Annotated in this window: 61 protein-coding genes; 28 read left to right on the top strand and 33 right to left on the bottom strand. The window is 64.3% G+C overall.

All coding sequences use genetic code 11. From position 1 onward, the window contains the following. The 5 genes from KBY58_RS03925 to KBY58_RS03905 form a co-directional block, all read left to right on the top strand. The coding region (locus tag KBY58_RS03925) for an NnrU family protein (protein ID WP_261350153.1) at positions 1–400 on the top strand (400 nt) is incomplete at its 5' end. Between the two features lie 110 nt (positions 401–510). Then, positions 511–2,532: an NAD(P)H-quinone oxidoreductase subunit 5 gene (locus KBY58_RS03920; RefSeq protein ID WP_255003030.1), complete on the top strand. Its 2,022-nt coding sequence runs from the start codon at positions 511–513 to the stop codon at positions 2,530–2,532. A 123-nt stretch (positions 2,533–2,655) separates the two neighbouring features. After that, the gene (locus KBY58_RS03915) at positions 2,656–4,245 is read left to right on the top strand and encodes an NAD(P)H-quinone oxidoreductase subunit 4 (RefSeq protein ID WP_255003028.1); all 1,590 of its coding nucleotides are present in this window, start codon (positions 2,656–2,658) and stop codon (positions 4,243–4,245) included. A 92-nt stretch (positions 4,246–4,337) separates the two neighbouring features. Then, a complete protein-coding gene (locus tag KBY58_RS03910; RefSeq protein WP_254934118.1) occupies positions 4,338–5,249 on the top strand; it encodes a segregation/condensation protein A in 912 nt (303 codons plus the stop codon). Positions 5,250–5,294: 45 nt separating this feature from the next. Continuing rightward, complete coding sequence (locus KBY58_RS03905) at positions 5,295–6,476, top strand: NDP-sugar synthase (RefSeq protein ID WP_254934119.1); 1,182 nt, start codon at positions 5,295–5,297, stop codon at positions 6,474–6,476. Here KBY58_RS03905 and KBY58_RS03900 read toward each other — a convergent pair. Continuing rightward, positions 6,460–7,380 (bottom strand): methylenetetrahydrofolate reductase, encoded by a 921-nt coding sequence (locus tag KBY58_RS03900; RefSeq protein ID WP_255003027.1) that lies wholly within the window; start codon positions 7,378–7,380, stop codon positions 6,460–6,462. The two genes, KBY58_RS03905 and KBY58_RS03900, sit on opposite strands and share 17 nt — an antisense overlap. Before the next feature lie 144 nt (positions 7,381–7,524). Here KBY58_RS03900 and KBY58_RS03895 point away from each other — a divergent pair, with 144 nt between their 5' ends. After that, positions 7,525–7,776, top strand: a complete 252-nt coding sequence (locus tag KBY58_RS03895) for a helix-turn-helix domain-containing protein (protein WP_254934608.1) — start codon at positions 7,525–7,527, stop codon at positions 7,774–7,776. Here the strand turns inward: KBY58_RS03895 and KBY58_RS03890 are convergent. The 9 genes from KBY58_RS03890 to KBY58_RS03850 all read right to left on the bottom strand — a co-directional run bounded on the left by KBY58_RS03890 (position 7,767) and on the right by KBY58_RS03850 (position 15,459). Then, the gene (locus KBY58_RS03890; RefSeq protein WP_255003026.1) at positions 7,767–8,330 is read right to left on the bottom strand and encodes a CYTH domain-containing protein; all 564 of its coding nucleotides are present in this window, start codon (positions 8,328–8,330) and stop codon (positions 7,767–7,769) included. The genes KBY58_RS03895 and KBY58_RS03890 overlap by 10 nt on opposite strands. 37 nt (positions 8,331–8,367) lie before the next feature. Next, entirely contained in the window at positions 8,368–9,282 is a 915-nt protein-coding gene (locus KBY58_RS03885) for an NAD(+) kinase (RefSeq protein ID WP_254934122.1), read from the bottom strand. Positions 9,283–9,303: 21 nt separating this feature from the next. Next, positions 9,304–9,633 carry an NADH-quinone oxidoreductase subunit NuoK gene (gene nuoK / locus KBY58_RS03880; protein WP_254934123.1) on the bottom strand — a complete coding sequence of 110 codons (330 nt, stop codon included), beginning with the start codon at positions 9,631–9,633 and terminating at the stop codon, positions 9,304–9,306. Between the two features lie 23 nt (positions 9,634–9,656). Continuing rightward, positions 9,657–10,259, bottom strand: a complete 603-nt coding sequence (locus KBY58_RS03875) for an NADH-quinone oxidoreductase subunit J (protein WP_255003025.1) — start codon at positions 10,257–10,259, stop codon at positions 9,657–9,659. Continuing rightward, a complete protein-coding gene (ndhI, locus tag KBY58_RS03870; RefSeq protein WP_254934125.1) occupies positions 10,259–10,834 on the bottom strand; it encodes an NAD(P)H-quinone oxidoreductase subunit I in 576 nt (191 codons plus the stop codon). Before ndhI ends, KBY58_RS03875 begins: the two co-directional genes overlap by 1 nt. 60 nt (positions 10,835–10,894) lie before the next feature. Next, positions 10,895–12,013: an NADH-quinone oxidoreductase subunit NuoH gene (nuoH, locus tag KBY58_RS03865; RefSeq protein WP_254934609.1), complete on the bottom strand. Its 1,119-nt coding sequence runs from the start codon at positions 12,011–12,013 to the stop codon at positions 10,895–10,897. Positions 12,014–12,070: 57 nt separating this feature from the next. Next, positions 12,071–13,240 (bottom strand): citrate synthase, encoded by a 1,170-nt coding sequence (locus KBY58_RS03860; protein ID WP_255003023.1) that lies wholly within the window; start codon positions 13,238–13,240, stop codon positions 12,071–12,073. An 82-nt stretch (positions 13,241–13,322) separates the two neighbouring features. After that, positions 13,323–13,847 carry a SixA phosphatase family protein gene (locus KBY58_RS03855; protein WP_255003021.1) on the bottom strand — a complete coding sequence of 175 codons (525 nt, stop codon included), beginning with the start codon at positions 13,845–13,847 and terminating at the stop codon, positions 13,323–13,325. After that, a complete protein-coding gene (locus tag KBY58_RS03850) occupies positions 13,840–15,459 on the bottom strand; it encodes a DUF3352 domain-containing protein (RefSeq protein WP_255003019.1) in 1,620 nt (539 codons plus the stop codon). Before KBY58_RS03850 ends, KBY58_RS03855 begins: the two co-directional genes overlap by 8 nt. Before the next feature lie 51 nt (positions 15,460–15,510). On the opposite strand from KBY58_RS03850, the gene KBY58_RS03845 reads away from it, so the two are divergent. Together KBY58_RS03845 and KBY58_RS03840 are read left to right on the top strand one after the other, a co-directional pair. Further along, on the top strand, positions 15,511–15,855 hold the full coding sequence (locus tag KBY58_RS03845; protein WP_255003018.1) for a rhodanese-like domain-containing protein: 345 nt from the start codon (positions 15,511–15,513) through the stop codon (positions 15,853–15,855). Between the two features lie 145 nt (positions 15,856–16,000). After that, positions 16,001–16,945: an HrcA family transcriptional regulator gene (locus KBY58_RS03840; RefSeq protein WP_254934610.1), complete on the top strand. Its 945-nt coding sequence runs from the start codon at positions 16,001–16,003 to the stop codon at positions 16,943–16,945. Positions 16,946–16,955: 10 nt separating this feature from the next. On the opposite strand, the gene trpB is transcribed toward KBY58_RS03840, so the two are convergent. Next, entirely contained in the window at positions 16,956–18,215 is a 1,260-nt protein-coding gene (gene trpB, locus KBY58_RS03835; protein WP_254934130.1) for a tryptophan synthase subunit beta, read from the bottom strand. A gap of 55 nt (positions 18,216–18,270) precedes the next feature. Here trpB and KBY58_RS03830 point away from each other — a divergent pair, with 55 nt between their 5' ends. Both KBY58_RS03830 and cysC read left to right on the top strand, forming a co-directional pair. Then, on the top strand, positions 18,271–18,600 hold the full coding sequence (locus KBY58_RS03830) for a translation initiation factor (protein ID WP_255003016.1): 330 nt from the start codon (positions 18,271–18,273) through the stop codon (positions 18,598–18,600). A 46-nt stretch (positions 18,601–18,646) separates the two neighbouring features. Continuing rightward, positions 18,647–19,285, top strand: a complete 639-nt coding sequence (gene cysC, locus KBY58_RS03825) for an adenylyl-sulfate kinase (protein ID WP_255003032.1) — start codon at positions 18,647–18,649, stop codon at positions 19,283–19,285. Here cysC and KBY58_RS03820 read toward each other — a convergent pair. Further along, on the bottom strand, positions 19,272–20,330 hold the full coding sequence (locus tag KBY58_RS03820) for an AI-2E family transporter (RefSeq protein ID WP_255003014.1): 1,059 nt from the start codon (positions 20,328–20,330) through the stop codon (positions 19,272–19,274). The two genes, cysC and KBY58_RS03820, sit on opposite strands and share 14 nt — an antisense overlap. Continuing rightward, on the bottom strand, positions 20,330–20,887 hold the full coding sequence (gene purE, locus KBY58_RS03815; RefSeq protein WP_255003012.1) for a 5-(carboxyamino)imidazole ribonucleotide mutase: 558 nt from the start codon (positions 20,885–20,887) through the stop codon (positions 20,330–20,332). Before purE ends, KBY58_RS03820 begins: the two co-directional genes overlap by 1 nt. Positions 20,888–20,945: 58 nt before the next feature. On the opposite strand from purE, the gene KBY58_RS03810 reads away from it, so the two are divergent. Both KBY58_RS03810 and bchM read left to right on the top strand, forming a co-directional pair. Beyond that, positions 20,946–22,121: an N-acetylglucosamine-6-phosphate deacetylase gene (locus KBY58_RS03810; protein WP_255003010.1), complete on the top strand. Its 1,176-nt coding sequence runs from the start codon at positions 20,946–20,948 to the stop codon at positions 22,119–22,121. Positions 22,122–22,189: 68 nt separating this feature from the next. After that, a complete protein-coding gene (gene bchM, locus KBY58_RS03805) occupies positions 22,190–22,894 on the top strand; it encodes a magnesium protoporphyrin IX methyltransferase (protein ID WP_254934136.1) in 705 nt (234 codons plus the stop codon). Here the strand turns inward: bchM and KBY58_RS03800 are convergent. The 3 genes from KBY58_RS03800 to KBY58_RS03790 all read right to left on the bottom strand — a co-directional run bounded on the left by KBY58_RS03800 (position 22,865) and on the right by KBY58_RS03790 (position 25,252). Further along, entirely contained in the window at positions 22,865–23,836 is a 972-nt protein-coding gene (locus KBY58_RS03800) for an RluA family pseudouridine synthase (protein ID WP_255003008.1), read from the bottom strand. The two genes, bchM and KBY58_RS03800, sit on opposite strands and share 30 nt — an antisense overlap. A gap of 91 nt (positions 23,837–23,927) precedes the next feature. Next, entirely contained in the window at positions 23,928–24,683 is a 756-nt protein-coding gene (locus KBY58_RS03795) for a response regulator transcription factor (protein ID WP_255003006.1), read from the bottom strand. A 20-nt stretch (positions 24,684–24,703) separates the two neighbouring features. Beyond that, a complete protein-coding gene (locus KBY58_RS03790; RefSeq protein ID WP_255003005.1) occupies positions 24,704–25,252 on the bottom strand; it encodes a hypothetical protein in 549 nt (182 codons plus the stop codon). Here KBY58_RS03790 and KBY58_RS03785 point away from each other — a divergent pair. Continuing rightward, positions 25,232–26,419 (top strand): cysteine desulfurase family protein, encoded by a 1,188-nt coding sequence (locus KBY58_RS03785; protein ID WP_255003003.1) that lies wholly within the window; start codon positions 25,232–25,234, stop codon positions 26,417–26,419. The genes KBY58_RS03790 and KBY58_RS03785 overlap by 21 nt on opposite strands. A gap of 63 nt (positions 26,420–26,482) precedes the next feature. Beyond that, positions 26,483–27,250: a hypothetical protein gene (locus KBY58_RS03780; protein ID WP_255003002.1), complete on the top strand. Its 768-nt coding sequence runs from the start codon at positions 26,483–26,485 to the stop codon at positions 27,248–27,250. 26 nt (positions 27,251–27,276) lie between these two features. Here the strand turns inward: KBY58_RS03780 and rsmH are convergent, their stop codons facing one another. Further along, on the bottom strand, positions 27,277–28,173 hold the full coding sequence (gene rsmH / locus KBY58_RS03775; protein WP_255003000.1) for a 16S rRNA (cytosine(1402)-N(4))-methyltransferase RsmH: 897 nt from the start codon (positions 28,171–28,173) through the stop codon (positions 27,277–27,279). 50 nt (positions 28,174–28,223) lie between these two features. On the opposite strand from rsmH, the gene KBY58_RS03770 reads away from it, so the two are divergent. From KBY58_RS03770 to KBY58_RS03760, 3 genes are read left to right on the top strand one after another with little or no spacing between them, the layout of a single operon-like run. Beyond that, positions 28,224–29,408 (top strand): NAD(P)H-quinone oxidoreductase subunit H, encoded by a 1,185-nt coding sequence (locus KBY58_RS03770; protein WP_254934143.1) that lies wholly within the window; start codon positions 28,224–28,226, stop codon positions 29,406–29,408. Next, positions 29,398–29,655: a hypothetical protein gene (locus tag KBY58_RS03765; RefSeq protein WP_255002998.1), complete on the top strand. Its 258-nt coding sequence runs from the start codon at positions 29,398–29,400 to the stop codon at positions 29,653–29,655. The genes KBY58_RS03770 and KBY58_RS03765 overlap by 11 nt, the downstream gene beginning before the upstream one ends. Before the next feature lie 28 nt (positions 29,656–29,683). Further along, positions 29,684–30,130, top strand: coding sequence for an acyl-CoA thioesterase (locus KBY58_RS03760; protein ID WP_255002996.1), 447 nt, complete (start codon positions 29,684–29,686; stop codon positions 30,128–30,130). 92 nt (positions 30,131–30,222) lie between these two features. Here the strand turns inward: KBY58_RS03760 and KBY58_RS03755 are convergent, their stop codons facing one another. Continuing rightward, positions 30,223–30,603, bottom strand: coding sequence for a MerR family transcriptional regulator (locus KBY58_RS03755; RefSeq protein WP_255002995.1), 381 nt, complete (start codon positions 30,601–30,603; stop codon positions 30,223–30,225). A gap of 60 nt (positions 30,604–30,663) precedes the next feature. On the opposite strand from KBY58_RS03755, the gene KBY58_RS03750 reads away from it, so the two are divergent. Together KBY58_RS03750 and KBY58_RS03745 are read left to right on the top strand one after the other, a co-directional pair. After that, on the top strand, positions 30,664–31,374 hold the full coding sequence (locus tag KBY58_RS03750) for a DUF305 domain-containing protein (RefSeq protein WP_255002993.1): 711 nt from the start codon (positions 30,664–30,666) through the stop codon (positions 31,372–31,374). After that, positions 31,355–31,477 carry a DUF3721 domain-containing protein gene (locus tag KBY58_RS03745; protein WP_255002990.1) on the top strand — a complete coding sequence of 41 codons (123 nt, stop codon included), beginning with the start codon at positions 31,355–31,357 and terminating at the stop codon, positions 31,475–31,477. Before KBY58_RS03750 ends, KBY58_RS03745 begins: the two co-directional genes overlap by 20 nt. 39 nt (positions 31,478–31,516) lie before the next feature. Here the strand turns inward: KBY58_RS03745 and KBY58_RS03740 are convergent, their stop codons facing one another. Genes KBY58_RS03740 through menA form a run of 3 tightly spaced genes read right to left on the bottom strand, consistent with a single transcriptional unit; the run spans position 31,517 to position 34,709 of the window. After that, positions 31,517–32,785: an AMP-binding protein gene (locus tag KBY58_RS03740; RefSeq protein ID WP_255002988.1), complete on the bottom strand. Its 1,269-nt coding sequence runs from the start codon at positions 32,783–32,785 to the stop codon at positions 31,517–31,519. Further along, positions 32,782–33,786, bottom strand: coding sequence for an o-succinylbenzoate synthase (locus tag KBY58_RS03735; RefSeq protein ID WP_255002985.1), 1,005 nt, complete (start codon positions 33,784–33,786; stop codon positions 32,782–32,784). Before KBY58_RS03735 ends, KBY58_RS03740 begins: the two co-directional genes overlap by 4 nt. Then, entirely contained in the window at positions 33,771–34,709 is a 939-nt protein-coding gene (gene menA, locus KBY58_RS03730; RefSeq protein ID WP_255002982.1) for a 2-carboxy-1,4-naphthoquinone phytyltransferase, read from the bottom strand. Before menA ends, KBY58_RS03735 begins: the two co-directional genes overlap by 16 nt. Positions 34,710–34,762: 53 nt before the next feature. On the opposite strand from menA, the gene KBY58_RS03725 reads away from it, so the two are divergent. Continuing rightward, complete coding sequence (locus KBY58_RS03725) at positions 34,763–36,190, top strand: isochorismate synthase MenF (RefSeq protein WP_255002980.1); 1,428 nt, start codon at positions 34,763–34,765, stop codon at positions 36,188–36,190. Here the strand turns inward: KBY58_RS03725 and gshB are convergent. Then, on the bottom strand, positions 36,160–37,164 hold the full coding sequence (gene gshB, locus KBY58_RS03720) for a glutathione synthase (RefSeq protein ID WP_255002979.1): 1,005 nt from the start codon (positions 37,162–37,164) through the stop codon (positions 36,160–36,162). The genes KBY58_RS03725 and gshB overlap by 31 nt on opposite strands. Positions 37,165–37,169: 5 nt before the next feature. Further along, positions 37,170–37,430 (bottom strand): glutaredoxin 3, encoded by a 261-nt coding sequence (gene grxC / locus KBY58_RS03715; RefSeq protein WP_254934153.1) that lies wholly within the window; start codon positions 37,428–37,430, stop codon positions 37,170–37,172. Positions 37,431–37,518: 88 nt separating this feature from the next. Here grxC and prfB point away from each other — a divergent pair. The 6 genes from prfB to KBY58_RS03685 all read left to right on the top strand — a co-directional run bounded on the left by prfB (position 37,519) and on the right by KBY58_RS03685 (position 41,276). Beyond that, positions 37,519–38,644, top strand: a protein-coding gene (gene prfB, locus KBY58_RS03710) for a peptide chain release factor 2 (RefSeq protein ID WP_255002977.1) whose coding sequence is annotated in 2 segments (ribosomal slippage) — positions 37,519–37,593 and positions 37,595–38,644 — 1,125 coding nt in all. Because the reading frame shifts where the segments join, the coding sequence is not laid out codon by codon here. Next, on the top strand, positions 38,637–38,843 hold the full coding sequence (locus KBY58_RS03705; protein WP_254934155.1) for a DUF3285 domain-containing protein: 207 nt from the start codon (positions 38,637–38,639) through the stop codon (positions 38,841–38,843). The genes prfB and KBY58_RS03705 overlap by 8 nt, the downstream gene beginning before the upstream one ends. Before the next feature lie 11 nt (positions 38,844–38,854). Continuing rightward, on the top strand, positions 38,855–39,424 hold the full coding sequence (gene ybeY / locus KBY58_RS03700) for an rRNA maturation RNase YbeY (RefSeq protein WP_255002975.1): 570 nt from the start codon (positions 38,855–38,857) through the stop codon (positions 39,422–39,424). Further along, positions 39,425–39,883 carry a diacylglycerol kinase family protein gene (locus tag KBY58_RS03695; protein WP_255002974.1) on the top strand — a complete coding sequence of 153 codons (459 nt, stop codon included), beginning with the start codon at positions 39,425–39,427 and terminating at the stop codon, positions 39,881–39,883. 6 nt (positions 39,884–39,889) lie between these two features. Then, positions 39,890–40,483: an anthranilate synthase component II gene (locus KBY58_RS03690; protein ID WP_255002972.1), complete on the top strand. Its 594-nt coding sequence runs from the start codon at positions 39,890–39,892 to the stop codon at positions 40,481–40,483. A gap of 64 nt (positions 40,484–40,547) precedes the next feature. Continuing rightward, positions 40,548–41,276 (top strand): MBL fold metallo-hydrolase, encoded by a 729-nt coding sequence (locus KBY58_RS03685; RefSeq protein ID WP_255002971.1) that lies wholly within the window; start codon positions 40,548–40,550, stop codon positions 41,274–41,276. Here KBY58_RS03685 and KBY58_RS03680 read toward each other — a convergent pair. From KBY58_RS03680 to mnmE, 8 genes are all read right to left on the bottom strand, one after another. Continuing rightward, on the bottom strand, positions 41,257–42,387 hold the full coding sequence (locus KBY58_RS03680; protein ID WP_255002970.1) for a pyridoxal phosphate-dependent aminotransferase: 1,131 nt from the start codon (positions 42,385–42,387) through the stop codon (positions 41,257–41,259). The genes KBY58_RS03685 and KBY58_RS03680 overlap by 20 nt on opposite strands. Beyond that, on the bottom strand, positions 42,387–44,216 hold the full coding sequence (gene argS, locus KBY58_RS03675; RefSeq protein ID WP_255002969.1) for an arginine--tRNA ligase: 1,830 nt from the start codon (positions 44,214–44,216) through the stop codon (positions 42,387–42,389). Before argS ends, KBY58_RS03680 begins: the two co-directional genes overlap by 1 nt. A gap of 61 nt (positions 44,217–44,277) precedes the next feature. Further along, positions 44,278–45,450, bottom strand: a complete 1,173-nt coding sequence (gene grrM / locus KBY58_RS03670; RefSeq protein WP_255002968.1) for a cyclophane-forming radical SAM/SPASM peptide maturase GrrM/OscB — start codon at positions 45,448–45,450, stop codon at positions 44,278–44,280. Continuing rightward, a complete protein-coding gene (gene grrA, locus KBY58_RS03665; RefSeq protein WP_254934162.1) occupies positions 45,447–45,857 on the bottom strand; it encodes a GrrA/OscA1 family cyclophane-containing rSAM-modified RiPP in 411 nt (136 codons plus the stop codon). Before grrA ends, grrM begins: the two co-directional genes overlap by 4 nt. Before the next feature lie 72 nt (positions 45,858–45,929). Beyond that, positions 45,930–46,868 carry an extracellular substrate binding-like orphan protein GrrP gene (gene grrP, locus KBY58_RS03660; protein ID WP_255002967.1) on the bottom strand — a complete coding sequence of 313 codons (939 nt, stop codon included), beginning with the start codon at positions 46,866–46,868 and terminating at the stop codon, positions 45,930–45,932. Between the two features lie 24 nt (positions 46,869–46,892). Next, positions 46,893–47,756 (bottom strand): carboxylating nicotinate-nucleotide diphosphorylase, encoded by an 864-nt coding sequence (gene nadC, locus KBY58_RS03655; RefSeq protein WP_254934164.1) that lies wholly within the window; start codon positions 47,754–47,756, stop codon positions 46,893–46,895. Beyond that, a complete protein-coding gene (locus KBY58_RS03650; RefSeq protein WP_255002966.1) occupies positions 47,753–48,556 on the bottom strand; it encodes a hypothetical protein in 804 nt (267 codons plus the stop codon). Before KBY58_RS03650 ends, nadC begins: the two co-directional genes overlap by 4 nt. Positions 48,557–48,619: 63 nt before the next feature. Continuing rightward, positions 48,620–49,990: a tRNA uridine-5-carboxymethylaminomethyl(34) synthesis GTPase MnmE gene (gene mnmE / locus KBY58_RS03645; RefSeq protein WP_255002965.1), complete on the bottom strand. Its 1,371-nt coding sequence runs from the start codon at positions 49,988–49,990 to the stop codon at positions 48,620–48,622. A 48-nt stretch (positions 49,991–50,038) separates the two neighbouring features. On the opposite strand from mnmE, the gene KBY58_RS03640 reads away from it, so the two are divergent. Next, complete coding sequence (locus tag KBY58_RS03640) at positions 50,039–50,182, top strand: hypothetical protein (protein WP_396099606.1); 144 nt, start codon at positions 50,039–50,041, stop codon at positions 50,180–50,182. Here KBY58_RS03640 and KBY58_RS03635 read toward each other — a convergent pair. Both KBY58_RS03635 and KBY58_RS03630 read right to left on the bottom strand, forming a co-directional pair. After that, positions 50,179–50,367, bottom strand: coding sequence for a hypothetical protein (locus tag KBY58_RS03635; protein WP_254934167.1), 189 nt, complete (start codon positions 50,365–50,367; stop codon positions 50,179–50,181). The two genes, KBY58_RS03640 and KBY58_RS03635, sit on opposite strands and share 4 nt — an antisense overlap. Before the next feature lie 90 nt (positions 50,368–50,457). After that, the gene (locus KBY58_RS03630; protein ID WP_255002964.1) at positions 50,458–52,776 is read right to left on the bottom strand and encodes a RelA/SpoT family protein; all 2,319 of its coding nucleotides are present in this window, start codon (positions 52,774–52,776) and stop codon (positions 50,458–50,460) included. A 114-nt stretch (positions 52,777–52,890) separates the two neighbouring features. Here KBY58_RS03630 and KBY58_RS03625 point away from each other — a divergent pair. Next, on the top strand, positions 52,891–54,050 hold a 1,160-nt coding region (locus KBY58_RS03625; RefSeq protein WP_255002963.1), incomplete at its 3' end, for an ATP-binding cassette domain-containing protein.

Below are 54,050 nucleotides of genomic sequence, written 5' to 3'. Positions count from 1 at the left end.
GGTGCGCCTCTATGCCACCGGAATCATTCGCATCAGTCGCCATCCCCAGGCGGTGGGCCAGGTGCTCTGGTGCGCCACCCACCTGCTCTGGATAGGCAGCAGCTTCATGGTGGTCACCTGCTTTGGCCTGATTGCCCACCACCTATTTGCTATCTGGAATGGGGATCGGCGCCTGGCCAACCGTTTTGGCGCCGCCTTTGAGGAGCTCAAAGCCCACACCTCGGTGATCCCCTTTAGGGCCGTGCTCGATGGGCGCCAGCAGCTGTTTCTAGGCGAATTTCTGAGGCCGGCCCAGCTGGGCATTGCCATTGCCGTTGGCGTTTTCTGGTGGGCCCATCGCTGGATCGGCGCAGGCGCCACCACCTTTTCCCGCACGGGCCTGGGGCACTGGCTCGGCTAACCGGCTGAGCCAGCTGGCTCCAGGGCCGAACCGATGGGGAGCTCCCCACCAAGCATGGAATCCCCCAACGAGCTGCCTAAACTCATTTCAACAACAGGCCGCGCCGCAGCATGCCCTCAGCCGCTGAAATCGCCTGGTTAATACCCGTGTTGCCCCTGGCGGGGGCCTGCCTTGTGGGGCTGGGGCTGATCAGCTTTAACCGCACGATCAACCGACTGCGAAAACCCGTCGCGCTGCTGCTGATTAGCTGCGTGGGCGCCTCCGGCGTTTTGAGCTATGCGGTGCTGGCCGAACAACTGGCCGGCGCAGCCATGACGGAGGTGCTCTTCCCCTGGGCCACCGCCGGCACCTTCAGCCTGGAAATGGGGTTCCGGGTAGACGCATTGGGAGCCGTGATGCTGGCCCTGGTGACCACCATCGCCGTGTTGGTGATGGTCTATTCGGATGGCTACATGGCCCACGACAAGGGTTATGTGCGCTTTTTCACCTACTTGGCCCTATTCAGCAGCTCGATGCTGGGCCTGATCATCAGCCCAAACCTCCTGGAAATCTACGTTTTCTGGGAGCTGGTGGGCATGTGCTCCTACCTGCTCGTGGGTTTCTGGTACGACCGCGATGGCGCCGCCAATGCGGCCCAGAAGGCCTTTGTGGTCAACAGGGTTGGCGACTTTGGCTTGCTGCTGGGAATCCTGGGGCTGTTTTGGGCCACCGGCAGCTTTGGCTTTGAGGAAATTGGCGTGCGCCTGCAGGAGGCAATAGCAGGGGGCAGCGTCAGCAATGGGGTGGCAATCCTGCTCTGCCTGCTGGTTTTCATGGGGCCCATGGCCAAGTCGGCCCAGTTCCCCCTGCACGTTTGGCTGCCCGATGCGATGGAGGGCCCCACACCGATCTCGGCCCTAATCCACGCAGCCACGATGGTGGCGGCCGGGGTGTTTTTGGTGGCCCGGCTCCAGCCGATCTACGTGCCCTTTGAGGCGGTGCAAACCGTGATTGCCGTGGTGGGCACCATCACCCTCTTCTTGGGGGCCTCAATCGCCCTCACCCAGATGGATCTCAAGAAGGGCCTCGCCTACAGCACCGTTTCCCAACTGGGCTACATGATGCTGGCCATGGGCTGCGGAGCACCGGTGGCCGGGATGTTCCACCTGGTTACCCACGCCTTTTTCAAGGCGATGCTCTTCCTCTGCTCAGGCTCGGTGATCCACGCCATGGAAGAGGTGGTGGGCCATGAACCCGTGCTCGCCCAGGACATGCGCCTGATGGGTGGCCTGCGCAAACACATGCCCATAACCAGCGCCACCTTCCTGATCGGCTGCCTGGCCATCAGTGGCATCCCTCCCCTGGCGGGTTTTTGGAGCAAGGACGAGATCCTTGGCCAGGCCTTTGGCCATTTCCCCGTGCTCTGGGCAGCTGGCTTCATCACGGCTGGGATGACAGCTTTTTACATGTTCAGGCTGTACTTCCTCACCTTTGAGGGCAGCTTCCGGGGCGGAGACCAAACCATTCAGGCCCAACTGCTCTCAGCCGCCGGCAAGGGCCAGGGCGATGACGCCGCAGAAGCCTATGGCGGCAGCCACCACCATGCCGATCACCCCCATGAATCCGGCTGGCAGATGGCCATGCCCCTGGCCGTTTTGGCGGTGCCCTCGGCCCTGATCGGCCTGCTGGGGACCCCCTGGAACAGCCGCTTTGCCCGCCTGCTCAACCCCGAGGAAGCGGCCCACATGGCCTCACACTTCAGCTGGGCCGAATTTCTACCCCTAGCTGGGGCCTCGGTGGGGGTTTCCCTGCTGGGCATCAGCATCGCCGTGCTTGCCTACGCCCTCCACAAGATCGACCTCGGCACAGCCGTGGCCGGCCGTTTTCCCACAATCAATGCCTTCTTTGCCAACAAGTGGTACCTCGATCAAATCAACGACAAGTTGTTTGTGCAGGGCAGCCGCAAGTTGGCCAAACAGGTGCTTGAGGTGGATTCAAAGGTGGTGGATGGGGTGGTCAACCTCACCGGTCTGGTGACCCTGGGCAGTGGTGAGGGCCTGAAGTATTTCGAAACCGGCCGGGCCCAGTTCTATGCCCTGATCGTGTTTGGCGGGGTGGTGGCCCTAGTGGTGCTGTTCGGTTCGCTGGGCTGATCCCGGCCCTAGGGCCGGGCAGATCGGCTCCATCAGCGCCATTGCTCTGTGTGACATCCCCGACCCGGGCGGGGTTGGGCTGGACAGGATTTCTACACTCCAGCCATTGGTGAGGTTTGGTTCGTGCCGTTCCCCTGGCTGAGCGCTTCGATCCTGTTCCCGATCGCCGCAGCCCTAGTTATTCCTTTCTTCCCCGACGAGGGGGAAGGCAAGCAGGTCCGCTGGTACGCCCTAGCAGTGGCCCTGATCACCTTCCTGCTGACGGTGGGTGGCTACCTGACTGGCTACGACCCGAGCGACCCCGGCCTGCAATTGGTGGAGCGGGTGCAGTGGCTGCCCAGCATCGGCCTGTCCTGGTCGGTGGCGGCGGACGGGATCTCGATGCCCCTGATCCTGCTCACCAGCTTCATCACGGCCCTGGCGGTGCTGGCGGCCTGGCCTGTCACCTTCAAGCCCAAGCTGTTTTTCTTCCTGCTCCTGGCCATGGATGGCGGCCAGATCGCCGTCTTTGCAGTCCAGGACATGCTGCTGTTCTTCCTGGCCTGGGAACTGGAGCTGCTGCCGGTCTACCTCCTGATTGCCATCTGGGGGGGCAAAAAACGCCAATACGCAGCCACCAAGTTCATCATCTACACAGCGGGCAGCTCGCTTTTCATCCTCTTGGCGGGCCTGGCCATGGCCTTCTACGGCGGCGGCATCCCCACCTTTGAATACACCGAGCTGATGGCCAAGGGCTTCCCGCCCAGCTTCCAGCTGCTCTGTTACGCCGGCCTGCTGATTGCCTTTGGGGTGAAGCTGCCAATTGTGCCGCTGCACACCTGGCTGCCCGATGCCCATGGCGAGGCCACGGCCCCGGTGCACATGCTGCTGGCGGGCATCCTGCTGAAGATGGGCGGCTACGCCCTGCTGCGCTTCAACTGCCAGATCCTGCCCGACGCCCACGCCCAATTCGCGCCCCTGCTGGTGGTGCTGGGGGTGGTGAACATCATCTATGCGGCGCTCACCTCCTTTGCCCAGCGCAACCTCAAGCGCAAAATCGCCTACAGCTCCATCAGCCATATGGGTTTTGTGCTGATTGGAATCGGCAGTTTCAGCGCCCTCGGCAGCAGTGGGGCGATGTTGCAGATGATCAGCCACGGACTGATCGGGGCAAGTCTGTTTTTCCTGGTGGGGGCCACCTACGACCGCACCCACACCCTGCAACTCGACGAGATGGGCGGCGTGGGCCAAAACATGCGCAAAATGTTTGCCCTCTGGACCATCTGCTCCCTGGCATCGCTTGCCCTGCCTGGCATGAGCGGCTTTGTTTCCGAGCTGATGATCTTTGTGGGCTTCGCCACCGACGACGCCTACAGCCTTGCCTTCCGGATCGTGGTTGACGGCCTGGCCGCAATCGGGGTGATCCTGACGCCTATCTACCTGCTTTCGATGCTGCGGGAGATCTTCTACGGCAAGGAAAATGTCGAACTGGCCTCCCACACCCAGTTGGTGGATGCGGAACCCAGGGAGATCTACATCGTGGGTTGCCTGCTGGTGCCGATCATTGGCATTGGCCTCTATCCGCGGCTAATGACGGACACCTACCGGGCCTCCATGGAAGCCCTCGTGGCCCGAGATGAAAGTGCCATGAAGATGCTCAATTCAAGGGGGCCTGCCCCGATCGGCTCCGGCCTGATCCGCCAGGCGCCCCTCTCCGCACCTTCCCTGGGCTAGGCCGCCACAGCTGGTGGGAAATGAAGCTGCTGGCCGGAACTGGCCGATACCGGTAGCGTGGAAATACAAATTCCCTGGGGAAACAGCAGCAAGTGGCAGAGGGGGGCGCCAGGCTGGCCATCCGGCTGCTGCAGGACGCGGCGGAACGGGGCGATCTCGACCCTTGGGATGTCGATGTAATTGCCGTGATCGACGGCTTTTTAGACCAATTGCGCCAGCGCATTGAGGTGCCGCGCCTGGTGGCAGCCTTGCGCCAGGGGCGAGGCGGCAGCTACGAACAGGACCTGGCCGAGAGCAGTGAAGCCTTTTTGGCCGCCTCCGTGCTCGTGGGCCTGAAGGCCGAGGTGTTGGAGGCTGCCACCTTCCCGCCGGCACCGATCGAAACCGACTTTGGCTTCGATTTTGACGACGACGGCCAGGGCTGGCTGATGAATCCTGGCCTGGCATTGCCCCGCAGGCCGGAGCGCCATCTCTGGCGCCGGCCCGTGGCCCCACCGCCCCTACAGCGGCCCGTAACCCTCGGGGAACTGATCCGCCAACTCGAGGAAATTGCCGAACGGCTCGAAGACGACGAGGGCAAGGCCCGCAATCGCCATCGCCCCAAGCGCTACAGCGAGCGGGCCGCGATTGAGCAGGTTGCCGCCCTGGCCCACCGCGAAAAGCTGCCGGAAACCACGGCCGCCCTCAGCCAATTTCTGCTGCAGTGGCCCGAGGCCCTGGATTGGACAGGCTTTGATCAACTCGTGCACTCCTGGGCCCAGTGCGTTGAAAGCAAAGGGGCCGCCGCCGACCTCGACGCCGATCGGGTTGGGGTCTTTTGGGCCCTGCTGTTTCTGTGTCACCAGGGCAAGGTGGAGCTGCAGCAGGAGGGAGGACTGTTTGGTGCATTGAGCCTGAAACGGCTGCTAAACGAGGGCGAAAGCGTCCAGCTGCCGCTGGTGAAGGCCGTTGCATCGCCCCAGGGACCAGCTGCCATGCCGACCCATGCAGCGCTGGCTGCCTAGGCCGTTCACTAGGCTTAGCTGTCCGTCAGAAATGAGCAAACGCCAATGAAGGCGATGATCTTGGCGGCAGGCAAGGGAACACGGGTGAGGCCGATCACCCACACCATTCCCAAGCCGATGATCCCCATCCTCCAGAAACCCGTGATGGAGTTTCTGCTGGAGCTGCTGCGGGAGCATGGTTTCACCGAGATCATGGTCAACGTTTCGCACCTGGCTGAGGAGATCGAGAACTACTTCCGCGACGGCCAAAGATTTGGCGTTGAAATTGCTTACAGCTTTGAAGGCCGCATTGAAGACGGCGAGCTAATTGGTGATGCGATGGGTTCGGCCGGTGGCCTGAAAAAGATCCAAACCTTCCAGCACTTCTTTGACGACACCTTTGTGGTGCTCTGCGGCGATGCCCTGGTCGACCTCGACCTCAGCGAAGCGGTGCGGCGCCATAAGGCCAAGGGTGCCCTGGCCAGCCTGATCACCAAACGGGTCCCCCGCGACCAGGTGAGCAGCTACGGCGTAGTGGTGACCGATGACGACGGCAGGGTGCGCTCCTTCCAGGAGAAGCCGGCCATCGAGGAGGCAGCCAGCGACATGATCAATACCGGCATCTACATCTTTGAGCCCGAAGTGTTGGACTTCGTGCCCACTGGCCAGCCATTTGACATCGGCTCCGACCTGTTCCCCAAACTGGTGGAATCCGGGGCAGCCTTCTATGCCCTACCGATGGAATTCGAGTGGGTGGATATCGGCAAGGTGCCCGATTACTGGCAGGCGATTCGCAGCGTGCTGCAGGGTCAGGTGCGCCAGGTACAGATCCCCGGCAAGGAGGTGCGACCAGGCGTCTATGCCGGCCTAAACGTGGCCGCCGACTGGGACAACATCACGGTGAAGGGCCCAATCTATGTGGGCGGGATGAGCAGAATTGAGAACGGAGCCACGATCATTGGCCCGGCAATGATTGGCCCCAACTGCCACATCTGTGAAGGCGCCACGATCGACAACTCGATCATCTTCGACTACTCCCGCATCGGTGCGGGGGTGCGCTTGGTGGAAAAACTGGTGTTTGGCCGTTACTGCGTTGACCGCAACGGCGACCACTTCGACCTGCAGGAAGCCGCCCTCGATTGGCTGATCACCGACGTGCGCCGCCTGGATGTGGTTTCCCCCTCACCGCAGCAAAAGGCCATGGCCGAACTGCTCGGCACCGACCTGGCCCTTACGGGCTCGAACTAAGGGCTGGCACTGGGATTGGGGGTACTTCTGGCCTAAGGCCGGCCATTTCCAGGATCCTGGGGATCTTTTCCTCGGCCTTGATCGCCATCAGGTGCACCCCCTGGGCGCTCTCCAGGTAACGGGCCACCTGGTCGGCGGCGATCGCCAGACCCTCTTCCGCGGGGTTGCTTGCCATGGCCAGACGATCAACCACCGATTGGGGAATGTTGGCGCCGGGCACAACGCGGTTGATAAAGGCCGCATTTTTGGCCGACTTCAACAGAAAAACCCCCGCCAATACGGGCAGCCCCAGGGGCTCTGCGATCTCTTTCACAAAGCGTTCTAGGGCGGCCCCATCCGTAACCATCTGGGTTTGGATGAAGCGGGCACCGGCCTGCTGCTTGCGAGCCATTCGGCTCTTGAGGCCACTCCAGCTCGGCGACTGGGGATCGGCAGCGGCTCCGGCAAACAGGGCCGTCGGGCCGTCGGGAAGGCTGCCCTGCACCGGATCCATGCCGGCGTTGAGCTGGGCCACCAACTGCAGCAAACGCACCGATTCCAATTCATTGACCGGGCGGGCCCCCGGTTGATCGCCAGCCCTAACGGGATCGCCCGTCAGACAGAGCACATTGCGCAGGCCAAGGGCATGGGCCCCGAGCAAATCGGCCTGGAGGGCAATGCGGTTGCGGTCGCGGCAGGCCAGCTGCAAAACGGGCTCAATGCCCGCATCCAGCAGCAGGCGACACACCGCCCAGCTGGCCATCCTCATCACGGCGCGGCTGCCGTCGGTGACGTTGACCGCATGCACCCAGCCCCGCAGGGCCTGGGCCGCCGCCAGGGTGCGACTTGGGTCGCCGCCCCGGGGGGGGGTTACCTCAGCGGTGATGACCAGCTGACCGCTGGCCAGGGCCTGTTGGAGCAGCAAGCCAAACCCTAAAGATCAACTCCCATAATGGGCTAGGAAGCTGCCTACAGTAGTTACAGGCCTACGGGTTTAGGGATGGATAGCGATCGCGAATATGGCGCCAATTCGAGCATTGCTTCTGGCCCTGCTTCGAACCCTGCCGTCATCCCTGTTTCCAGTCCAGAGGGTGCTGTTTCCCAGCGCGAGATTGAGATCATTGAGCTGGTGGCCCAGGGCCTGACCAACCAGGAAATCGCCCAATCCCTAACGATTAGCAAGCGCACCGTGGATAACCACGTGAGCAATATCTTCACCAAAACCGGAGCCAAAAACCGGGTGGCCCTGCTCAATTGGGCCATGGACAACGGCAAGATTTGCCGCGATGGCTTTAATTGCTGCGCCCTAGATCAGACCTGACCTGCTGTCGGCCAATCGGCCAGGCCAGCCAATAGGGCCTGGCGCTGCAGCTCCGGCCAGTCGGCCAGGGGACTGTGGGCCAGGGCCGCGTTGCTCAAGCTGGAGTGGCCGGTTAGCTCCAGATGGCACCAACTGGGCACCAGCAACGACTGCTCGGCATGTTCCAACTCCACCTCAGCAACCACCAGGGGGGCATTGCTGCCCTCAAATACATCCAGCACCCAATCCCCACCAGCCAGGCTGAGGCCGTGGCGCCTCTTGCTGAGCTGGCTGGGGGCGATCGCCAGCAGGTCTTGGGCGTCTGCCAAGGGAATGTCGTACTCAAACTCCTGGCGCACCAGGCCGCCATCGGAAGCGGCCGTCTTGAGGGTTAGCCAGGCCTGTTGGCCAGCCTCAGCTTTCGCAGTTGCGGTAGAGGTGGCGGTGCGCACCCGCAGCGTAAGGCCCTCGGGCCCGCTCACCAGATAGCCCTGCTGGAGATGGGCCTGCCAGGCGATTAGCTCCCGCCACTCCTCGCCCCGCACCAAAAAACGCCTTTCAATTTCCAGGGCCATCGCGCTAGGTCTTGTTGGGGCTCAGTCTTATTGGGGCTCAGTTATGGGAGGGCTCCACGGCCGTGAGGCTGCCGGCCCAATGGAGCTTGTGGGTGAGGGTGCGGTAATAGGAGGGGCTCTGCTCAAGCACCACCAGCAGGGCTGGATGGGAGCTGCGCTGCACCACCGCCCGATCACCGGCATCGAGCACGGTGGCATGGGCCCCATCCTTCCAGAGCTTGACCCGGCGGCTGGCTTCCCCAAGGGGAAACACCGAAAGCTGGGCGCGGGCCGGCACCACCACCGCCCGACTCGAGAGGCTCATCGGACAAATCGGATTGACCACAATCGCCTCGATGCCGGGGTGCAAGATCGGCCCCCCCGCCGCCATGGCGTAGCCCGTTGAACCCGTGGGAGTTGCCAGGATCAAACCATCGCCGCGGTATTGGTCGACCACCTCTCCATCAATCTCCAGCTCCAGCATGCAGGTGGGTGAGACCTCATCGAGGGAGGGGCGGAAATAAAAATCATTGAGGGCCAGGTGCACCTCCTCTGAGCTGCCATCGGGCCTTTCAATATGGGCCTGCAACATCATCCGACGCTCCAGGGCATAGCGCTCGTCGCGGAGGCGTTGCCAGAGGCAATCGGCCTCACCGGAGAGTTGCAACAGGCGCCGCTCATGGGTCAGAAAACCCAGGTGCCCGCCCACGTTGAAGCAAAGGATCGGCACCCCCAGGGGAGCCAAGTGGCGGGCGGCCCCAAGCACCGTGCCATCTCCACCGAGCACCAGGGCCAGATCCGGCAGGGAGGGCTCCGTGGCCAGCAAACCGGGGAAGGGATTGGAGGTGAGGCCGCTCTGGGCCATCACCACCTGGGTACCGAGGGAGCGCAGGTCTTCTGCGCAGCGCTTGGCCTGGCGCTGCGCAGCCTGGCTGCCGGAGCGCGTGATCAACCAAACCCGCTCAAGCTGCATGGTGCTGGAAGTGTGGCTGGCTCACCAGCGCAACAGGTTGAAGCGCTCCATGTCCACCGTTTCCCGGTTGCGATACAGGGAGAGCAGGATCGCCAGGCCAACCGCCGCTTCTGCTGCCGCCACCGTGATCACAAAAATCGCGAACACCTGGCCCCGGATCAGCTGGCCATCCATGTAATCGGAGAAGGCCATCAAATTGATATTCACCGCATTCAGCATCAACTCAATGCTCATCAGCACCCGCACGGCATTGCGGCTGTTGATCAAACCCCACACCCCAGTACAGAACAAAATCGCAGCCACCACCAGGTAGGCCTGCAGGGGAATGCCGTTGGAGAAGCTTGCGTCCATCAGAGGGGAAGGGGTAAGGAAGGTTAAACCGAAGATTTATCGACCAGCAAGGGCGTGCGGGACTTTTCCAAAAGACCCTGATCCGCAGGCTCACCAGTGATCACATCACTGCTGCTGACATCGCGGCGGGCCAACACAATTGCACCGATCATCGCCATTAGCAGCAGTACGGAAGCCAATTCAAATGGCAACAGGTAGTCGCTGAAAAGATGCTCGCCAATCCTGATCGTGGCGTCTTCCCCCACCGGAATTGGGCCGGGCAGGTTCCAGGCGGTGGTGAAGGCAACCCGGATCAGGAGCACCAGCAAGCCACCACAGACAGCCCCGGATAAAACGCGGCGTAGGGCCAGGCCAGGGATGGTCTCGAGGGTTTCCTTTTTATTGACGAGCATGATCGCAAAGAGGATCAGCACGTTCACGGCGCCCACGTATACGAGCACCTGGGCTGCCGCCACAAAGCTGGCGTTAAGCATCAGGTAGAGGCCAGCCACGGACAGGAAAACACCGCCCAAAAGGAAGGCGGAGTAGACGATATTGGGCAGCAGCACCACTCCGAGCGCGCCAATTACGAGGGCGGCCGAGAGCAGCACAAAACAAATCAGCTGGGTGGTGATGGCGATAGTCATCAGGGTTTCACCTCAGCTGCGGGCAGGCTGCCGGCCCGTGGGGCCGTATCCGGCACTCCATGGGGGTCCATTTCGCCCTTGGGCAGATAGGCCAGCTCCCGCAGGGCAAAGACCGCGGGATCACTGGTGACGCTGGTGGGTAGGCGGCCCAGGGCAACGTTGTCGAAATTGAGGCTGTGGCGATCAAAGGTGGCCAGCTCGTATTCCTCCGTCATCGAAAGGCAATTGGTGGGGCAGTACTCCACGCAGTTGCCACAAAAAATGCATACCCCGAAATCGATTGAGTAGTTGCGCAGTTCCTTTTTCTTCGTCGCCTTATTCATCACCCAATCCACCACCGGCAGATTGATCGGGCAGACCCGCACGCACACCTCGCAGGCGATGCACTTGTCGAATTCGTAGTGGATCCGGCCCCGGTAGCGCTCCGAAGGTATCAGCTTTTCGTAGGGGTACTGGACCGTGATCGGCCTGCGGCGCAGGTGATCAAAGGTGACCGATAGCCCCTGGGCTAGGTACTGGCTTGCCCCAACCGCATCGCGGGTGTAGTCGCCGACTTTCTTGAGGAACCCGAACATGGAATGGGGGGGAAAAGACGGGGGAAACCAAAGCTCCCACCATGATGACTGGCTAGGGCCTTACCCGCCGAAAACTGCCGGAAAGGCGAGTTTGAGGGCGGCGGTTACGAGCAAATTGGCCAGGGCAATGGGCAGCAGAAACTTCCAGCCCAGGTCGAGTAGCTGGTCGATCCGCACCCGGGGCACGGTCCAGCGCAGCAGGATCGCGAAAAAGACCAGGAGGTAGGCCTTCAGCACGGTCATAACAATGCCAACGGAGGCCGTAATCACCTGCACCACTGGGGCATCCAGGGGCTGACCCAGCCAGCCGGCCAGCCACTCCACTGGGATGGGGAATCCCCAACCACCCAGGTAAAGCACCGAGACCAGCAGTGCAGAAAGCACCAGGTTGATGTAACTGCCCAGGTAGAAGAGGGCAAACTTCATGCCCGAATACTCGGTCTGGTAGCCGGCCACCAGCTCCTCTTCCGCCTCTGGCAGGTCGAAGGGCAGGCGCTCGCACTCGGCCAGGGCACAGATCCAGAAGATCACAAAACCCACCGGCTGGCGCCAGATATTCCAGCTGAGGATGCCGGCTCCGTTCTGCTGATCAACGATCGCAACGGTGCTGAGGGAGTTGCTCATCATCACCACTGCCAGCACCGCCAGGGCCAGGGGTATTTCGTAGCTAATCGACTGGGCCGCAGCCCGCAATCCCCCCAGCAGGGAATATTTGTTGTTGGAGGCGTAGCCACTCATCAACAGGCCAATGGGCTGGATGCTGCTGAGGGAAACCCAGAGGAAGATCCCCACGCCCACATTGCTGATCAGCATGTGCTGACCAAAGGGCACCACCAACCAGCTCAAGATCACCGGCACAAGCACCAAGATTGGCCCGAGGGTGAACAGCAAGCCGTCCGCCCTGGCTGGGATTACATCCTCCTTAAACAACAGCTTCAGGCCATCGGCCATGGGCTGAAGAATGCCTAGGGCGCCCGCGTATTCAGGCCCGATGCGCTGCTGCACGGCGGCGGAGATCTTGCGCTCCAGCCAGACGTTCACCAGCACACCGACCACGGCGGACACCAACACCAACAGCATTGGTAGGGGCAACCACAGCAGGTGTGCCGCGCCTGGGCTGAGGCCCAAGCCGGATAGGGCCTGCTCAAAGCTGGCCTGCAAATCAAGGCCCCCTTGCACCACGCCAGGGGCGAGAGCCGGGTTGCTCACCATTGGGGTTGTTCAGATTTGAGCAACTTAGCGGGCCCCTTGGGGAAGCCATGGTCTTTCGGCATGGCCTGTGTAGATCTGGGTAGGGCGGTAGATGCGGTTGGCCCCGAGTTGCTCCTTCCAATGGGCCAACCAGCCGGCCGTGCGGGCAATGGCAAAAATTGGGGTGAAGAGGTCTTCGGGGATGCCCAGCTTGCGATAAACAAGCCCGGAATAGAAGTCGACGTTGGGGAAAATCCCCTTGGGGCCAAGCCGATCGGCTGCCACTGCTTCGAGCTTGCGGGCCCTGTCATAGAGGGGATCGTGGCCGAATTTGTCAAAGAGCTGTTCGGCCAACTTCTGGAGAATTCCGGCCCGGGGATCCTTGACCTTGTATTCCCGATGGCCAAAGCCCATGATTTTTTGCTTCTCAGCCATCGCCCGTTCCAGCCAGGGCTCCACCTGGTCTTCGCTGCCGATCTGCTCCAGCATTGTGAGCACGTCCTCATTGGCACCGCCATGGAGCGGGCCCGCCAGGGTTCCCACAGCCGAGGCCACCACCGCGTAGGGGTCGGTGAGGGTGCTGGCAGTGACGCGGGCGCTAAAGGTGCTGGCGTTGAGGCTGTGCTCTGCGTGGAGGATCAGGCAGGCATCAAAGATGCGAGCCGCCAAGGGATCCGGCTCCCGCTCGGTGAGCATGTAGAGAAAATTGGCCGAATAGGCCAGGTCATCGCGGGGCTGGATCGGATCCTGGCCTTTGCGGATCAACTGAAAGGCCGCCACCATCGTGGGGATCTTGGCGATCAGGCGGACCACCGCTGCCACGATGTACTCGGGGTTATCGAGGGCCCTGCGCGAATAGAACAGCCCCAAGGAGGCCGCGCTGGCCTGGAGGGCATCCATCGGGTGCCCTCCCGAGGGGAAACTCTTCATCATGTCGCGGATGCGGAAGCTGACCCGCCGGTGCATTTGCACCTCCTGCTCAAATTCCTGGAGTTGATCCGGCTTGGGCAGTTCACCCCAGATCAAGAGATAGGCAGTTTCCAGAAAACTGCTGTGGATCGCCAGTTGACCCACCTCATAACCCCTATAGGTGAGCCTGCCCGCCTGGCCATCGATGGCGCATATGGCCGACTGGGTAGCGGGTACCCCCTCCAAGCCTGGGCGAAACAGGGCGTGTAGGGATTCGAGCCCGGCACTGGTTGCTACTGATGCCATCCGCAGGGGAGCCGATCCTTGAAACCTACGGCCGACCGGCCGACCCATGCAGTAGCGCACGCTGCCAGCAGGGGTAGGGCCCCTAGCCAGCCAGGATTTGCCTGGGTGCCATCAGCAACCTCAACTGGGCGGCCCCAGGCCCGAGCTGCAGCAGGGCAATCCCGGCCTTTTTGAGGGGGATGGTGCCTGCGGGGGCCCCAATCAGAAGGGCGGCCAGGTCGCCCAGGTCGGGTTCATGGCCCACCAGGGCCCAGCGGGAGCTCAATGCCAAACCATCACAGCAAACCTGTTGGCGCAGGCGTTGAACCAGGGCCCAGCCATCCGCGCCTGGTGCCCGGGCATCAGCTCCAGGCGCCAAACCCGGCTCGATTTGGCACTGGCCCCCGGGCAGCAGCAAGCCAGCCTCCACTGCAATCTGGGCGGTTTGCCTGGCCCGCAGCAGCGAACTGCTGAAAATGCCTTGGCAGTGCAGCTCCATGGCGATTAGCCGTTCCACCACGGCACGGCTGCGCAAGCGACCTGGCTGGGTGAGCGCTCGATCGTGGTCGAGCAGCCCGGGCTGAAGCTCCTGGGCTATGCCATGGCGCAACAGCAGGATTTCAAGCAAAGCTCAACCGGGCCTTGAAATGCAGCCCATTTGTTTCGGGTTCAAGCCCCAGTGTCAGGCCATCCACCGAGGCCGCCAGGGGCTGGCCAGCCAGGCCCGAGAGCAGTCGCCAGGTACCCCAACCCTGGATCAGGCCCTGGGCCTTAGGGCCCGCCATCGCCCATTGGAGGGGGGCCTTGGGCATCGCCAGCTCTGTCAACTGGTTTTGACGCTGCTGGGGACCCTGGCGCAGGTCCCGTTGTTGCTGGAGCACCGCCAGGGTTTGGCCCCACCAGGCAATGGTGCCCTCGGCGCTGCGGGCCCCCTCGAGGCTGGCCTGGAGCGGCTCCCTAGCGGAGGCGGGGGATTTGAGCCGAGTCCAGACCTGGAGGGGAGGCCCCCCCTCCACCGCCAGGGGGGCGGTGACCAGGCCCTGGCCAGGCAAGGCCCCGTCTAGGGCCTCGGGGGCTGGCTGGTTAAGGCCCGTACCGATCTGCCAACCCTCGGCTCCCTCACTCCAGAGCAGGGGGCCGGCATCGGCCAGGGCCACCAGGGCAGGGATTGGGCTAGGGGAAGTGGGTTCCGGAGAAGTGGGTTCGGCGGAAGTGGAATCAGGGGAACTGGTTTCGACCAGGATTGCCTGGAGCAGGGGCTGCCAGGGGGCGGGCCAGCCGGCGGGGTTTTGGAGCAGGGCCAAGCTGCTCTTCTGGCCATGCAGAGCGGCCAACAGGGCAGCCGTGCGGCTGGTGTCGGGCAAGGGTCGCCAGGGCAAATTCCCCTCGCCCAGGCCAACCACCACGTCGGCCACCAGGGTTCCCCGCTCTGGCCTCAGGGTCGCCAGCAGATCCTTCACCCCTGCCTGATCAATCAGATCTTTCGGCAGGCCCAACCATGGGGCCATCGCCTCTGGTCGGGCAGTGAGCAGGGCAGAACCCTGGGCCAACCGCTTCACCCCAGCCTGGAAGCTGGCGGTGGTGGCCTGGTTGAGGCCATCGATCTGGGAAACGTCGAGGGCCTGTTGGAGCACGCCCTGGCCGGAGGCGATCAGCACCAGGTCGTCGTTGATTAGGGCGGTGGCCAGGGGCATCGGGGTGGAGCCCACCAGGGCGCCGCGGCCGCTGATCAAACCCATGCCCCGATAGGTGCTGACCTGCACATCGGTGCCGGCGAGGCTGCGGACTTGCCAGAAACGCTGCAGGAAGCGCCTGGCTCCATCGCCATGGCGGCTGCGCAGGGCCAGTAACCAACCCTGGGGCGCCTCTGACGATCCCCCGTTGATCAAGGCCAGGCTGGTCTCCGGACCCAGCCAACTGGCCAATTCGGCCTGGTAATCGATCCCGGCGGCGGCAAAGGCGCCATCGCGCAAACGGGCAACGGTTGCGGCCGCCTGGTGGCGCTGGGCCGTGGGCGCCACGGCCCGGCCATAGACCACGGGCTGCTCTGGATCGGTGAGCCAGTAAAGGCTTAAGGGCGTTAGGCGCGGCACAAAACGGGCTGCCATGGGCACCGCCAGCAGCTGGTTCTGCAACTTCAGCGGTGACTGGCGCAGCACGATCCACCAACCTCCAAAACCGAGGCTTGCCAACACAATCGCCACCGCCAGCACAACGGCCAGGAAGGGGCGGGCCTTCATGCGCCCAAAGCAGGATGGGTCCATCTTGACCTGAACCGGCGCGATTGCCCCATGGCCAGCCCCCAAACAATCCGGCCCCAGGAACTCCAGCAAAGCCTGGAGGGCGGTGAACCGATCCAGCTGGTAGACGTCAGAGAGATGGAGGAGTTGGCCCTGGCCCGCCTGCCCTACCCGGTGCTGCACCTGCCCCTAAGCCAGTCGGAGCAATGGATGGGCAGCCTGGAGGAGCAGCTGGATCGGCAGCGACCGGTGGCCGTGATCTGCCATGCAGGAGTGCGCAGCTGGCATTTCGCCTGCTGGCTGATGGAGCAGCACGGCTACGAGCAGGTATGGAACCTGCAGGGCGGCATTGATTCCTGGAGCGTCGAAGTAGACCGCAGCGTGCCCCGCTACTAGCCGGCACCCCAGGAGACTTTCCTACTGTTTGCGCAAGCCACGTTGCCTGGGCCCCTTGCCTCAGAGCGCCCTACCGCTGCGTCCCCTCTCCCTGAGGCCCCCATCCCTGCGCCCCCTCTCGCTTCGCCAGAGGGAAGTGCTGCAAATGGCCGTGCGGCACTACGTGGACACGGTTGAGCCAGTGGGCAGCGGCACCCTGGTGCGGCGCTTTGGGCTAGCCGCCAGCCCCGCCACGGTGCGTTCGGCGATGGGGGCCCTGGAACAACGGGGCCTACTCACCCAGCCCCATACCTCGGCGGGCCGGATCCCCAGCCAGGAGGGCTATCGCCTCTTTGTGGACCAGCTGCTGCCCGCCCCAGGAGCTGGAGCCCTGCAATTGCAGCGGGAATTGCTGGATCTGAGCCTGCCCTGGGCGGCCCTCGACGATCTACTACTGCACCTCGGCCGGCGCCTAGCCGACCTCACGGGCCTACTGAGCCTGATCACCAGGCCCCAGCGGCCTGAGGGCCAGGTGCAAGCCCTCAGGCTTGTTCCCAGGGGTGATCGGCTGATGGTGTTTGTGGTGGGAGGCGCCGCTGCCAGCAGCCATCTCAACCTGCCCCTGGCCGGCCACCAACCGGGTGATTTGGCCGCCCTGGAGCGCTGGGTTACGGACCAACTCCAGGGGCCATCGCACAAGCCGATCGACTGGAACAACCTGCCGCGCCAATTGGGCCGTCCCGGCGCCCTATTGCGCCAAGCCCTCGATGCCCACGCAGAGGCCGAACAGCGCCATGGGGCCGGGGCCGTGGCCACCGGCCTGGCGGGCCTACTGGGGCAGCCGGAATTCAGCCAAACGGCCCAGCTGAGGCCCTTGGTCGAACTGGTGGAGGAGGCACCCCAGCAGCTCCTCCAACAGGGGAATGTGTGCATTGGGGCAGAACATCCCCACCAGGCCCTGCGCCAGTGCGCCGTGGTTCAAGCCAGCTATCGCAGTGGCGATGGGGGCTTGGGCCATGTGGCCCTGGTGGGACCAATGCGGATGGCCTATGCCACCGCCCGGGCTGCGGTGGCCTCGGTGGCAGAGCTACTGGAGCGACTCCTGGCCTGAAAACCAGCCATCAGCCCATCAGGGAACCGCCGAGCTTTTCGGCCACGGTGTTGACGTCCTTATCGCCCCGGCCCGACAGGTTGAGCACCAACTCAGTGCCAGGGGCCAGGGTCGGGCAGAGCTTCTCCAGCCAGGCAAAGGCGTGGGCCGTTTCCAGGGCCGGGATGATCCCTTCAAGCTGGCAGAGCAGCTGGAGGGCATCGAGGGCCTCCGCATCGGTGACGGCGCCGTATTCAGCCCGGCCGATCGTTTTGAGGTAGCTGTGCTCGGGGCCCACGCCGGGGTAATCGAGGCCGGCGCTAATCGAGTGGGCCTCCTGCACCTGGCCTTCGCTGTCCTGGAGCAGCAGGCTCATGGCGCCGTGCAACACCCCCACCCGGCCTTCGGTGATCGTGGCGGCATGGCGGCCGGTGGCAACGCCATCGCCTGCGGCTTCCACCCCCACCAGGCGCACATTGGCGTCCTCTACGAATGGGTGGAACAGGCCCATGGCATTGGAGCCACCGCCCACACAGGCCACTAGTACGTCGGGGTTGCGGCCAAAGGCCTCATGGCACTGGCGCTTGGTTTCCTCGCCGATCACGGCATGGAAATCGCGCACCAGCATCGGGAAGGGATGGGGGCCGGCCACCGAACCGAGGATGTAGTGGGTGCTCTCCACGTTGGTCACCCAGTCGCGGATCGCTTCGCTGGTGGCGTCCTTGAGGGTGGCGGTGCCGGCGGTCACCGGTTGCACCCTGGCCCCCAGCAGGCGCATGCGGAACACGTTCAGGGCCTGGCGGCGCATGTCTTCGGCGCCCATGTAAATGACGCAATCCAGGCCGAAGCGGGCGCAGACCGTCGCTGTGGCAACGCCGTGCTGGCCGGCACCGGTTTCGGCAATGATCCGTTTTTTGCCCATGCGCAGGGCCAACAGCGCCTGGCCCAGGGCGTTGTTGATCTTGTGGGCACCAGTGTGGTTGAGGTCTTCCCGTTTCAGCCAGATCCTTGGCCCGCCCTCGGCGCGGCGGTAATGCTCGGTGAGCCTTTCCGCCTCATAGAGGGGATTGGGGCGCCCCACATAGGTGCGCAGCAGGTGGTTGAGGCGGTCGGTGAAGGCCGGATCCTTCCAGGCTTCCGCAGCGGCCTGCTCCAGCTCCCCCAGGGCCGGGATCAGGGTTTCGGGCACGTATTGGCCGCCGAACTGGCCATAGCGGCCGAGGCTGTTGGGCCGGGCATCCAGGGCCAGGGCTGCCGGATCAACGGAAGTCAAGGGGAAGGTGCTGGTCACCGGCTGCGGTGCGTTGTGATGTAAGGGTAAGAACTTGAGAACACAGACCAAGGCCATGACCAAGGGCGGCTGGCAGGAATTCAGCAATGCCGAGAGCCTGAAACGGCCCACGGCTGGCGAGGCTGGCGGCGGGCTGCCCAAAAACCAGCAGCGGGTTCGGGTGCAGCGCACCAAAACCGGCAAGGGCGGAAAGCTGGTGACAGCCATCAGCGGCCTGGAGGCCCCAGAGGCGGAACTCAAAACCCTGCTCAAACAGCTCAAGGCCAGCGCCGGTACCGGCGGCACCCTCAAAGACAACCTGATCGAATTGCAGGGCGACCAAGTGGCCCTGGCCCTTAACACCCTGGAGCAGGCGGGCTACCGGCCCAAGCAGGCCGGCGGCTGAGCCACCAGCAAGAATGCCGGCCACGAACTCACCCGCAGCAGCAGCCATGACCAAGAGCCCCTACGGCGAGCTCAGCAACCAGGGTGCCTCCACCAACATCGCCTGGCACCACACCTCAGTGGATCGCCAAAGCCTGGCCGAGCGCCGGGGCAACCGCAGCGCCATCCTTTGGTTCACCGGCCTGAGTGGCTCCGGCAAAAGCACCCTGGCCAATGCAGTCAATTCAGCCCTATTTGAACGGGGTCTGGCCTGCTACGTGCTCGATGGCGACAACATCCGCCACGGCCTCTGCAAAGACCTGGGCTTCTCCGATGCCGACCGAGAAGAGAACATCCGCCGCATCGGCGAAGTGAGCAAGCTGTTTTTGGATGCGGGCGTGGTGGTGCTTACGGCGTTTGTGTCGCCCTTTAGGGCCGATCGCGACAGGGCCCGCGCCCTGGTGGCCGAGGGAGATTTCATCGAAATCCACTGCGCCGCCGACCTGGGGGTATGCGAGCAGCGCGACACCAAGGGGCTCTACGCCAAGGCCCGCGCCGGCGAAATCAAGGAATTCACCGGTATTTCCAGCCCCTACGAGGCCCCCGAACAGCCCGAGCTGAGCATTGCCACGGGCAGCCAAAACCTGGAGGAATGCGTGGCCCAGGTGATCTCCCACCTCGTAGCCCAAGGAATCACTCCCGCCTGAGCTGGTTGCCCCAGGCATCCAGGAAGGTTTTGGTGCAGCTGGCCACCGGCACCGCCAACAGCAACCCGAGGAGCTCCCCCAGCCCCAACAGGCTGCCCAGCCTGGCCCCCAACGGCAGGCTGATCAAAAGCCAGGCGGGCTGCAGTCCCACGATGCTGCCCATCAGCCGGGGTTGGATCACCTGGTCCACCACCTGGCCCACGCTGATCGCCGCCACCAGCACCTCCAGGCCCGTGCGCGGATCCTCAAGGGCCAAAAGCACACTCACTGCCACGATCGTGACCGCGCTGGCATAGGGCACCAGGGTGGTGAAGCCAATCGCCACAGCAAACAAAACGCCGTAGGGAATGCCCAACAGGGTGAACACCAGGATTTGGGCGCCGCTGAGGATCAGGGCCAACAGCACCTGGCCGGCGAAATAGCCCCGGAAGGTGCGGCTCAAGGTGCCAACCGCCAACTGCCTTGCGCCAGGGGGCAACCATTGGGCCAGGCCAGTGGCGATCGACTCGCCCCCCAGCAGCAGAAAAATAGCCAGCACCACCACGATCAAGGTGTTGACCGTGATCCCCACCGTGGCCCCCAAAAGACCCAGCAGGCGCTGGCTCACCTGGCTCGCCACCTGGCTTGTGCGCGTGAGCAGGTCACTGCTGATGTCCCCGAAATCGGTGGGCAATCCGCGGGAGGCAGACCAGGCCTGCAGCTTCTGCAGCAGCAGTTCGCCCTCTGAAAGCCAACCGGGCAAAGCATTGAGCAGCTCGCCCAGTTGCTCAACGAGCCGGGGCACCAGCCACACCGCCGCCAGGGCCAGCAGCCCCAGGCTCACGCCCAGCACCAGGCCAATGGCCAGCAGCTTGGGGAAGCCCCGACCCTGCAGCCAGCGACTGGGTATGTCCAGCAGAAAGGCAATCAATGCCGCACCCAAAAACAGCGCGGGGAAGGGCGCCAAGGGCAACAACAACTGGCGCAGCACCCACAGGTTGAGCACCAGCAGGGGCAGGGCCAGGCCGACCTTCAGCCAGGGGGGTAGAACAAGCCGTTCAAGCATCAGTTCATCTGCTCCAGGTAGCTGTGGCTGCCGAGCTGCTGCAGTCGGCTGTCCTTGGCGCGCACCTGGCCATGGAGATCGGCGCGGTAGGCAGTGAGGGCGGCGGCAAGCTCTGGCCTGGCGGTGGCCAAAATCTGCACCGCCAACAGGCCCGCATTGGTGCCATTGCCGATGGCCACGGTGGCCACGGGGATGCCAGCCGGCATTTGCACGATTGAGTGCAGCGAATCCACCCCGGAAAGGGCCCTGCTCTGCACTGGCACGCCAATCACCGGCAGGGTTGTGAGCGAAGCCACCATCCCGGGCAGGTGGGCGGCGCCCCCGGCACCGGCAATAACCACCTTGAGGCCGCGGCCGGCAGCCTGCTGGGCAAATTCGACCATTTCCAAGGGCGTGCGGTGGGCAGAGAGCACCCGCACCTCAGCTGCCACCCCAAAACGTTCCAAGATCTCCACAGCCGGCTGCATGGTGGGCAGATCGGAATCACTGCCCATCACAACCGCCACCAGGCACTCAGCAGGGGCAATTCCGGAAGGGGCCTTAGCAGGGGCAACCATGGGGAGCTGGGGCCAGCAAGAATTCCATTCTCCCCCGCTCGCCCCATAGGAGCCATCCATGCGCTGGTTAACCAACGTGCGTTTGCCCCAGGCCAAGCGCTGTAGCCATGGGGCCCAGCAGCTCTGGCGGGTGGGAATCGATGCCGCAGGCATGATTTCGGCCGTGGAACCCCTGCCAGCGGGCAGCGTGGCAGCTGGGATCGATTGGAGCGGCGACTGGCTCAGTCCAGCCGGGGTGGATCTACAAATAAACGGCGGCCTTGGCCTGGCCTTTCCCGAGCTAACCCAAGCCGATCTGCCCCGCCTCGAGGAGCTGCTGGAAACCCTTTGGGCCGATGGGGTGGAAGCGATCTGCCCCACCCTGGTGACCTGCGCCGTGCCCCCCCTGCGCCAGGCCCTGGCGGTGCTTGCCGAAGCCCGAGAGCGCCACCGGCCGGGCCGGTGTCAGCTGCTGGGGGCCCACCTGGAAGGGCCCTTTCTGGAGCCCAGCCGCCGGGGCGCCCACCCGGAAGCTCACCTATGTGCCCCAAGCCTGGAGGCCCTGGCGGAGCGGATTGGGGGATTTGAAGCCGACATTGACCTGGTCACCCTGGCGCCAGAGCTGGCCGGTGCCGCCGAACTGATCGATGCCCTCAGATCCCAGGGCATCGTGGTGAGCCTGGGCCACAGCGCCGCCAACGAAAGCCAGGCCGAGGCGGCCTTTGCTGCAGGGGTTGGCATGGTGACCCACGCCCTTAATGCCATGGCCGACATGCACCGCCGGGCACCGGGCCCGGTGGCCGCAGCCTGCCTGCGGGACGACGTGGCCCTGGGGCTGATCGCCGATGGGGTGCACGTGGCTCCCTCCATGGCGCTGTTGCTGCAGCGACTGGCGCCGGGCCGGCTGGTGTTGGTGAGCGACGCCCTGGCCCCCTATGGGTTAGCCGATGGCGAACACCGCTGGGATGAAAGGGTTTTGCTGGTGCACAAGGGCACCTGCCGCCTGGCCGATGGCACCCTGGCCGGGGTGACCCTGCCCCTGCTGGAGGGAGCGCGGCGCCTGGTTGGGTGGGGCTGCCCAGCTGGCCAGGCGATTGCCGCTGCCACCCTGACTCCTCGGCAGGTGCTTGGCGATCACCGCCCAGCGGCTGAAATGCTTTTGGGGATCCCCATTACGGAAACCCTGCGCTGGCACCAAGACAGTTCGGGCCTCAACTGGCAGCGCGCTGCGGCCGCCCAAAAATCAGCCCCTTAGGGACCAGCTACTTAGGATCCAATCCTTCTGATCCCGCCCCCAGTCTGCAGTCAATGCCCCCATCACCCATGAGCACCCAAGCCGAACAAGCTGCCGAGAAGGAGGTGGTGAAGGGGTATTTCGAGAGCACGGGTTTTGACCGCTGGAACCGCATCTACAGCACATCTGACGATGTCAACCGGGTGCAGCGCAACATCCGCATCGGCCACCAAAAGACCGTCGACAACGTGCTGGCCTGGCTACAGGAGCAGGGTGATTTGGCGGGCCGCAGCTTCTGTGATGCCGGTTGCGGCGTAGGCAGCCTCAGCCTGCCCTTAGCCCAACTGGGGGCCGGTTCGATCGCCGCCTCAGACCTGTCTGAGGCGATGGCAAAGGAAGCCTCGCGCCGGGCCGAAGCCGCCGGTATTAGCCCCCAGCAGCTCAGTGTGATCGCCTCTGATCTGGAGGGCCTCAGCGGCAGCTACGACACCGTGATCTGCCTGGATGTGTTCATCCACTACCCCCAGCAACCGGCCGAAGCCATGGTGCGCCATCTGGCCTCAATGGCCGAAAAGCACCTGATCGTCAGCTTTGCCCCCTACACCCCATTGCTGGCGGCGCTTAAAAAAATCGGCGAACTATTTCCAGGCCCCAGCAAGGCAACCCGGGCCTACACCCTCAGGGAGAAGGGAATCCTGGCCGCCGCTGCGGAGGCCGGCTTCAAACCCTTGCGCCGCAGCCTCAACAAGGCCCCCTTCTACTTTTCAAGGTTGATCGCCTTCGAGCGCAACTAGCTGATCAGGCCCGTGGCCAGGGCCAGTAAGCAGAGAGGTGGGCAGGGGAGCTTCCAGCTTCAACAACGCTCCGTCGGGCCGGGCCAATTGGAGGCGATGGGCATGGAGCTGGTAGCCGCCGTCGCCGGGCAGGGCATCGGGGCGGGCCAACCCACCAGCCAGGTAGAGCGGATCCCCCCATAGGGGCGCCCCGGCGGCGGCGGCATGGATGCGGATTTGGTGGGGCCGGCCGCTGGCAATCACCACCTCCACCAGGCACGCCCCCTGGCGGCGTTCAAGCAAGGTGAGCTGGCTGTGGGCCGGCAAGGCTGTGGGGTCTAGGGAGTTGGAGGGGTTGGAGGGGGGAACGGCACACCAAATCTCACCCAACAGGGGATGGGGCCTGCGGCCTATGGGCGTGGTGAGGGGGCGGCTTTCGGCCACCGACCAATCAGGAGGCAGGGGGGCAGTGAGGGCTCGGTAGGTCTTCTGGCACCGGGCTGGCGATGAGCTTGGCGATGCAGCTAGTGATGCTTCTGGACTGGCGGCGGTGCTGTCGCGGAGCTGGGCACTGAGCCAGGCGCGGGTGCTGCTTTGGCGGGCGCAGACCAACAAACCGGAAGTGTGGCGGCCCAGGCGGTGCACGGGCCGGGCCGGGGGCCAGCGCGCCTGCAGCTGGGCCAGGAGCGTGTGCTCCAGGAACCCCCCGGCCGGCAGCACCGGCAGCCCGCTGGGCTTATCGAACACCAATAGGTCGCCGTCGTCGAACAGGGGGCCCGGCAGCACCGGTACGGCGGGCTCTTGCCAGGGGGGCCGATGCCAGACCAGTTGATCTCCGGCTGCGAGGGGACCATCGGCCCGGAGTTGCTGGCCGTTTAGGCAGATCTCACCGGCGGCGAGCCGCTCCAGCCACACCAGCGCACTGGAATGGGGGTAGCGGGATGCGTAAAAGAAACTGGTCAATTGACCAGAATGTTGGAGAGCAACGCGATCGCGGTAGGCGTGGCCGCGGTTTAACTCACCCCACAAGCACTTTTCACTCCACAAGGCTTAATCACTCCACAAGGCCGTGCTCGAGGGCATAGCGGACCAGCTCGGTGCGGCTGGCCGTACCCGTTTTGATGAACAGGCGGCTCACATACTTCTCCACGTTGCGGATGGAGGTTTCTAGGCGCCGGGCTATTTCCTTGTTCATCATTCCCTCAGCCACCAGCTGCAGCACCGAGGCTTCCCGGGGAGTGAACACGTGGTTCACCGCTTCGATCGCCCTCTTACTGCCGCCCGTGGCCAGCAAGGATCGAATCTCGGTGATCTGTTTAGCCATCTGGCCGATATCGGCATCGGCAAAGCGGGCCGCCTCCGCCAGCAAGCGATCCTGCCTTTGCACCGCATTGCGCACCCGGGCGACCAGCTCATCGGGGTCGAACGGCTTGGGGATGTAGTCGTCGGCGCCAGCCTGGAATCCGGAAATGCGGTCAGCCGTCATGCCTTTGGCTGTCAGGAAGATCACCGGCGTGCCCCCCAGCCGTTCATCGGCCCGCAGCCGCTTCAGCAATCCGTAGCCATCACAGCGGGGCATCATCACGTCGGTGATGACCACGTCCGGCAACAGCTCCTGGGCCTGGGTCCAACCCTCCTCGCCATCGTTGGCGGTTGTCACCGAAAACCCCTCGTCCTCGAGGTAGGCCTTAACCGCCGTGCGCAGCCCCGGTTCGTCGTCCACCAGCAGGATCCGGGCTGGGGGAGCTGGCGTCTCAGGCGCCGGCAATTCTGGAGAAGTGGATTCTGGTGCTGGGGATTCTGGGTTCATGGCCGTAAGTGTGGGGGCTGTCAGTTGCCGCGTCCAGGCAAAACCTGCTCGGATTCCCGTAGTGCGCCGCTGTAGCCCAAGCTGCGGGCCAAGGGGCCCAAGGTGGCTGGGTCCTTACCTGCTTGCTGGGGGTAGCAAGTGGCCCACCAGATCAGATGGTCGATTCGGTTGCCGGGATGGATCTGGCCGCCGGGATTCAGCTCCCGCACCAACAAATTGCTGCCATTACTGGTCACCCGCATCGGTGCCTCTGGGCTGCAGCGCACCGTCTCGCTGATCACCTTCATCTCGTTGGGCAGCTCATCCCAAAGCTTGATCTGCCATAGGCCAGGTCTGTGGGGATCGGCCTTGAGGGCGTAAACCCCCATTAGGTGGCTGCCGTAGGGCACTGGCCTCTCCAGGATCACCAGGAGTCCTGGGGGCCTGGCCTCGGCGGGATTGCTCTTAATTGCTTCTTTAGCCTCAGCCGACAAGAGCACCCCGGGCAGAACAGCCAGGCCAAACAGGGACTGCTTGAGGGATTTTTGAAGAGTTGTCAGCATGGGGCCATGCTCGCGTACCTCGACCACCACGCCACAACCCCCTGCGATCCCGCCGTGGTGGAAGCCATGGCCCCCTGGTGGACTGAACAATTCGCCAACCCTGCCAGTCGCAACTATCAGCCTGGGCTGCTGGCGGCCGCCGCAGTGCAGAACGCCCGCAGCCAGATCGCCGCTGATCTGGGTGTGCAGCCGGAGTCGGTGATTTTTACCAGCGGCGCCACCGAAGCCAACAACCTGGCCCTCAAGGGCCTAGCCGAGGCTGAAATCGAAGCAGGGGGCCAGCGACGCCATCTGGTCACACTGGCCACCGAACATCGGGCCGTGCTCGATCCCCTGCGCTACCTGGCCCGCCATGGCTTCGAGCTGACCGAGCTGGCGGTGCTTCCCAACGGACTAATAAATCTCGAAGAACTGGCGGCCGCCCTCAGGCCCGACACCCTGCTGGTGAGCGTGATGGCCGCCAACAACGAAATCGGGGTGCTGCAGCCAATGGCCGAGATCGCCGCCCTTTGCCATCAAGCCGCCCTTTGCCATCAAGCCGCCCTTTGCCATCAAGCCGAAAGCAACCATCAAAAAACAATCCACCTCCATTGCGATGGCGCCCAGGCAGTGGGGCACATTCCCCTGCAACCGGCTGACCTGGGCGTAAATCTGCTGAGCATCAGCGGCCACAAGCTCTACGGCCCAAAGGGCATTGGCGCCCTGGTCGTAAAGCCTGGGATTCGGCTGGCGGCCCAGCTCCACGGCGGCGGCCAGGAGCAGGGGTTGCGGGCCGGCTCCCTGCCGGTGCCCCTGATCGTGGGTTTGGCCAAGGCCCTGCAGTTGGCCCTAGCCGACCAGCAACTGCGAAGCGAGCGGCTGGGGGAGCTACGCGACCAACTCTGGCGGCAGCTGGAGCCATTGGGCGACCTAAAACTCAACGGCGACCTGGCAGCTCGCCTACCCCACAACCTCAACCTGAGCGTGGGGGGCGTTGATGGCGCCCGCCTGCACCAACTTCTGCGCAGGAAGATCGCCGTCAGCAGCGGCTCCGCCTGCAGCCAGGGCAGCCCCTCCCATGTGCTCGCCGCCCTGGGCCGCAGCCGCCAAGAGGCCGGCGCCTCGATCCGATTTGGCCTGGGCCGTCACACCACAGCTGCAGAGATCAGCTGCGCCGCGGTCGCGGTGGCCGAAGCGATTAGAAGCCTTCGATAAATCACAGAAGCTGGGCAAGGTCCGACTCAATCGCTACTTTTTGCAAAACCCCCTCTTTTAACTATGGGATTGCCAACACCTGGCACCAACAAAATCCAGGTTCTGCGAGCCGTTGAAGATGGCTGGCAGGCCTTTTGCCGGGCCCCCTGGAGTTTCCTTCTGTTTCAGATCCTCTCGGGCCTAATCATGCTGCCCTTTGTGGCCGTTGCGGCCGCAGGTGGTGCCCGCCTGGCCGAAGTGCGTGAACTGATGGTGCTGCACCCCGTCGGCGCCTGGATGGCCCTGATCGTGGGCGTGATCGGCCATGTGATCGTCGCCCTTTGGACCTTCGTGGGCCTCACCCGCGGTGCCTGGATCTGCCTTGAGGGCCGTAAGCCCAGCTTCGCCGACTTCACCCGCTGGGACCGCCCCGCCAGCGCCCGCTTGCTGGGTTCAGCCGTCCTGCTGGCAATCCTGGTGGGCGTGGCCGTGGCCATCGCCGCCCTGATCGGCACTGGCCTGGGCAAGGTCAACACAGTCCTCAGCGTGATCCCAATGATCGTCTTGACGATCTTCCTGATCTGGCTGGGTATCACCCAGAAGTTCCTGATTCAAACCTCGCTACTGGGAACCTCTGAGCCCACCAAGACAATTGGCCTCGGGGTCAACATGGTCAACCCCAGCTGGTGGATGGTTCTGTGGCTGGCCGTCATTGAAGGTGTGATCAACACCATCGGCGGTCTCTTCAGCTACGGCGGCCTCTTGGTGGTGGTGCCCGTGCTGCTGTGTATTTCCACTGCCGCCTATCGCCAGCTGTTCGGCCCCGAAGACCAAACCGGCCTGCTGAGCTGACTACCTGAGCTAGCTACCTGAGCTAACTAACGGCGGCGCGCCACGCGCCACTTCGCTGAACGGCTGCGGGGGTTGGAGCTTTGCTCCTCCTCCGTGGCCGTTTCTGGTTTGCGGGTGACCCGCTGCAGGCGTTCATCGGAGCTAAAAGCGGTTTTGACCCGCCTGTCCTCGAGGGAGTGGAAGCTGATCACCCCAACTAGCCCCCCGGGCACCAGCCAATCAGGGGCAACCTGGAGCAACTGGTCAAGCACCCCCAGCTCGTTGTTTACGGCGATGCGCAGGGCCTGAAAGGTGCGCGTCGCCGGATGGATCCGCCCCCGCCGCGCCTTGGGCGGGTAACAGCCGGCCACTAGATAGGCCAGCTCGGCCGTGTCCTGCGGAACCTGCTCCTTAAGCCGCCGGGCGATGCGCCGCGACAGCCGCTCTTCGCCGTAGGCATAGATCAGGTCGGCCAGCTCAGCCTCCTCAAGCCGTTCGATCAAGGCGCCAGCGCTTTCGCCGACCTCGGGATTCATCCGCATGTCGAGGGGTCCGGCCAGCCGAAAACTGAAGCCCCGCTCCGCCACGTCCAACTGCGGACTGCTCACCCCCAGATCGGCCAGCACCGCCACGGCCGGCTCGCTGGGCACAAAATCGGCAAAATTGGCGGCCACGATACTGACCCGATCGCCAAAGGGGGCGAGGCGCTCGGCGGCGGCGGCGCGGGCGCTTGGGTCCTGGTCCAGCCCCACCACGCGCAGACCGGGATGGGCCTCCAGCAACAGGGCACTGTGGCCGCCGCCGCCGAGGGTGCAATCCACCAGAACCCCGCTGCCAACAGGCTTCTGGGCCAATAGGGGCCCCAACTCCGCGAAGGAATTCAGCACCGGCTGGGCCAGCACCGGCACGTGGGTGAACACCTCAGCCAGCGGAAATCCAAGCAATGGATAGTTCCTTCCTAAGATCTCACCATTGCAATGCAAGCCACGGCCCCATGACGCAACTGGAGACGCGCACGGAGCCGATGGTGGTCAACTTCGGGCCCCACCACCCCTCCATGCACGGGGTGTTGAGGCTGGTGGTGACCCTCGATGGCGAAGACGTGGTGGATTGCGAGCCGGTGATCGGCTATCTCCACCGCGGCATGGAGAAGATCGCCGAGAACCGCACGAACATCATGTTTGTGCCCTACGTGAGCCGCATGGACTACGCGGCCGGCATGTTTTATGAGGCGATCGTGGTCAATGCCCCGGAGCGGCTGGCGGATGTGCCGGTGCCAAAGCGGGCCAGCTACATCCGGGTGTTGATGCTGGAACTGAACCGCATTGCCAACCACCTGCTCTGGCTTGGTCCATTCCTGGCAGACGTGGGCGCCCAGACACCATTTTTCTACATCTTCCGAGAACGGGAGATGATCTACGACCTCTGGGAAGCGGCCACCGGCCAGCGGATGGTCAACAACAACTATTTCCGCATTGGTGGCGTAGCTGCAGATTTGCCCTACGGCTGGCTGGAAAAATGCCTGGATTTTTGTGATTGGTTTGGTCCAAAGATCGATGAATACGAAAAACTGATCACCAACAATCCAATCTTCCGCCGCCGCATCGAAGGCCTGGGAATTATTACCAAAGAACAGGCGATCAATTGGAGCCTTTCTGGCCCCATGTTGCGGGCTTCTGGCGTGCCCTGGGATCTACGCAAAGTTGATCACTACGAGTGCTACGACGACTTCGATTGGTCCGTGGCCTGGGCCACCGAAGGCGATTGCTATGCCCGCTATCGGGTTCGAGTGCAGGAGATGCGCCAATCCCTCAAGATCGTGCGCCAGGCCTGCAACATGATTCCGGGCGGCCCCACCGAAAATCTCGAATCAAAGCGCCTCACAGAAGGAAAGGGCAGCGAATGGTTTGACTTCGACTATCAATACGTGGCCAAAAAGGTTGCACCCACCTTCAAGATTCCATCGGGCGAGCTCTATACCAGGCTCGAATCGGGCAAGGGTGAAATTGGCGTGTTCATTCAAGGCAACGACGATGTAACACCATGGCGCTTCAAAATCCGCGCCGCCGACTTCAACAACCTGCAAATCCTGCCCCACATACTCAAGGGCCACAAGGTCGCCGACATCATGGCAATCCTTGGCTCTATCGACGTAATCATGGGCTCGGTTGATCGCTGAACTGGCTGTTATTCAGCGTTATTTTTCCATTTCCCCACTCGAAATCAGTGTCGCCATTGAGCCTAGAGGTCGCAAAGAATGGGCAAAACAAGGGCCAAATAAGTGCAAGGGATTTGTCAAGCCCCACGGACAAATTGGGGAGCAAACCCAAGGGGAAAGTGGCAGGGAAACCATCGCCAAGGTGGTGCCAAGCGACTTTCAGAAAATCTGTACAGTCTGTACAGCTGTTGTGAGGTGTGTGTACTGAACGTTCTCAGTCAGCCACACTGACCCCCATGGCCCCCTCCGACTGGCTGCTGCTATGCCGCACCGTGCGCTTTGGCGACACCGACGGTGCCGGGGTGATGCACTTTCAGCAGCTGCTGCGCTGGTGTCACGAGGCCTACGAGGAAAGCCTCGAGCGTTTTGGCTTAAAGGCTGGGGAGATCTTCCCGACCCAGGCCCGGATGCCAGCGGTCGCCTTGCCGATAGTTCATTGCAGCGCCGATTTCCTGGCACCACTGGTCTGTGGCGACCCCCTGGCGATTCGCCTGGAGCCGAGGCGCCTGGATACGGGCAGCTTTGAGGTGCAGTTCAGCTTCAGCAGCGGCGAGAAAGCGGCGGCCCGCGCCCTAACGCGCCACCTGGCCATCGAAGCCGCCAGCCGCCAGCGCTGTTCCCTGCCGCAGCCGATCAACCGCTGGCTGGAAGCCTCAACCCTGGGGACGATCCAGCCCCTTTAAGCCAGCTTCTCCAGTTTTTGGGCGGCCCAACTGCGCCAATGGCCCCGTTCCCAATTTATGACCCTTAGACCTTGATGACAACCAGAAGGTCGTCAAGTTTTACGGCCGCCGCAGTCTTGCCAATCGTTGAGCAAGGACATCAACTCAATTGAAATTGCCCGAAGTGCGGTGATCTTGTACTCAATTTCACCTGCCTTACTACGAATGGTGCCTTGCAGAGACGTGCAAGTGCAGATTCCTGAACGCCGAGATTCCAAAATCTTCATCACATCTGCCAAGGAAATGTCCAAATCCCTGAGTGTACGGATAAAGGATAGATCCTTAAAAACCTTCGGGTCAAACAGTCGATAGCCACCGTCACTTCGGCTATCTGGATGGATCAAGCCTTCATCGCAATAAAAGCGAATGGTCTTGACCGTAAGGCCAGAACGCGCCGAGACGTCGCCGATCTTGAGGAGCTTTGCATCAGCCACTTGACTCTCCACTAACAGGAGCAATCACAATAGGGATCCTGTCCTTCGTGCCCTTACGCCATGCGCCGCGCCTTGACCTTTCTGATCCTGATAAACCTCCTAGCAGCTGCCGCCAAGACCCCCACCGCCCGCGCCCAGGTCAATCATCATGACCATCACCAGATGACGGGGTCGCCAGCTACTGTCGCGCCACCCCTTGATCAAAGCAGCGCCCACAGCCACGACGTGGGGCCATCGGGAAGCACCTACGACCTGCGCTGGATCGATGCAATGGTTCAGCACCACACCGGTGCCCTTCGCATGGCCGAGTTCGTGTTCAACGTGGGCTCACCTGGTGTTGGAGCCATGGCCAGCAGCATCTGGAGGGATCAGGCGCGCGAAATCAAGTCGATGGGTCAGTGGCGCAAGGCCTGGTATCCCGAAGCCCCGGTGTTTTCTGTGGTGCTGCGCCCTAATGGCAACCCCAATGAAATAAATGCTCTGATCCCCATGGGCGCCGCTCAGATTCAGGCGATGCAGTTAATGGGCTCAACTCCCACCCGTGAAAACCGGGTCAACTGGTTTTTGGAAGGAATGATTGCTCACCATGGCGGAGCTCTCTTAATGGCTCACGATGCGCTCAGGAAGAGCAGTAACAACACCATCAGGCGCCTTGCCCAACAAATCATCGTGGCCCAAAGGCAGGAAATTTTGGAGTTGCGCCGCATGCTCAAGCACGACGGCTTCGACAAACCCAACTACTACCAATTCGATGCCCTATTCACCTTCTGATAAAGAGCTGGACTGCAAGGGAACCCACAAGAACAATGGGATATGGATGCCCTGCGCCCATGAGCAAGTACTGTCGCCGGCCCTTAGGGCCAGGTGGTGTTGATTGTCTCCGGGCTGGCCATGCTTTTCTCAAGCAGTCCCTTTAAGCCAGCTCCTCCAGTTTTTGGGCGGCCCAACTGCGCCAATGGCCCCGTTGCCATTTGCCCGCCGCCGTGGGGGCCAACTGGGGGCAAATGAGCCAGCGGCGCGGCCGCTCAGCGGCAGGCCAAGCCAGGGTTAGCTGCGCCAGGTCCCCAATCAACCTTGCGCAGCCTTCACTAGCTGCGTCTCCTTCACCGCCACCTTCACGGGCACTTGCACCAGCATCAGCCCGCACTAGAGCCACCAGCCGCTCACCCCAGGCCGGTTCCGGCAAGCCCACCAAAAGCAACTCCGCCAGGGGCAAGCCTGCCGCCGCGGCCAGGGCCTTGAGACTGGCTTCTAGTTGCTCCGGAAACACCGTTTCGCCGCCGCTGTTAATGGCCCCATCGAGGCGGCCCCCCAGCTCCAGGCCTGCGGCAGTGATGGCTCCGGCGTCGCCACTGCGCCACCAGCCATCGGCCGTGAGCGGCAACGGCTGCAGCCCGGCCGAGTTGGCCATCAAAAACCCGGGGCTCAATCGGGGGCTTTGGACCTCCACCGCCGAGCCCGCCAACGCTGAGTCAGCCGCAGCGAGCCGCAACTGCACATCCGCCAGGGGCAGGCCACAACCGCAAACCCCGGCCAAGAATTGGGCCGGGGGCAGGGCACAGACCATCGCCGCCGTTTCGGTGGCGCCGTAGCAAGGGGCCAGGGGCAACTCCAGCCGGCGGGCCTCGGCTGCCAGTTGGGCCGGAAGGGCAGCACCGCCCACCCAAATCACCGCCAGCTGGCGCAACCAGTCCACCGCCTCTGGCACCGCCAAAAGCCTGGCCAATTGGGTCGGCACCAGGGAAATCAGGCCCGGATGCTCCTTGCTCCAGGGCAGCTGGGCCAGGGCAGGGCCCGGGTTCCGCATGAGGGCCGCTGGGATGGGGCAATGGCGGGCACCCCAGAGGCGCGTCCTTACCTGGGGCAATAGGCCGCTCACATGGTGCTGCGGCAGCGGATTCCAGTGCCAACAGCGACCAGGATCGATGCCTTGATCGTTCAACCAGCTGGCCGTAGCTCTGGCCGATGCCTCCAGATGGCTGAGGGGCTGGAGGCACCAGCGGCGGCCACCGCTGGCCATGCTGCTGCTGCCACCGCTGGCCACCACCACTCCGGGTCCCCAGCGCTCCTCCAGGGCCTGCCAGCAGTCGGGCTCAAGCGAGCCAGCCAAGAGATCCTGCTGTTCGGCTGGGGCCAAGAGCACCAGCTCTCCCTGGCGCCAAGCCTCCTCCAGATCCCTCATCCCGCCGCCTCCCACACCTGCTCGGGATCGGTCGCAAATAGGGGGCCCTCCGGGCACCAACCCGGGGCCAGGCCCGGGGCCGTGGGGGTGGGGCCCTGGATTTGCAAAGCCGCCAGATGGTGCAGCCAACGGCGGCCGATGCCGGTTTCAAGGGCCGTGCTGACCATCCAATGGGGTTGGCCGGCCTGCAGAGCCGCCAATAGGGGTCGGGGGTCGCCTTCCAGGGAGGGGCGCCGCACCTGCCAACCCTGCCAATCGCCAGCCCAGGCGAGGCCCTGGCGCAGGGATTCATCAAGGGCGACCGGCAGCCTCCGGGCCAGGGCCTCAAGGCCCGATTGGTCGTGGGGGGCCAGGGGCTGCTCAAGCCATTCCAAGCGGGGTTCATCCCCCAGCCGACTGGCCCATTGATCGGCGCTGGCGCGATCCCAGCCGCCATTGGCATCCAGGCGCAGCTTGGCCCAGGGCGGCAGGCATGCCAATAGCGATGTCAACACCTCAAACTCAGTCTCCAGGGAGGCTGCCGCCACCTTCCATTTCACGGTGAATCGCGTTTGGCCAGGGTCGCCATCCCGCAAAGAATCCCTGGCCAAGAGGGTCTCGAGGGCCCCCAAAGCCACTGGCCCCGCCGGCAACAAGTGGGCCGATGCAGGGGGCGCCAACCACTCCGTAATTGCCCCATCGAGTTCGGCCAGGGCCGATCCCAAGGCAAAGGCCAGGGGCGCAGGGCCAGCCGTCAGCCAATCCTCCAGAGCGGCCCGATCGAGCAGGGCCGGCAACTGCTGCAATGCTTTTGCCAGGGCGGAACCCTGCTGCCAATCCACAAGCTCGCCCCAGCCGAGGCGACCATCGGCCGCCTCCAGGCGCAGCAGCCAGCCGCGGCGGTTCTTGATCGCTCCATGGGCCGTAACCAGGACCGCCGGCAGTTCAAAGCCATAGGGCCTCCAGGCCAAGCGCAGGGGCTGGTGGATCAATGCCTCGCGGTGGCTTAGGGCAGCAGCCATGGGCCAAGCGCCAAGCCAAAGGCCAGCCCCAGCCCATTGAGCGCCTGGAAGCGCAGGGCCAAAAACTTGCTGCCGCCAATCTTTTCGGGTTGGGCGTGGTGGGCCCTCAACAGGCCAATCAGGGCCCGCGCTGGCGGCAAGCCCACCACCCCGAATAGGGCAGTTAGGGGCCATTGGCCCGCCAGAACCGGAGCCCACTCAAACGCCAGGACCAGGGCCACGAACCAGGGCACCAGGGAGGCGGCCCTAGCAGTGCCAAGCCGCACCACGGGCGAGCGCTTGCCATGGACGGAGTCCTCCTCCACCTGGTGGAAATGGGAGCAAAAAAGCACCAAGGTGGTGGCCAGGGCCGGACCAGCCCCCAACTCAATCGCCTGCTTCCAGGGAATGGCTCTGGCCCCTGCTGGGCCAAGGGCCAGCAGGCCCGCCGCCGTGGCCAGGGGACCAAAGGCCAGCCAGCAGAGGGGTTCGCCCAGGCCCCGGTAACTCAAACGGAAGGGCGGCCCCTGGTACAGATAGCCCAGGCCGCAGCAGGCCAGCACCAGGGCCAACACCGCCGGCGTGCTGCGCCAGGCCACCAGGGCCATCAGGGCCAAGCCCAGCAGCAGGCAGCCATTGGCCAGGCTCGCCACCCGATCCCGCCGACCGGTGAGGTTCACCACGGAATGGGGCTTGCCCTGGGCATCTACGCCCGTATCGGCATCAAAAACGTCGTTGGCGAGGTTTTCCCAGGCCAGCAGCAGCACCGCCGCCAGCAAAAACAGCAGCAGCTGGTCTGGCCTGACCAGCTCCCCGCGGCCCAGGCGCCAGCCCGCCGCCAGCAGCACGGGCATCACCGCCACCGCATACATCGGCCACTTGATCGCGGCCTTCCAAAGGGCTCGCCTGGCGTAACGGCTTGCGACGACCTCGGGCTCTGGCATGGGCGCCACAGGCGGCAATCACGGTAAGACCCATACATTTGAGCAGCCCTTCGATGCGGCCCCAGGCCCAGCTGGTGCAGCCCACCCCCTCAAAAGCCCCTTCCTTCGCCGAATTACTGGCCGTAGCAGCCGATCGGGCTGGCCAGTTGGAGGACGATGCCGTCTTGAGTTTGGCGGTGCCCCTAAACGGGGGAGACCCCATGGCCCTGCTGCCCCACCTGGATTCAAGCGACGGTTTCCGCTTCCTCTGGGATGGGGCCCCGGGGCTATGTATTGCCGCGAGTGGCCGCTGCAACGGCCTCGAACTGAGCGGGCCCCGCCGCTTCGAACTGGCCCAACGCTTTGCCAGTGCCAGCCTGAGCCGCCTGGCCACCCCCTCCACCTGCCCGCCCCTGGCCCGGCCCAGGGTGCTGCTGGCCTTTGGCTTCTTTGAGGCCCCCCTGGAGAGCACGCCAGAGGCCATCGCCGGGGTCCAGGCCGTATTGCCCCGCTGGCAACTCAGCCGCCATGGCCAGCACGGCTGGCTACGGCTGCAAAGACCCCTGGGGGGCGGCACCACGGCCCGCAGCGTGGCTGAAGAACTCTGGGAGCAGCGCCTAGCCCTGATGGCCTTGGAGCCCGAGCAGCCGGCGCCGATCACTGCCCAAATCCAAAGCCGCACCGCCTGGGAAACCGGTTATCGCTCGGCCGTGGATCAAGCCCTCCAATTGGTTGATGGCGGCCATCTGCAGAAATTGGTCCTAGCCGTGCGCCAGGAATTGAACCTGGATCAGGCAATCGATCCCCTGGAGCTGCTGGCCCCCCTGCGCCGACACCAAAGCGGCAGCTGCCGTTTTCTCTGGCAGCAAAAAAGTGGGGCGGCCCTGCTGGGGGCGTCCCCCGAGCGGCTGCTCACCGTGCGCCAAGGCCGGCTGCGCAGCGATGCCCTGGCGGGCACCACTCCGGTTGGGGAAGCAGCTTCCGAGCTGCTCAACTCGACCAAAGATCGCCATGAACATGCGCTGGTGGTCGATACGATCACCGCCGTGCTGGCCAAGGCTGGACTCCAACCCCGGCGGCCCCGCCATCCGCGCCTGGCCCGCCACGGGCACCTGGTGCACCTCCACACCCCCATCACCGCCGATTGCCGGGGCCACCAACCCCTAAGCCTCGCGGCGGCACTCCACCCCACCCCGGCGGTGGCGGGTCTGCCCCGCCGGGAAGCGATGGGCTGGCTGCGCAGCCTGGAACCGTTTGAACGGGGCCACTACGCCGCCCCAATCGGCTGGATCGACAGCTCCGGCGATGCCGACCTGCGGGTGGCCATTCGCAGTGGCACCCTGCGGGGCCGCCAGTTGATGCTGACCGCCGGAGCAGGTCTGGTGAAGGGCTCCGATGTGGATCGGGAGCTGCAGGAGGTGGCGCTGAAGCTGGGGGTTTTGCAGCAACAGCTCAACCTTCCCGCCAAGTCTCAGGTTGCCAACAACCTCTCGATCGTTTGATCGGCCAGGGGAATTCCGCCCAGTCGTTCAACTTCGCGCACCCCGGTGGGGCTGGTCACGTTGATTTCGCTCAGGCGGCCATCAATTACGTCGATGCCCACAAAAAACAGACCCTCAGCCTTGAGGGCGGGGGCTAGGGCCGCGCAGATCTGGCGCTCCGTTTCGGTGAGCTCCGTGGCTTCGGGGGCACCACCGACGGCCAGGTTGCTGCGGAATTCGCCGGCCATCGGCCGGCGATTAACCGCCCCCAAGGGATCCCCTTCCACCAGCAAAATGCGCTTGTCACCGGCACTAACCGCCGGCAAAAAGGCTTGGGCCATCACCGGCAACCGCTGCTGATCGGTGACCAGTTCGAGTAGGGCCCGCAGGCCAGGGGCGCCGCCATGGGAGCGCACCACCCCCTGGCCGGCCCGGCCGCCAAGGGGCTTAAGCACCACATCACCGTGCTGGTCGGCAAAGACTGTGAGTTGCTCCACCTGGCTACTGACCAGAGACGGGGCCATCAGGTGGCTCCAGCGCAGGGCGCCGAGCTTCTCATTCCAGGCCCTCAGGGAGGCAGGTCGGTTCAGAACCCGCACCCCGTGGCGTTCACCCAGGCCCAGCAGGTGGGTGCCATAGAGGTAGGCCTCATCGACCGGCGGGTCCTTGCGCATCCAGACAAACGGGAAAGCGTCTAGGGGCAACAGCTGGGGTTCGTCGAGCTCAAACCAGGGTTCAGGCACCCGCCAGCCTTCTGGGCCATGGTCCATCGGCGCCAGGCTGACCGGCTGGGCCCTCACCCAGGCCCCATGGCCATCGCTTGGCTTGCCGGGACTCTCAGCCGCGGAGAGATCGGCAAGCGTGCAGACCCAAACCTGCTGGCCCGCCCGCTGGGCCGCCTGCATCAGGGCCACACTCGAATCCTTAGCGGGATTTAGCCGGGCAATCGGATCGATCACAAACAGCTGGGAAGCCGCCCCTGCAGTAATGCTCACGGGAATCAGGCCGCCAAGAGGGCATCGAGTTGGCCGCTGCGCTCGAGGGCGTGGAGATCGTCGCAGCCGCCCACATGCTCGCCATTGATGAAGGTTTGGGGCACGCTGCGCCTTCCCCCCGATTTAGCGGCCATGGCGGTGCGGGCCGCTTCGTCGCCATCGATGGCAAATTCGGTGTAGGTCACCCCCTTGCGATCCAGGAGTTGCTTTGCCCGTATGCAAAACGGGCAGGAGCGCCAAGTGTAGATCTCAACGGTGGCGGCCATCTCAACAGATCCAATCGGGCTGCGCCAATCGTAGAAGCGGGCCTGGGATGCCATTGAGTACGGTCAAGCCACAGTTCAAGCCGCACCGGTGCTCGATCTCACCGATTTCAAACGCGATCTCTCCGAGCTCACTGACCGCCTGGGCCATGCCCAGGACTGTCTTTGACGTACCGGCCCTGAAAGCACGCCAACAGGACCTGGAGCAACTCGCCTCCCAGCCCGACTTTTGGAACGACCAACAGGCCGCCCAAAAGCAGATGCGCCAGCTGGATGAGGTCAAGGCCCAGCTGCAGCAACTGGGGTCTTGGCGAGGCGCCATCGCCGATGGGCAGGCCACCTTGGAGCTCTACGACCTGGAACCCGATGCCGACCTGCTGGAAGAGGCCAATGGAGCCCTCCAACAACTGAAAGCTGATCTAGATCGCTGGGAGCTGGAGCGGCTGCTCAGCGGCATCTACGACAAGGAGGGCGCCGTAATCAACATCAACGCCGGCGCCGGCGGCACCGATGCCCAGGATTGGGCCCTGATGCTGATGCGCATGTACACCCGCTGGTCCGAGGACCATGGCATGAAGGTTTCGGTGGCGGAGCTCTCCGAAGGGGAAGAGGCGGGCATAAAGAGCTGCACCTTGGAAGTTGATGGGCGCTATGCCTATGGCTACCTGCGCAATGAGAAGGGCACCCACCGGCTCGTGCGCATCTCCCCCTTCAACGCCAACGACAAGCGCCAGACCAGCTTTGCGGGGGTTGAGGTGATGCCCAAGCTCGACGAGGACGTCAAGCTCGATATCCCCGACAAGGACCTGGAGGTCACCACCTCCCGCTCCGGCGGCGCCGGTGGCCAAAACGTCAACAAGGTGGAAACGGCAGTGCGGATCCTGCACATTCCCACTGGCCTGGCGGTGCGCTGCACCCAGGAGCGCTCCCAACTGCAAAACAAGGAAAAGGCCATGGCCCTCTTGATGGCCAAGCTGATGGTGATTGCCCAGGAACAACGGGCCGCCGAAATTGCCGATATCCGCGGCGACATCGTTGAAGCCGCCTGGGGCAACCAGATCCGCAACTACGTCTTCCACCCGTACCAAATGGTCAAGGATCTGCGCACCGCCGAAGAAACCACCGATGTGCAGGGCGTGATGGACGGGGATCTCGATCCGTTCATCCAGTCGCTGTTGCGCCAGGGTGTGGATATGGCCAATAGCAACGATGACTGATCCCAGCGATATAAAAGCGCCGCCATCGGTACCGCCCCCAGCGGCACCACCTGCCAGCTTTGTGAAGCTGGCGATGCGCAACATGGTGCGCAAGGGCCGCCAAAGCCTGTTCCACTTTGGCCTGACAGCCCTTGGCCTCACTGGCTTCCTGTTGCTGATCGCCTGGCTGGGGCGCCCAACCCTGCCTCCGGTCGCCTAACGCCAGCAGCGATGTCCACACCCCTGCCGCCCGATTTGGATTTGGCCTTTGAGCTGGGGGCCGTGCTGGGCCCTGCCCTTACAAAGGCGGCGGGGCCCTGGGCCGATCCCCTGGCCGGCGCCGACCAATGGCACCAAAAAATCAGCGACTGGCTGGGCCAACTGTCGGCTGAACTGCCCACAGCGCTGCAGGCGAGCGCCTACTGCCTGGGGCTGACCCTGGTGGACGATCCGGCCATCGCCGAACTCAACCAGGACTGGCGCCAGAAAAGTGGCCCCACCGATGTGCTGGCCTTCGCAGCCCAGGATTCCTGCCAAGACGACTGCGGCCATGCCCTTGGGGCGATGCCGCGACCGGAGCCAGGGGGCCCAGGGGCCGAGGAGCTCGAACTGGGAGACATCGTGATTTCCCTTGAAACCGCCGCCCGCCAAGCGGCAGAACAGGGCCACAGCCTGGAGCGGGAAATGCTTTTCCTAGCCAGCCACGGCCTGTTGCACCTGCTGGGCTGGGACCATCCCGACGACGGGAGCCTGGCGGCGATGCTCGAGCGCCAGGAAAAGCTGATCGCAGGCGATAGCTAAATGGGCAGCGTTAAGGTGCCGAATGTGACCCCAGGAATTACCCCAGACGTGCACCGCCGCGGCCGCAGGCTGCGGGTAGGGGCATGGAAAGTGGCCGGCGACCTCCCGGCCAGCTTTCGCTATGCCGCCCAGGGGCTGGCCTACGGCTTTGCCAGCCAGCGCAATTTCCGCATCCACGTGATTACCGGGCTGGTGGTTTTGAGCCTTGGTCTCTGGCTGGGGCTGAGCCCGGAACGCCTGGCCGTGTTGGTGCTGACCGTGGCCGCCGTGCTGGTGCTGGAGCTGCTCAACACCGCCACCGAAGCGGTGGTGGATCTGGCCATTGGCCGCCAATTCCATCCCCTGGCCCGCATTGCCAAGGACTGCGCCGCAGCAGCAGTGCTGGTGGCATCACTGTCTTCGCTGATGATTGCCCTACTGCTTCTGGTGCCGCCCCTTTGGCTGCGGCTTGGCCTTTAGACGCCGATGTTTCTGGTCCTCGACAACTACGACAGCTTCACCTTCAACCTGGTGCAGTACCTGGGCGAATTGGCCAGCGACCATCCGCTGGCGGCGGAATTACGGGTGGAGCGCAATGACGCCCTCAGCCTGGAGCAAATTCGCGCCCTTCAACCGGCGGCAATTCTGATTTCGCCGGGGCCGGGAGATCCCAACCAATCCGGAGTTTGTCTGGAGGTGTTGGCCCAGTTGAGCCCCACCATCCCCACCCTTGGAGTGTGCCTGGGCCACCAAGCCATCGCCCAGGTTTTCGGCGGCAAGGTGGTGAGGGCCAAGGAATTGATGCACGGCAAAACCTCACCGGTGCACCACCGGGGCCAGGGGGTGTTTGCCGGGCTGCCCAATCCGCTCACGGCCACCCGCTACCACAGCCTGATTGCGGAGCGCGAAAGCCTGCCGGATTGCCTGGAGATCACCGCCTGGCTAGAAGACGGCACGATCATGGGTCTGCAGCACCGGGATTTTGGCCACCTGCAAGGGGTGCAATTCCACCCCGAAAGCGTGCTTACCCAGGAGGGCCACAGGCTGCTCGCCAACTTCCTGAGCCTCGCCAGTAGCTAGCCAAGCCGGCTGCCGCTGCTAGTTTCGCGCCATCTGTGGTGCCGCAATCGGCCGCCTTAATTCGATGGCTCGTCCTGTTGGCCCCGCCCTGGTTGCGGCAGTTCTGGGGATCGCACCCCTGGCCTTGGCCGGCCCAGCTGCCACCGGTGGCGGCGTCAGCATTACCAGCTACGGCCACAGCGCCCTCTTGATCCAGGGTGGTGGCGCCCGGGTTTTGGTGAATCCCTTCAAGGCCGTGGGCTGCGCAGCGGGCCTGGGCGAACCCCGGGTAAGCGCCAATGTGATCCTGGCCAGCAGCCAACTCCTCGATGAGGGCGCCAAGGTCGCCAGCGGCAAGTTTTTGGTCAACCCCGGCAGCTATCGGGTGGCGGGCCTGAAGATCGAAGGCATCTCCGGGGCCCACGACCGAGTTGGGGGCAGGCGCTTTGGCCAGTCGACCCTGTGGCGCTGGAAGCAGGGGGGGTTGGACTTTGCCCATCTGGGGGGCACCGCGGCACGCTTGAGCCCTGCGGATCGGGTAATCCTGGGCCGCCCCGATGTGTTGATCATCGGTGTGGGCGGTGGCGCCAAGGTTTATGACGGCAGCGAAGCCGCCGAAGTGGTGCGTGAATTGCAGCCCAGGGTTGTGATCCCAGTGCAATACGTGGGCGGCAAAACCCCCAAAGGCTGCGACCAAACCAGCGTGGAACCCTTCCTGAAGGCGATGGCCGGCACGCCGGTGAAGCGCACCGGAACTCAGCTGAGCCTGCCCGGCAAGCTCGGCGATGCCACCGTTATTGATGTGATGCGTTGATTTCGGCGTAGCTGGCCCAGAAACGCTCCATCTGCCCGCAGGTGCCGATGCTCACCCTCAAGGAGCCATCGATCAGGGGCTTGCCGGCCATGGAGCGCACCAGGATGCCGGCTTGCCGCAGACACCGCTCCACCTCCTCAGCTGGGCGCTTGGGCCAGATAAGTAGGTAGTTGCCCCCCGCGCAGTGGTGGCGCACGCCAGCCGCCTTCAGCTGACCCACAAGCCAGGCCTTGGCCTTGCAAACCTCCGCCACGTAGGCATCGGTGTAGGGCTGGTCCGCCAGGGCGGCAAAGGCAGCCGTGACCGCAAAGCTGTTGATGTCGTAGGGGCCCGTTACCCGGCCGATGCGATCGATCACGGCGGGTGCCCCAAGGGCAAAGCCCATGCGCAGACCAGCCAAGCCAGCGGTTTTGGCCAGGGAACGCAGCACCAGCAGGTTCGGCGTGGCCCTGAAATCGGCGCAGGGCAGCACGCTGTCGCCGGTGAAGGCCTCGTAGAGCTCATCCACCACCACCAGGGTCTGGGGGGCCGCCGCCGCCAAATCCAGGATCAGCTCCGGCGCCAGTCGGGTGCCGGTGGGGTTATTGGGATTGCAGATCAACAGAATGCGCGGTGGCTGCCAGCCGGGTTGATCCGAACCCAGCAAGGCCGATCGCAGCTGCCCCAGCGGGAAGCCAAAATCCGGCAGTTGGTAGGGAATGGCCTCGATCACCATGCCCTGCATCTGGGCGCAGGGGCCGTAGTAGCCAAAGGTGGGGCTGGTGGTGAGCAGGCGATCCCCCGGGCGGCCATAGGCATGGAAAACGGCATGCAGGGCCGCATCTACCCCGTTAAAAAGACCAACCTGATCTGGGCTTAGGGGGGAGGCAAGGGCTTGAGCCGCCAGGTTGGCGATCAGGGCCTCGCGCAGGCCGTCGTATTCGGGATAAATGGCGTATTGGTCGGCAGCAATGGCCCGTATGGCCGCTACCACCTGGGGGCTCGGGCCCTGGGTGTTCTCATTGAAATCCAGCCGCAGCAAGCCCCGCCGCCCCTCTAAAGGAGCGCTGTAGGCCTGCAGGGCCTCCACCTCGGGGCGGGCCTGGGGCCTGGGTTTCTCCTCGGAATCCATCACATTCGCTCCAGGGTGGGAATCCCCAGCAGGCCCAAGCCCAGCTTGAGGGTGTCTGCGGTGAGGCGACAGAGGGCCAGGCGGGATGGGCGCGCCTGGGGATCGGCCTTGAGCACCGGCACCTGGTCGTAAAAGCGGTTGAACACCTGACTGAGCTCAAAGAGATAGGTGCAGAGGCGATTGGGCAGCAACTCCTCCTCCACCTCAGCGATCACCGCATCGAACTGCAATAGGTGCCGGACCAGGGCCCACTCCTGGGGCTCGCTGAAGCTGAGATCGCTAACCGCCTCGCCACCCTCATCGCCCCCGAGATCGCCACCCTTCCTGGCAATGCCTGCGATTCGCACCACCGCATAGAGCAAATAGGGGGCCGTGTTGCCCGAAAGGGCCAACATCCGCTCAAAGCTGAACTGGTAGTTGGTGATGCGATTGGTGCTGAGGTCGGCGTATTTCACCGCCGCCAGGCCCACGGTGGTGGCCGCGTGTTGGATGAAGGCCTCCTCTTCCTGGCGCCCCTCCTCCTCCAGCCTGCGGCGCAGGTCGGCCTCGCAGCGCTCCACCGCCCCATCAAGCAGGTCTTTTAGGCGAACGGTGTCGCCGGAACGGGTTTTGAGCTTCTTGCCGTCTTCCCCCTGCACCAGGCCAAAGGGCACGTGTTCGACGGTGCTTCCGGCGGGGATCCAGCCGGCGCGCTGGGCCACCTGAAACACCCCGGCGAAGTGGTTGGCCTGGCCGGCATCGGTCACGTAAATAACCCGGCCGGCGCCATCGCCCAGGGGAGTGGCCCCAAAGCGATAGCGAATCGCCGCTAGATCGGTGGTGGCGTAGTTGAAGCCGCCATCACTTTTCTGGACGATCACGGGCAGGGGTTTGCCGTCTTTGCCGCTCACCCCTTCAAGAAAAACGCAGCGGGCGCCATCGTCTACCACCAGCAAACCGGCGGCATCAAGATCACTTACCACCGCCGGCAAATGGGGGTTGTAGAAGGATTCGCCCCGCTCATCGAGGCGGATGTCGAGCTGGTCGTAGATCTTCTGGAATTCCCGGCGCGACTGCTCACACAACAACTGCCAGGCCTGGCGGCTGAGCGGATCACCGCCCTGCAGCTTGACCACCTCCTCCCTGGAGGTGGTCTGGAAGGGTTCATCCTCGTCGAAGCGGGCCTTGGCCTGGCGGTAAAAGGCCACCAGATCACCCAAATCGACCGCATCGGCGGTTTCCAGGGCCTGGGGTGCCACCTGCTTCAGGTGGGTAATCAACATGCCGAACTGGGTGCCCCAATCACCCACGTGGTTGAGGCGCAAAACCGCATGGCCGCGGAACTCCAGCACCCTGGCCAAGGCGTCGCCAATGATCGTGGAGCGCAGGTGCCCCACATGCATCTCCTTGGCGATGTTGGGGCTGGAAAAATCAACAATCACCGGGGCTGACGGGGCTGCCGCCCCAGGGGCCTCCGCAACACTGGGCACCCCCAGCCGCGGATCGCCGAGGCGCTGCGCCACCTCAGCAGCCAACAGCTCCGGCCGCAGGGTGAGGTTGATGAAGCCAGGGCCCGCAATCACCGGCTCCAGGCAGAGCTCAAGAAAGGCGGGATCGAGGGCGAGCTGGAGCACGATCGCCTGGGCGATGGCCCGGGGCGCCAGGGCCAGGGGCTTGGCCAGGGGCAGGGCCCCATTGGCCTGGAAATCGCCAAATTCCGGCTTACTGGCCGGGGCTAGCTGGGGATCGAGGGGCCGGCCGGCCGCCAGGGCTGACTCCGCCGCCTGCGGGAAGGCCCGTTCCATCGCCGACCGCAGCTGGGCTTCGAGGGTCTGGGCGATGCGCAACATGGGGCTGGAAAGGGCCGAAGCGGCGAAGGGGGACTTTGATCATCCCTCGCCGAGAGTCGAATCAGACCGGTATGTCCAGCATCCGCTCCAACCCATCGAGCACCACATCGGCCGTGAGCTTGATCCGATAACGGCAGGCCTGGGTTTCGGCGCAGTCGAAGGTGCCGTGCTCCCAGTATTTGTTGCTGCCGGCTCCACCCCCACAGAGGCCGAAGTAGGGGCACTCTTGCTGGCAGCGGGCGAGGCCGGAGCGCATGTCCTGGTGAATGCGCTGGAACTTGGCCGTAGCGGCGATCGACACGAGGCTGTCCTTGAGCACGTTGCCGAGCACGAAGTCGCCATAGGTGTCGGTTTCGACCGCCAACAGCTCCGGATCGAAGGTGGAGATTGCCCCCCGGGCATCCACATTCACGATCGCGAAGGGATGGGTCATGTCGGTGAGCTCCATCCGGGCGTCAGCCGCGGCCAGGCTGCAGATGCCATCGAACTCCCGCACCCGCATGCTCTCGGGGTGCTGCTGCCAGAGCTCCCAGAAGCGCCGCAGAAAAGCCTGATAGGCCTCCTCTGCATGGGGCCGGCTCAGGGTCGAGACCCGGTTTTCGCCCTCCGTCTCCTCCATGTTGAAGGCCACATCGGTGATGCCGTTTTCAACAAAAAAGGCAAACAGCTCATCGGGGTAGCGCAGGGCCTCCTCCGTAATCACGGCGATCACCTGGAAGTGGATGCCGCGGCGCCGGAGATGGCCAATGCCCCGCAGGCTGGCGGCGTGGGTGCCCAGGCCGGTGCGGGTGCGCCGGTGCACGTCGTGGAGGAAGGCCGGCCCATCCATGCTGACCCCAACGGAGATGCCATTGCGCTCGAAGCAATCGCACCAGGCGTCGTTGATCAAGGTGGCGTTGGTCTGCACCGACTGGTGAATGCGCAGGGGCCCACCGGCCCAGGCCTGCTCCGCCCGACGGATGCGCTCCGTGGCCTCGTCGTAGAAGGAAATCGGCACCGTAAGTGGCTCGCCCGCATGCCACAGGAGCGTGAAATCTCCGCCCACGTAGGGGCTCTCCAGGACCCGCTCCAGGGCTGCCTCCAAAAGTTCTAGGGGGAGCCGATGACGATCACTGCGGTTAGGCAGATAGCAGTAGTCGCAATCGAGGTTGCAGTAGGGGGTGGGCTGGATTACCAGCAGCTGCAGTGGTCCAAAGCCCTCGGGATTGCCCGGGGGCGGGGCGGCTGAGCTCACCAGAAGTTGACGAAGCCGCCGGGGCGCAGCAGCGGGCCGTTCAAGAAGCCGCCGTTGCCGAAGCCCCCATTCCCCCAGCCGCCATTACCGAAACCTCCGTTACCCCAGCCGCCGTTGCCGAAGCCGCCATTACCAAAACCACCATTGCGGAAGCCCCCATTGCGGAAGCCGCCACCATTGCCCCACACGAAAGCCAACCTGCCGTCGGCCTGCTGGCCTTCGCCAGTGGTCGCTTCCGATTGTTCAGGCGCCTGCTCCCTCAAGGCTGCTGAGATGCGCCGCAACCTGGCCTCCACCGATCCAGGATCGCCCTCCAAAGGTGTAGTGACGGCACCGGCGCCGGCTGGGGCCAGGGCAGCCAACAGCAACAGAAAACTGAAGAGGCCAGATCGTGGGAAGGTCGCCATCGGATGCCGCCAGGGGAAAAGGAAAAAACTGAACAGAGGGGAATGGGCCGCCCGGGGGCGGCAAAGCAGCGATCAGCGGGTAGCTGCGGGGGAAGGCGTCACCAAAATGATGCCTTCACGGCCCTGAAGCACGGAGCCAAAGAAAACGCGAATGCGCTCCGGGGGCACCCCCAAGGCGCCCTGCTTGCCGACCCAGGCATCGACGGTCGCGACCGCATCCGGACGACCCTCTAGGTAACCCTGGAACAGCTTGGCAATGGCCACGTTGACCACGTTGAGCAGGGAGGAGTTGTTCTCCGGCACGATGCAGCCCAGGCCGTAGCTGAGGTAGGGCTGATCGGGCACCAGTTTCAAGCCGGGCAGTTTGCGCTGCTGGCGGAGCCCGGCGAGCAGGTTGGTGTCGCCCAGGACCCCATCAACTTTTTTTTGCTCCAGGGCCGTAACGGCCTGCAGCAGGGTGGGGTAAGTGACTGCCTTGGCCTTCGGCTGCAGACCCGCCAGGGTCCTGGCCCCCACGGACCCGTAAACCACCGCAACCTGCCGGCCGGCCAAGGAAGCTGGCGAACCATCCAGGGTGCCGCTGCGGGTGAGCAGCCTCAGGCCAGATAGGCCGATCGGCAGGGAGAAATCGACAAGCTTCTCGATCTCCCAGCTGAAGGGCACGCCACAGGCCAAACCGGCCCTGCCACCGCTCACTGCCTGCACCGCCTCGGCGCCGTTGTCGGTGGGCACAAAGCGAATTTGCACCTTGCTGCCAAGGGCCAATTGGAGCTCGCGATCGATGCGGCGAGCCACATCTATGGCGTAACCCTGGGGTTCACCCTGGGCACTAACACTGATCAGGGGCGGCGTATTGGTGGGACCCACCATCAGCACCTCACCGGTTTTAGCGGCCTGCTCCAGCACGGTTTCAGCGGAGGCTGCCGCCCATCCACCCGTACCTAGGGGAAGCAAGGCCGTTAGCGCTGCCAGCAACAGGGCGCGCCTGGGGCGAGGGTTGATCAAATTCAAGGTGCCAAGCCCGAAAAGGGACTTTCAGGAATTTAGGCCAACCTGGAAGCGCATGCTGATATCGAGCCAGGCGCTGCGGGTGATCGGCGCACTGGTGGAGATCAAATCAATGCCGGTGGCGGCGTAGGAGCGCAGTTGCTCCGGCTGAATGCCGGAGGCCTCCAGCACCACGGAAGCTCCGCGCTGGCCAGCTAGGGCCCGCAACTGGGGCACCAGGGCCGATAGCAACTCGGGGCTGAATTCATCGAGGAGCACCCCATCGGCCCCGGCGGCTACGGCTGCCTCTGCCTCCGCAGCGGTTTCCACCTCCACAATCACCCGGGTCGGCCAAGGGGCCGCCGCCCGCACGGCGGCAATCGCCTGGCCCACCCCAGCAGCAGCCCAAGCCAGGTGGTTTTCCTTGAGCATGGCCGCGTCATCGAGGCCAAGGCGGTGGTTGAGGCCGCCGCCACAGCGCACGGCGTACTTTTCCAGCAGTCGTAAACCCGGGGTGGTCTTGCGGGTATCGACCAGCCGCACCCCCGTGCCCTCCAGCTGCTGCACCAGGGCGGCCGTGGCGGTGGCAATACCGGAAAGACGCATGGCCAGGTTGAGGGCGGTGCGCTCTCCAGCCACCAGGGCCGGCCCATCCCCCTCCAACTCCAACAGACAGGTGCCGGCGCACACCGCCTGGCCCTCAGCCACCAATAGCTGCACCCGCAACTGGGGATCCAGCAGCCCAAACAGCCGCTCCACCAGCGGGCCACCACAAAAGATGCCGTCCGCCTTGGCTAGCCAATGGGCCTGGCCCCTGGAGCCCTTGAGGGCCGCTGCGCTGAGATCACCGCGGCCCAGGTCTTCGGCAAGCCACTGGCGCAGCTGGGGTTCAAGGCCAAACAACTCCCTCATCGCTGGCGGGCCAGGTAACCAAGGGTGAGATCGGTGGGGTCGGTCTGCAGATAGAAGTAGCCCCGCCCGGAGGCCAAAACAATCGCCCGATAGTTGTAAACCCTGCCTGCCGCATCCACCTCTCGCACCTTGGCCAGGCAGTTCGGCGCCAGCTCCATGGTGCCGGTGTAGCCGACCACATCACTCTTGCCGGCGTAACTAGAAACGGCCTTGCCCCGCACCTGGCCACCGTTCCAAACCTCCCGCTGGATCACCGCATTGGGCTGCCAGCGGCCGGCCTGCAGGGAATTGCCGCGCTGCACGCTGATCACCAGGCCATCCAATTGCTTCCAGCCACAAGACTCGTCGGACTGCTCCACGTACTGGGCGCTAAACACCACCCCCGCCTCGGTGCCAATCGCCACCTTGGGCCGGCCGGTGCGATCGAGGGCCACCTGGAGGGGCCGGCGGCTGGAGCGCCCTACGGGCTTAATGGACAGCCAACAGCCGGGCATCGAGCTGTAGGTGGCGCCGTAGGTCTCCTCCTCAAAACCTTGACCAAGGCGGCTGTAGCGCACCCCCTCGATGCGGCCTCCGGGCAGCCATTGCTCCTGGGCCAATTCCGCCAGGGGCTGCACCCCCTTTTGCCCCTCACCCATCAGCACATAGCGGCCTGGCTTGGGCAGGGGGCAGCTCTGGGGCCCAGGGGCCTTGAGCTCGGCCGCCCCGGCAGGCAAGACCGCCAGCTGGGGCGCCACCAGCAGGACCAGGGGCAGGGGCAGGGCCGCAGCCACTAGGGAGCGAAATATCAGGCCAAGCATGCGGCATGGGGCTACTACAAATCGCCTTATAGCCCCGAATACGCCCCCATACCCACCGCGGCCCTACTTACCGATGCAGAAGCGGGAAAAGACCCGATCCAGCACCGCCTCACTCACCTCTTCTCCTGTGATTTCCCCGAGGCTGCGCACCGCTGCCCGCAGGTCGATGGTCCAGAAATCCCAGGGCAGCTGCTGCTCCGCCGCCTCCAGGGAGCGGACCAAACTTTCGGCGGCGGCGGCGGCCAGATCCCGCTGGCGGGCATTGAGGGCCACCTGCAGGCCCTCCAGGGGCACAGCCCCACAGCGGCGCAACAGCTCCGTCACCAACGCTTCGCGCCCCTCGCCCGTCAGGGCACTGAACACCACATCTGCCCTGGCTGGCTGGCCAGCCCCAGGGCTTCCATGGGCCTGCCACTGGTCCAGCTTGTTGCCCGCCACCACTAGGGCCACGGCCTCCGGCACCTGCTCCAGCAGCTCCTGGTCGGCGGCGGTCCAGCCCTCCAGCAGATCAAACAGCAGCAGCACCGCATCGGCACTAGCCAAGGCCTGGCGACTGCGGTCAATGCCGAGTTGCTCAACCCGGTCGCTGGTGGGTCGGATCCCGGCGGTGTCCAGCAGGGTGAGGGGGACCCCCTCAAGCACCAATTCACTTTCGAGGAGATCGCGGGTGGTGCCGGGTAGGTCGGTGACGATTGCCCGCTCCCGCTGGCTGAGCAGGTTGAGCAGGCTGGATTTACCGACATTTGGGCGGCCCACAATCGCCACCCGCAGCCCCTGGCGCAGCAGCTCCCCCTGGCGGGCCTGCTGCACCAGCTCCAGCAACTCCGAGCGCACCTCCGCCAGGGCGGCCACCACCGCCGCCCCATCAAGGGGAGGCAGATCCTCCTCAAAATCCACCCGGGCCTCCAATTCGGCTAGCTGATCCAGCAAGCGTTCGCGCTGGGCTGAAATTTGCTGCTGCAGGCCGCCATCAATTCCCGCCATCGCCAACTGGGCAGCCCGGCGGCTGCGGGAGCAAACCATTTCGCTGATCGCCTCCGCCCGGGTCAGGTCGAGGCGGCCATTGAGGAAGGCCCGCTGGCTGAATTCCCCCGGCAGGGCCCGCCGCGCCCCGGCCGCCAGCACCAACTCCAATACCCGCTGCACCGCCACCACACCGCCATGGCAATGGAGTTCCACCACGGTTTCGCGGGTGAAACTGCGGGGCGCCCGCATCAGCAGGAGCAGGGCCTCATCCACCCGCTCACCGCTGGCTGGATCCTGCACATGGCCATAGAGCACCCGATGGCTCTCCCACAACTGCTGGCCCGGCGCCGCAAATAGCCGCTGGCCGATCGCCTCCGCCTGGGGGCCGGAGATCCTTACGATCGCCACACTGCCTTCCCCGGGTGCCACAGCAGTGGCAATCGCGGCAATCGTTTCGCTGACATTCATGGCCCCATTTCAGCGCCGCGCCAGCCATTTGCGCAGAAAGCTCCAGGGTTGGCGGCGGGAATTTTCTGCGGCTGCTACCCGTTCTTTGGCCTGCAGATAGTGCTGGGCGTGGGACTGGCCAGCTCCCTGCTGGGGGGCTGGCTCTACTGGCAATGGCTGGAGTGGGCGCATCGCCGCCAAAAACCGCTCTAGCTGCCCTGCAAACCCGGGAAAACCATCAGGTCGATGTGGCCGCCTTCCGGATGGCGCCATTCGCGGAACTCCTCAGCCAGGGCCCGCTGCTCCCCCGCCAACGAACTGGCCTGGAGGGATTGGAGCCGCTGGTGCACCAGATCCAGGGTGTTGTCGATCAGTTCGGCGGCTTGCTCGGAGGTCATGGCTGGGCTCCCGAAAGGATTGGCCCAGGTGTAGGCCCCTTGGCCCCAGGCCGCTGTAGCGACGGGCACCCTCGGCCGGTTGCCTAAGGCTCAGCCAATCCCACTGCGGCAAATGTCGAGCACATCGGCCATCGAGGAGATCTGGTTGATGGTGGAGCTGAGTTGGCTGGCACTGTCGAGCTCCACCCGCAGATCGATGCGGGCCGGCTTACCGGCGCTGGTACGCACCCGGGCATCACTGACGTTGATGCGGTGATCGGAGAGGCGGGTAAGGATGTCCTTGAGGACACCAACCCGATCAAGCACCTCGATCCGCAGCTGGACCGGATAGCGGCGGTGCTGGGCCGTGGCGGCCGGATTCCAATTAACCGGTAGGCGCCTTTCCGGCGGCACGGAAACGAGGTTGGCGCAGTCCTGGCGGTGAATCGTGATGCCGTGGTTGCCCAGGGCCACCGCCCCAAGAATTGCCTCCCCCGGCAGGGCGCTGCAACAGCCCCCCAGGCGGTAGTCGAGGCCCTCCAGGCCCAAAATCGGGCTGGCACCGCCGCTGCCCCCGGGCACGTGGAACTCCTGATGGCCGGCCCCATGGGCCGCACCCACGCCCGCAGCCACCTCCTCATTGCTGGGGGTAGGGGCCGAGGCCTCACTGGCCAGGCGCAGCTCTTCGCGCAGGCGGTTGAGCACCTGGTGCAGGGTTACCCCGCCAAAACCGAGGGCGGCGAGGAGGTCTTCGCTGGCCACCAGGTTGCAGCGCTTCGCCACCTTGGCCATGGCCTCGCCATGGAGCAGGGCATCAAAGCCATCACGGCCCAATTCCCGCTCCAACATCTCCATGCCGCGGCTGATGTTCTCGTCACGGTGGCTGCGTTTGTACCAGTGGCGAATCCGATTACGGGCCGTGGGTGTGGCCACAAAATTGAGCCAATCGAGGCTGGGATGGGCCGCCTTGGAGGTCAACACCTGCACAAAGTCACCGTTCTGGAGGGGGGTGGCGAGGGGGCAAAGCCGGTCGTTGATTCGCACGCCCTGGCAGTGGTTGCCTATCTCGGAGTGGATCCGGTAGGCAAAGTCCACGGCCGTTGATCCCTTGCGCAGGCCCACCACATCGCCATTGGGGGTAAATACAAACACCTCCTCATCGAAGAGGTCCTCCTTGATCGAGGCGAGGTAGTCGCTGCTGTCGGTGCCCCCATCGTCTTTTTGCCAATCCACCAGCTGCCGCAGCCAGTTGAAGCGTTCGGTGTCGCCGGCGGCGGCTGGAGAGCCACCCTCCTTGTATTTCCAGTGGGCGGCGATGCCGTATTCGGCCACCTGGTGCATGTCGGCGGTGCGGATCTGCACCTCAATCGGCCGGTGCCGGCCAATCACGGCGGTGTGCAGCGACTGGTAGCCGTTGGGCTTGGGCAGACCGATGTAATCCTTGAAGCGGCCTGGGATCGGCCTGAAGGTGTCATGCACCACGGCCAAGGCCCGATAACAGCCCTCAAGGTTGGGGCAAATGATCCTCAGGGCCGCCACATCGAAGATCTCGTGGAAGGCCTTCTGCTGGCGCTGCATCTTGCTCCAGATGCCGTAGAGGTGCTTGGGCCTGCCACTTACATCCACACCCTCCAGGCCCACTGCCGCCAGCCGATCCCTGAGCAATTGCACGGTGACGCCTAGGCGTTCTTCCCGCTCACTGCGCTTGGTGGCCACCTGCTGTTGCACATCCCTAAAGGCCTCGGGCTCGAGGATCTTGAAGGCCAAATCCTCCAGCTCCCACTTGAGCCGGCCAATGCCCAAGCGATTCGCCAAGGGGGCATAGATCTCCCGGGTTTCCCGGGCGATGCGCAGCTGCTTTTCGGGTTTGAGCGCCCCCAGGGTGCGCATGTTGTGGAGGCGATCGGCCAGCTTCACCAGCACCACCCGGATATCGCTGGCCATGGCCAGGAACATGCGCCGCAGGTTTTCGGCCTGGGCCTCGGTGTGGTTGGTGAAATGGATGCCGCCCAGCTTGGTGACGCCCTCGACCAGGGCCCTGACCTCCGCCCCGAAGTGATCTTCAATTTCGTCGGCGGTGACACCGGTGTCCTCGACCACGTCGTGGAGGAAGCCCGCCGCAATCACCCCGGCGCTGGCTCCGATGTCGCGCAGCAGGTCTGCAACGGCAATGGGATGGATGATGTAGGGCTCGCCAGTGGCCCGAAACTGGCCCTGATGCAGCTGGAAGGCGAAATCAAAAGCCGCTGCCAGCAGGGCTTCTGAATCGATGGGGCAACTCTCGCCGCTACCCGGCGGCACATGTTCGATGCAGCGCTGAAGCCACTCGGGCAGGGCCACTTCATAGTCGGCGGGCGACTGAATCAGGCGCCGTTTCAGCGGGGCTGCCACCAGCTCCGCTGGCTCCAAATCGGGAACCGGCCTGAGCATCCCAACCAACGGACTGATTGTAATCGTATGTAGTCGCCGCCACAAACACAGTGATGTGCTGGTCTGCGGATCCAAACTGGCCTAATCCAAGTGGGCCTGCTCCAAGCTGGGCTTATGGCGAGGCCAGTTCTACAAATTGACAACTTGCTGGTGCGCTACCCCCAGGCAGAGCGCGCCACCTTGGCTGGCCTCAGCCTGCAGCTGGAGCCCGGCCAACGGTTGGCCCTGGTGGGCCCCTCCGGCTGCGGCAAAAGCACGGTGGCCAGGGCCGTGCTGCAGCTATTGCCCCCCGGCAGCAGCTGCACGGGCCAACTGGAGCTGGGCGGCCACGACCCGCGCCAAATGCGGGGCCCAGCCCTACGGGCCCTGCGGGGGGAAGCGGTGGGACTGGTCTTCCAGGACCCGATGACCCGGCTCAACCCCCTCCTCACCATTGGCGACCACCTGGGAGACACCCTCAGGGCCCATCGGCCCCAATGGCACCGGGACGAACTGCGCCGCCAAAGCGAGGCCCTGCTCGAGAGGGTGGGCATCAACCCCAAGCGCTATGGCAGCTATCCCCATGAGTTCAGTGGGGGCATGCGCCAGCGCCTGGCGATTGCCCTGGCGATTGCCCTAGAGCCCGCCCTGGTGATTGCCGATGAGCCCACCACCAGCCTTGATGTGGCAGTGGCGGCCCAGGTGATGGCCGCCCTGAAGGAGCTCTGCGAGGAGGCCGGCAGTGCCCTGCTGCTGATCAGCCACGACCTGGCCCTGGCGGGGCGCTGGTGCGATCAAATCGCCGTGCTGGACCAGGGCCGGCTGGTGGAGCAGGGGCCCTCCCAACAACTACTCAGTTCGCCCCAATTCCCCCTCACCCAACGGCTGGTGGCCAAGGCCCGGGCCCGGGAAGGCGGCGAAGCCAGGCCAAAGGAGCCCAGCCCCCTGCTGCTGGAGATCGAGGCGCTGCGCTGCTGGCATCCCTTGCCCTCAGCCCCCTGGCAACAAAACTGGCTCAAGGCGGTGGATGGGGTGAGCCTGCAGCTGCACCGCGGCGAAACCGTGGGCTTGGTGGGGGCCTCCGGTTGCGGCAAGAGCACCCTCTGCCGGGCCCTAATGGAACTGGCTCCGGTAAGGGGCGGCCGGATCAAGCTGCAGGGCCAAGACCTGGGCCAGCTGCGGGGCAAGGCCAGGCGCCAGGCCAGGCGGCAAATCCAGATGGTGTTCCAGGACCCCCTGGCCTGCCTCAATCCCCAGATGGTCGTGGGGGAGGCGATCGGCGATCCGCTCCTAAT

Origin of the sequence: Cyanobium sp. HWJ4-Hawea (genome assembly GCF_024345815.1) — a bacterium.
Lineage (GTDB): Bacteria > Cyanobacteriota > Cyanobacteriia > PCC-6307 > Cyanobiaceae > Cyanobium_A.
The sequence above is the reverse complement of the archived record's forward strand: the minus strand, read 5'-3'. Positions and strand labels throughout refer to the sequence as shown.

Bases quoted from the DNA above. Each gene is read 5' to 3' on its own strand.
- KBY58_RS03695 (WP_255002974.1), top strand. From the start codon at position 39,425: ATGGGCAGCGTTAAGGTGCCGAATGTGACCCCAGGAATTACCCCAGAC.
- ybeY (WP_255002975.1), top strand. From the start codon at position 38,855: ATGTCCACACCCCTGCCGCCCGATTTGGATTTGGCCTTTGAGCTGGGG.
- KBY58_RS03635 (WP_254934167.1), bottom strand. From the start codon at position 50,367: ATGACCTCCGAGCAAGCCGCCGAACTGATCGACAACACCCTGGATCTG.
- nadC (WP_254934164.1), bottom strand. From the start codon at position 47,756: ATGAGGGAGTTGTTTGGCCTTGAACCCCAGCTGCGCCAGTGGCTTGCC.
- KBY58_RS03845 (WP_255003018.1), top strand. From the start codon at position 15,511: ATGGCCAGCCCCCAAACAATCCGGCCCCAGGAACTCCAGCAAAGCCTG.
- KBY58_RS03860 (WP_255003023.1), bottom strand. From the start codon at position 13,240: ATGGCATCAGTAGCAACCAGTGCCGGGCTCGAATCCCTACACGCCCTG.
- cysC (WP_255003032.1), top strand. From the start codon at position 18,647: ATGACCAAGAGCCCCTACGGCGAGCTCAGCAACCAGGGTGCCTCCACC.
- KBY58_RS03840 (WP_254934610.1), top strand. From the start codon at position 16,001: ATGGCCGTGCGGCACTACGTGGACACGGTTGAGCCAGTGGGCAGCGGC.
- KBY58_RS03735 (WP_255002985.1), bottom strand. From the start codon at position 33,786: ATGGCTGCTGCCCTAAGCCACCGCGAGGCATTGATCCACCAGCCCCTG.
- KBY58_RS03650 (WP_255002966.1), bottom strand. From the start codon at position 48,556: ATGCTTGGCCTGATATTTCGCTCCCTAGTGGCTGCGGCCCTGCCCCTG.
- KBY58_RS03785 (WP_255003003.1), top strand. From the start codon at position 25,232: ATGCTCGCGTACCTCGACCACCACGCCACAACCCCCTGCGATCCCGCC.
- KBY58_RS03685 (WP_255002971.1), top strand. From the start codon at position 40,548: ATGGCTCGTCCTGTTGGCCCCGCCCTGGTTGCGGCAGTTCTGGGGATC.
- KBY58_RS03630 (WP_255002964.1), bottom strand. From the start codon at position 52,776: ATGCTCAGGCCGGTTCCCGATTTGGAGCCAGCGGAGCTGGTGGCAGCC.
- menA (WP_255002982.1), bottom strand. From the start codon at position 34,709: ATGCCAGAGCCCGAGGTCGTCGCAAGCCGTTACGCCAGGCGAGCCCTT.
- ndhI (WP_254934125.1), bottom strand. From the start codon at position 10,834: ATGTTCGGGTTCCTCAAGAAAGTCGGCGACTACACCCGCGATGCGGTT.
- KBY58_RS03760 (WP_255002996.1), top strand. From the start codon at position 29,684: ATGGCCCCCTCCGACTGGCTGCTGCTATGCCGCACCGTGCGCTTTGGC.
- KBY58_RS03770 (WP_254934143.1), top strand. From the start codon at position 28,224: ATGACGCAACTGGAGACGCGCACGGAGCCGATGGTGGTCAACTTCGGG.
- KBY58_RS03680 (WP_255002970.1), bottom strand. From the start codon at position 42,387: ATGGATTCCGAGGAGAAACCCAGGCCCCAGGCCCGCCCCGAGGTGGAG.
- KBY58_RS03850 (WP_255003019.1), bottom strand. From the start codon at position 15,459: ATGAAGGCCCGCCCCTTCCTGGCCGTTGTGCTGGCGGTGGCGATTGTG.
- KBY58_RS03920 (WP_255003030.1), top strand. From the start codon at position 511: ATGCCCTCAGCCGCTGAAATCGCCTGGTTAATACCCGTGTTGCCCCTG.
- KBY58_RS03875 (WP_255003025.1), bottom strand. From the start codon at position 10,259: ATGACTATCGCCATCACCACCCAGCTGATTTGTTTTGTGCTGCTCTCG.
- KBY58_RS03690 (WP_255002972.1), top strand. From the start codon at position 39,890: ATGTTTCTGGTCCTCGACAACTACGACAGCTTCACCTTCAACCTGGTG.
- KBY58_RS03725 (WP_255002980.1), top strand. From the start codon at position 34,763: ATGCGGCCCCAGGCCCAGCTGGTGCAGCCCACCCCCTCAAAAGCCCCT.
- KBY58_RS03745 (WP_255002990.1), top strand. From the start codon at position 31,355: ATGCCCTATTCACCTTCTGATAAAGAGCTGGACTGCAAGGGAACCCAC.
- KBY58_RS03740 (WP_255002988.1), bottom strand. From the start codon at position 32,785: ATGAGGGATCTGGAGGAGGCTTGGCGCCAGGGAGAGCTGGTGCTCTTG.
- KBY58_RS03780 (WP_255003002.1), top strand. From the start codon at position 26,483: ATGGGATTGCCAACACCTGGCACCAACAAAATCCAGGTTCTGCGAGCC.
- KBY58_RS03830 (WP_255003016.1), top strand. From the start codon at position 18,271: ATGACCAAGGGCGGCTGGCAGGAATTCAGCAATGCCGAGAGCCTGAAA.
- argS (WP_255002969.1), bottom strand. From the start codon at position 44,216: ATGTTGCGCATCGCCCAGACCCTCGAAGCCCAGCTGCGGTCGGCGATG.
- nuoK (WP_254934123.1), bottom strand. From the start codon at position 9,633: ATGGACGCAAGCTTCTCCAACGGCATTCCCCTGCAGGCCTACCTGGTG.
- KBY58_RS03885 (WP_254934122.1), bottom strand. From the start codon at position 9,282: ATGCAGCTTGAGCGGGTTTGGTTGATCACGCGCTCCGGCAGCCAGGCT.
- mnmE (WP_255002965.1), bottom strand. From the start codon at position 49,990: ATGAATGTCAGCGAAACGATTGCCGCGATTGCCACTGCTGTGGCACCC.
- KBY58_RS03905 (WP_254934119.1), top strand. From the start codon at position 5,295: ATGAAGGCGATGATCTTGGCGGCAGGCAAGGGAACACGGGTGAGGCCG.
- KBY58_RS03795 (WP_255003006.1), bottom strand. From the start codon at position 24,683: ATGAACCCAGAATCCCCAGCACCAGAATCCACTTCTCCAGAATTGCCG.
- purE (WP_255003012.1), bottom strand. From the start codon at position 20,887: ATGGTTGCCCCTGCTAAGGCCCCTTCCGGAATTGCCCCTGCTGAGTGC.
- bchM (WP_254934136.1), top strand. From the start codon at position 22,190: ATGAGCACCCAAGCCGAACAAGCTGCCGAGAAGGAGGTGGTGAAGGGG.
- KBY58_RS03705 (WP_254934155.1), top strand. From the start codon at position 38,637: ATGACTGATCCCAGCGATATAAAAGCGCCGCCATCGGTACCGCCCCCA.
- KBY58_RS03890 (WP_255003026.1), bottom strand. From the start codon at position 8,330: ATGGCCCTGGAAATTGAAAGGCGTTTTTTGGTGCGGGGCGAGGAGTGG.
- grrA (WP_254934162.1), bottom strand. From the start codon at position 45,857: ATGGCGACCTTCCCACGATCTGGCCTCTTCAGTTTTCTGTTGCTGTTG.
- grxC (WP_254934153.1), bottom strand. From the start codon at position 37,430: ATGGCCGCCACCGTTGAGATCTACACTTGGCGCTCCTGCCCGTTTTGC.
- KBY58_RS03820 (WP_255003014.1), bottom strand. From the start codon at position 20,330: ATGCTTGAACGGCTTGTTCTACCCCCCTGGCTGAAGGTCGGCCTGGCC.
- KBY58_RS03750 (WP_255002993.1), top strand. From the start codon at position 30,664: ATGCGCCGCGCCTTGACCTTTCTGATCCTGATAAACCTCCTAGCAGCT.
- KBY58_RS03810 (WP_255003010.1), top strand. From the start codon at position 20,946: ATGCGCTGGTTAACCAACGTGCGTTTGCCCCAGGCCAAGCGCTGTAGC.